Source organism: Brevundimonas sp. AVps7, assembly GCF_058681545.1.
This window is the reverse complement of record NZ_CM178742.1, coordinates 1,946,551-2,000,090: the sequence shown is the minus strand read 5'-3', so window position 1 is coordinate 2,000,090 and position 53,540 is coordinate 1,946,551. Positions and strand designations below refer to the sequence as shown.

The 53,540-nt window shown below is 67.7% G+C and carries 58 protein-coding genes (2 of these 58 only partly in view); 29 read left to right on the top strand and 29 right to left on the bottom strand.

Features of this window, described 5'->3' with window-relative positions; all coding sequences use genetic code 11:
* The 3 genes in view from ACW17Y_RS10010 to gatB are tightly spaced (at most 32 nt apart) and all read right to left on the bottom strand, a layout consistent with a single transcriptional unit that may run on beyond the window.
* Positions 1-234 carry the 5' portion of a 2OG-Fe(II) oxygenase gene (locus tag ACW17Y_RS10010; RefSeq protein WP_492035568.1) on the bottom strand. It extends 54 nt beyond the left edge of the window, so 234 of the gene's 288 nt are visible here — the first part of the coding sequence; the start codon lies at positions 232-234; its stop codon lies beyond the left edge, outside the window.
* Between the two features lie 32 nt (positions 235-266).
* Positions 267-680: a hypothetical protein gene (locus tag ACW17Y_RS10005; protein ID WP_492035567.1), complete on the bottom strand. Its 414-nt coding sequence runs from the start codon at positions 678-680 to the stop codon at positions 267-269.
* A 7-nt stretch (positions 681-687) separates the two neighbouring features.
* Entirely contained in the window at positions 688-2,190 is a 1,503-nt protein-coding gene (gene gatB / locus ACW17Y_RS10000) for an Asp-tRNA(Asn)/Glu-tRNA(Gln) amidotransferase subunit GatB (RefSeq protein WP_492035566.1), read from the bottom strand.
* 101 nt (positions 2,191-2,291) lie between these two features.
* Between gatB and ACW17Y_RS09995 the strand changes: the two genes are divergently transcribed.
* Positions 2,292-2,615 (top strand): hypothetical protein, encoded by a 324-nt coding sequence (locus tag ACW17Y_RS09995; RefSeq protein ID WP_492035565.1) that lies wholly within the window; start codon positions 2,292-2,294, stop codon positions 2,613-2,615.
* Between the two features lie 806 nt (positions 2,616-3,421).
* Here the strand turns inward: ACW17Y_RS09995 and ACW17Y_RS09990 are convergent.
* Complete coding sequence (locus tag ACW17Y_RS09990) at positions 3,422-4,918, bottom strand: serine hydrolase (protein ID WP_492035564.1); 1,497 nt, start codon at positions 4,916-4,918, stop codon at positions 3,422-3,424.
* 331 nt (positions 4,919-5,249) lie between these two features.
* Between ACW17Y_RS09990 and ACW17Y_RS09985 the strand changes: the two genes are divergently transcribed.
* The 3 genes from ACW17Y_RS09985 (at position 5,250) to clpA (ending at position 8,575) form a co-directional block, all read left to right on the top strand.
* Positions 5,250-5,741: a phasin family protein gene (locus ACW17Y_RS09985; RefSeq protein ID WP_492035563.1), complete on the top strand. Its 492-nt coding sequence runs from the start codon at positions 5,250-5,252 to the stop codon at positions 5,739-5,741.
* A gap of 176 nt (positions 5,742-5,917) precedes the next feature.
* Positions 5,918-6,250, top strand: coding sequence for an ATP-dependent Clp protease adapter ClpS (clpS, locus tag ACW17Y_RS09980; protein ID WP_303694323.1), 333 nt, complete (start codon positions 5,918-5,920; stop codon positions 6,248-6,250).
* A 12-nt stretch (positions 6,251-6,262) separates the two neighbouring features.
* Positions 6,263-8,575 (top strand): ATP-dependent Clp protease ATP-binding subunit ClpA, encoded by a 2,313-nt coding sequence (gene clpA / locus ACW17Y_RS09975; protein WP_492035562.1) that lies wholly within the window; start codon positions 6,263-6,265, stop codon positions 8,573-8,575.
* A gap of 73 nt (positions 8,576-8,648) precedes the next feature.
* Here clpA and ACW17Y_RS09970 read toward each other — a convergent pair whose 3' ends face one another.
* A complete protein-coding gene (locus tag ACW17Y_RS09970) occupies positions 8,649-8,957 on the bottom strand; it encodes a CsbD family protein (protein WP_492035561.1) in 309 nt (102 codons plus the stop codon).
* Positions 8,958-9,106: 149 nt separating this feature from the next.
* Between ACW17Y_RS09970 and ACW17Y_RS09965 the strand changes: the two genes are divergently transcribed.
* Together ACW17Y_RS09965 and ACW17Y_RS09960 are read left to right on the top strand one after the other, a co-directional pair.
* Positions 9,107-9,472: a phage holin family protein gene (locus ACW17Y_RS09965; RefSeq protein WP_492035560.1), complete on the top strand. Its 366-nt coding sequence runs from the start codon at positions 9,107-9,109 to the stop codon at positions 9,470-9,472.
* A 67-nt stretch (positions 9,473-9,539) separates the two neighbouring features.
* Positions 9,540-10,115, top strand: a complete 576-nt coding sequence (locus tag ACW17Y_RS09960) for a DUF2239 family protein (RefSeq protein ID WP_492035559.1) — start codon at positions 9,540-9,542, stop codon at positions 10,113-10,115.
* Between the two features lie 147 nt (positions 10,116-10,262).
* Here ACW17Y_RS09960 and ACW17Y_RS09955 read toward each other — a convergent pair whose 3' ends face one another.
* Positions 10,263-10,595 (bottom strand): GIY-YIG nuclease family protein, encoded by a 333-nt coding sequence (locus ACW17Y_RS09955; protein WP_492035558.1) that lies wholly within the window; start codon positions 10,593-10,595, stop codon positions 10,263-10,265.
* 145 nt (positions 10,596-10,740) lie between these two features.
* On the opposite strand from ACW17Y_RS09955, the gene ACW17Y_RS09950 reads away from it, so the two are divergent.
* On the top strand, positions 10,741-10,887 hold the full coding sequence (locus tag ACW17Y_RS09950) for a hypothetical protein (RefSeq protein ID WP_492035557.1): 147 nt from the start codon (positions 10,741-10,743) through the stop codon (positions 10,885-10,887).
* Positions 10,888-11,127: 240 nt separating this feature from the next.
* Here ACW17Y_RS09950 and ACW17Y_RS09945 read toward each other — a convergent pair whose 3' ends face one another.
* The 4 genes from ACW17Y_RS09945 to ACW17Y_RS09930 all read right to left on the bottom strand — a co-directional run bounded on the left by ACW17Y_RS09945 (position 11,128) and on the right by ACW17Y_RS09930 (position 14,042).
* Complete coding sequence (locus ACW17Y_RS09945) at positions 11,128-11,691, bottom strand: hypothetical protein (protein ID WP_492035556.1); 564 nt, start codon at positions 11,689-11,691, stop codon at positions 11,128-11,130.
* Positions 11,692-11,811: 120 nt separating this feature from the next.
* Positions 11,812-12,816: a cobaltochelatase subunit CobS gene (gene cobS, locus ACW17Y_RS09940; protein ID WP_492035555.1), complete on the bottom strand. Its 1,005-nt coding sequence runs from the start codon at positions 12,814-12,816 to the stop codon at positions 11,812-11,814.
* Positions 12,817-12,875: 59 nt separating this feature from the next.
* The gene (locus tag ACW17Y_RS09935; protein WP_492035554.1) at positions 12,876-13,304 is read right to left on the bottom strand and encodes an organic hydroperoxide resistance protein; all 429 of its coding nucleotides are present in this window, start codon (positions 13,302-13,304) and stop codon (positions 12,876-12,878) included.
* Positions 13,305-13,367: 63 nt separating this feature from the next.
* A complete protein-coding gene (locus tag ACW17Y_RS09930) occupies positions 13,368-14,042 on the bottom strand; it encodes a J domain-containing protein (RefSeq protein WP_492035553.1) in 675 nt (224 codons plus the stop codon).
* A 45-nt stretch (positions 14,043-14,087) separates the two neighbouring features.
* On the opposite strand from ACW17Y_RS09930, the gene ACW17Y_RS09925 reads away from it, so the two are divergent.
* The 4 genes from ACW17Y_RS09925 to ACW17Y_RS09910 all read left to right on the top strand — a co-directional run bounded on the left by ACW17Y_RS09925 (position 14,088) and on the right by ACW17Y_RS09910 (position 18,707).
* Positions 14,088-14,387, top strand: coding sequence for a BolA family protein (locus ACW17Y_RS09925; RefSeq protein ID WP_492038282.1), 300 nt, complete (start codon positions 14,088-14,090; stop codon positions 14,385-14,387).
* A gap of 79 nt (positions 14,388-14,466) precedes the next feature.
* Entirely contained in the window at positions 14,467-16,293 is a 1,827-nt protein-coding gene (locus ACW17Y_RS09920) for an ATP-binding protein (protein WP_492035552.1), read from the top strand.
* A 94-nt stretch (positions 16,294-16,387) separates the two neighbouring features.
* A complete protein-coding gene (locus ACW17Y_RS09915) occupies positions 16,388-16,891 on the top strand; it encodes an RcnB family protein (protein ID WP_492035551.1) in 504 nt (167 codons plus the stop codon).
* 127 nt (positions 16,892-17,018) lie between these two features.
* Positions 17,019-18,707: a cisplatin damage response ATP-dependent DNA ligase gene (locus ACW17Y_RS09910; protein ID WP_492035550.1), complete on the top strand. Its 1,689-nt coding sequence runs from the start codon at positions 17,019-17,021 to the stop codon at positions 18,705-18,707.
* Here the strand turns inward: ACW17Y_RS09910 and ACW17Y_RS09905 are convergent.
* Positions 18,704-19,324: a hypothetical protein gene (locus tag ACW17Y_RS09905; RefSeq protein ID WP_492035549.1), complete on the bottom strand. Its 621-nt coding sequence runs from the start codon at positions 19,322-19,324 to the stop codon at positions 18,704-18,706. The two genes, ACW17Y_RS09910 and ACW17Y_RS09905, sit on opposite strands and share 4 nt — an antisense overlap.
* A gap of 115 nt (positions 19,325-19,439) precedes the next feature.
* Between ACW17Y_RS09905 and ACW17Y_RS09900 the strand changes: the two genes are divergently transcribed.
* Genes ACW17Y_RS09900 through ACW17Y_RS09890 form a run of 3 tightly spaced genes read left to right on the top strand, consistent with a single transcriptional unit; the run spans position 19,440 to position 23,393 of the window.
* Complete coding sequence (locus ACW17Y_RS09900; RefSeq protein WP_492035548.1) at positions 19,440-20,429, top strand: mechanosensitive ion channel family protein; 990 nt, start codon at positions 19,440-19,442, stop codon at positions 20,427-20,429.
* A 6-nt stretch (positions 20,430-20,435) separates the two neighbouring features.
* A complete protein-coding gene (locus ACW17Y_RS09895; protein WP_492035547.1) occupies positions 20,436-21,452 on the top strand; it encodes a threonine aldolase family protein in 1,017 nt (338 codons plus the stop codon).
* Positions 21,453-21,479: 27 nt separating this feature from the next.
* A complete protein-coding gene (locus tag ACW17Y_RS09890) occupies positions 21,480-23,393 on the top strand; it encodes an ABCB family ABC transporter ATP-binding protein/permease (protein ID WP_492035546.1) in 1,914 nt (637 codons plus the stop codon).
* Here ACW17Y_RS09890 and ACW17Y_RS09885 read toward each other — a convergent pair.
* The 5 genes from ACW17Y_RS09885 to ACW17Y_RS09865 form a co-directional block, all read right to left on the bottom strand.
* Positions 23,378-23,863, bottom strand: a complete 486-nt coding sequence (locus ACW17Y_RS09885) for a chemotaxis protein CheE (protein ID WP_492035545.1) — start codon at positions 23,861-23,863, stop codon at positions 23,378-23,380. The genes ACW17Y_RS09890 and ACW17Y_RS09885 overlap by 16 nt on opposite strands.
* Positions 23,860-24,441, bottom strand: coding sequence for a response regulator (locus tag ACW17Y_RS09880; RefSeq protein WP_492035544.1), 582 nt, complete (start codon positions 24,439-24,441; stop codon positions 23,860-23,862). Before ACW17Y_RS09880 ends, ACW17Y_RS09885 begins: the two co-directional genes overlap by 4 nt.
* Positions 24,442-24,556: 115 nt before the next feature.
* Complete coding sequence (locus tag ACW17Y_RS09875) at positions 24,557-25,507, bottom strand: acetyl-CoA carboxylase carboxyltransferase subunit alpha (RefSeq protein ID WP_492035543.1); 951 nt, start codon at positions 25,505-25,507, stop codon at positions 24,557-24,559.
* Between the two features lie 60 nt (positions 25,508-25,567).
* Entirely contained in the window at positions 25,568-27,178 is a 1,611-nt protein-coding gene (locus tag ACW17Y_RS09870) for an ABC-F family ATP-binding cassette domain-containing protein (RefSeq protein WP_492035542.1), read from the bottom strand.
* Positions 27,179-27,301: 123 nt separating this feature from the next.
* Positions 27,302-28,204 carry a tyrosine recombinase gene (locus tag ACW17Y_RS09865; protein WP_492035541.1) on the bottom strand — a complete coding sequence of 301 codons (903 nt, stop codon included), beginning with the start codon at positions 28,202-28,204 and terminating at the stop codon, positions 27,302-27,304.
* Positions 28,205-28,368: 164 nt separating this feature from the next.
* Here ACW17Y_RS09865 and ACW17Y_RS09860 point away from each other — a divergent pair, with 164 nt between their 5' ends.
* The 3 genes from ACW17Y_RS09860 to ACW17Y_RS09850 are packed head-to-tail and all read left to right on the top strand — an operon-like array spanning position 28,369 to position 30,553.
* Complete coding sequence (locus ACW17Y_RS09860) at positions 28,369-28,872, top strand: shikimate kinase (protein WP_492038281.1); 504 nt, start codon at positions 28,369-28,371, stop codon at positions 28,870-28,872.
* Positions 28,869-29,972 carry a 3-dehydroquinate synthase gene (gene aroB, locus ACW17Y_RS09855; protein ID WP_492035540.1) on the top strand — a complete coding sequence of 368 codons (1,104 nt, stop codon included), beginning with the start codon at positions 28,869-28,871 and terminating at the stop codon, positions 29,970-29,972. The genes ACW17Y_RS09860 and aroB overlap by 4 nt, the downstream gene beginning before the upstream one ends.
* The gene (locus ACW17Y_RS09850) at positions 29,969-30,553 is read left to right on the top strand and encodes a GNAT family N-acetyltransferase (protein ID WP_492035539.1); all 585 of its coding nucleotides are present in this window, start codon (positions 29,969-29,971) and stop codon (positions 30,551-30,553) included. Before aroB ends, ACW17Y_RS09850 begins: the two co-directional genes overlap by 4 nt.
* Here ACW17Y_RS09850 and ACW17Y_RS09845 read toward each other — a convergent pair.
* A complete protein-coding gene (locus ACW17Y_RS09845) occupies positions 30,550-30,954 on the bottom strand; it encodes an MliC family protein (protein WP_492035538.1) in 405 nt (134 codons plus the stop codon). The two genes, ACW17Y_RS09850 and ACW17Y_RS09845, sit on opposite strands and share 4 nt — an antisense overlap.
* A 22-nt stretch (positions 30,955-30,976) precedes the next feature.
* Positions 30,977-31,435: a tRNA adenosine(34) deaminase TadA gene (gene tadA, locus ACW17Y_RS09840; RefSeq protein WP_492035537.1), complete on the bottom strand. Its 459-nt coding sequence runs from the start codon at positions 31,433-31,435 to the stop codon at positions 30,977-30,979.
* Positions 31,436-31,447: 12 nt separating this feature from the next.
* On the opposite strand from tadA, the gene ACW17Y_RS09835 reads away from it, so the two are divergent.
* Positions 31,448-32,992 (top strand): pseudouridine synthase, encoded by a 1,545-nt coding sequence (locus ACW17Y_RS09835; RefSeq protein ID WP_492035536.1) that lies wholly within the window; start codon positions 31,448-31,450, stop codon positions 32,990-32,992.
* Here ACW17Y_RS09835 and ACW17Y_RS09830 read toward each other — a convergent pair.
* Entirely contained in the window at positions 32,969-33,913 is a 945-nt protein-coding gene (locus ACW17Y_RS09830) for a CPBP family intramembrane glutamic endopeptidase (protein ID WP_492035535.1), read from the bottom strand. The genes ACW17Y_RS09835 and ACW17Y_RS09830 overlap by 24 nt on opposite strands.
* A gap of 45 nt (positions 33,914-33,958) precedes the next feature.
* Between ACW17Y_RS09830 and rsmD the strand changes: the two genes are divergently transcribed.
* The gene (rsmD, locus tag ACW17Y_RS09825) at positions 33,959-34,534 is read left to right on the top strand and encodes a 16S rRNA (guanine(966)-N(2))-methyltransferase RsmD (protein WP_492035534.1); all 576 of its coding nucleotides are present in this window, start codon (positions 33,959-33,961) and stop codon (positions 34,532-34,534) included.
* Here the strand turns inward: rsmD and ACW17Y_RS09820 are convergent.
* Positions 34,517-34,792: a YjhX family toxin gene (locus ACW17Y_RS09820; protein WP_492035533.1), complete on the bottom strand. Its 276-nt coding sequence runs from the start codon at positions 34,790-34,792 to the stop codon at positions 34,517-34,519. The genes rsmD and ACW17Y_RS09820 overlap by 18 nt on opposite strands.
* A 260-nt stretch (positions 34,793-35,052) precedes the next feature.
* On the opposite strand from ACW17Y_RS09820, the gene ACW17Y_RS09815 reads away from it, so the two are divergent.
* Both ACW17Y_RS09815 and ACW17Y_RS09810 read left to right on the top strand, forming a co-directional pair.
* Complete coding sequence (locus ACW17Y_RS09815; protein ID WP_492035532.1) at positions 35,053-35,415, top strand: iron chaperone; 363 nt, start codon at positions 35,053-35,055, stop codon at positions 35,413-35,415.
* Between the two features lie 34 nt (positions 35,416-35,449).
* Positions 35,450-36,241, top strand: a complete 792-nt coding sequence (locus ACW17Y_RS09810) for a MerR family transcriptional regulator (protein WP_492035531.1) — start codon at positions 35,450-35,452, stop codon at positions 36,239-36,241.
* 270 nt (positions 36,242-36,511) lie between these two features.
* Here the strand turns inward: ACW17Y_RS09810 and mutL are convergent, their stop codons facing one another.
* Positions 36,512-38,353 (bottom strand): DNA mismatch repair endonuclease MutL, encoded by a 1,842-nt coding sequence (gene mutL / locus ACW17Y_RS09805; RefSeq protein ID WP_492035530.1) that lies wholly within the window; start codon positions 38,351-38,353, stop codon positions 36,512-36,514.
* Positions 38,354-38,473: 120 nt separating this feature from the next.
* Between mutL and ACW17Y_RS09800 the strand changes: the two genes are divergently transcribed.
* The 3 genes from ACW17Y_RS09800 (at position 38,474) to ACW17Y_RS09790 (ending at position 40,837) form a co-directional block, all read left to right on the top strand.
* Complete coding sequence (locus ACW17Y_RS09800) at positions 38,474-38,824, top strand: hypothetical protein (RefSeq protein WP_492035529.1); 351 nt, start codon at positions 38,474-38,476, stop codon at positions 38,822-38,824.
* 61 nt (positions 38,825-38,885) lie between these two features.
* Positions 38,886-39,467 (top strand): DUF4287 domain-containing protein, encoded by a 582-nt coding sequence (locus ACW17Y_RS09795; RefSeq protein WP_492035528.1) that lies wholly within the window; start codon positions 38,886-38,888, stop codon positions 39,465-39,467.
* 392 nt (positions 39,468-39,859) lie between these two features.
* The gene (locus ACW17Y_RS09790; RefSeq protein WP_492035527.1) at positions 39,860-40,837 is read left to right on the top strand and encodes a hypothetical protein; all 978 of its coding nucleotides are present in this window, start codon (positions 39,860-39,862) and stop codon (positions 40,835-40,837) included.
* On the opposite strand, the gene ACW17Y_RS09785 is transcribed toward ACW17Y_RS09790, so the two are convergent.
* The 4 genes from ACW17Y_RS09785 to ACW17Y_RS09770 are packed head-to-tail and all read right to left on the bottom strand — an operon-like array spanning position 40,834 to position 44,697.
* Positions 40,834-41,388, bottom strand: a complete 555-nt coding sequence (locus ACW17Y_RS09785) for a hypothetical protein (RefSeq protein ID WP_492035526.1) — start codon at positions 41,386-41,388, stop codon at positions 40,834-40,836. The two genes, ACW17Y_RS09790 and ACW17Y_RS09785, sit on opposite strands and share 4 nt — an antisense overlap.
* 31 nt (positions 41,389-41,419) lie before the next feature.
* The gene (locus ACW17Y_RS09780; protein ID WP_492035525.1) at positions 41,420-43,024 is read right to left on the bottom strand and encodes a M20/M25/M40 family metallo-hydrolase; all 1,605 of its coding nucleotides are present in this window, start codon (positions 43,022-43,024) and stop codon (positions 41,420-41,422) included.
* 60 nt (positions 43,025-43,084) lie between these two features.
* Positions 43,085-44,242, bottom strand: a complete 1,158-nt coding sequence (locus tag ACW17Y_RS09775; RefSeq protein WP_492035524.1) for a GNAT family N-acetyltransferase — start codon at positions 44,240-44,242, stop codon at positions 43,085-43,087.
* Positions 44,239-44,697 (bottom strand): RidA family protein, encoded by a 459-nt coding sequence (locus ACW17Y_RS09770; protein WP_492035523.1) that lies wholly within the window; start codon positions 44,695-44,697, stop codon positions 44,239-44,241. Before ACW17Y_RS09770 ends, ACW17Y_RS09775 begins: the two co-directional genes overlap by 4 nt.
* A gap of 99 nt (positions 44,698-44,796) precedes the next feature.
* Here ACW17Y_RS09770 and ACW17Y_RS09765 point away from each other — a divergent pair, with 99 nt between their 5' ends.
* Positions 44,797-45,738: a hypothetical protein gene (locus tag ACW17Y_RS09765; protein WP_492035522.1), complete on the top strand. Its 942-nt coding sequence runs from the start codon at positions 44,797-44,799 to the stop codon at positions 45,736-45,738.
* Between the two features lie 382 nt (positions 45,739-46,120).
* Here ACW17Y_RS09765 and ileS read toward each other — a convergent pair whose 3' ends face one another.
* Positions 46,121-49,045 (bottom strand): isoleucine--tRNA ligase, encoded by a 2,925-nt coding sequence (gene ileS / locus ACW17Y_RS09760; RefSeq protein WP_492035521.1) that lies wholly within the window; start codon positions 49,043-49,045, stop codon positions 46,121-46,123.
* Positions 49,046-49,315: 270 nt separating this feature from the next.
* On the opposite strand from ileS, the gene ACW17Y_RS09755 reads away from it, so the two are divergent.
* The 4 genes from ACW17Y_RS09755 (at position 49,316) to ACW17Y_RS09740 (ending at position 51,643) form a co-directional block, all read left to right on the top strand.
* Complete coding sequence (locus tag ACW17Y_RS09755) at positions 49,316-49,828, top strand: DUF3828 domain-containing protein (protein WP_492035520.1); 513 nt, start codon at positions 49,316-49,318, stop codon at positions 49,826-49,828.
* A gap of 107 nt (positions 49,829-49,935) precedes the next feature.
* Entirely contained in the window at positions 49,936-50,478 is a 543-nt protein-coding gene (locus ACW17Y_RS09750) for a DUF3828 domain-containing protein (protein WP_492035519.1), read from the top strand.
* 8 nt (positions 50,479-50,486) lie between these two features.
* Positions 50,487-51,068, top strand: coding sequence for a DUF3828 domain-containing protein (locus ACW17Y_RS09745; protein WP_492035518.1), 582 nt, complete (start codon positions 50,487-50,489; stop codon positions 51,066-51,068).
* A complete protein-coding gene (locus tag ACW17Y_RS09740) occupies positions 51,065-51,643 on the top strand; it encodes a DUF3828 domain-containing protein (RefSeq protein WP_492035517.1) in 579 nt (192 codons plus the stop codon). Before ACW17Y_RS09745 ends, ACW17Y_RS09740 begins: the two co-directional genes overlap by 4 nt.
* A 7-nt stretch (positions 51,644-51,650) precedes the next feature.
* On the opposite strand, the gene ACW17Y_RS09735 is transcribed toward ACW17Y_RS09740, so the two are convergent.
* The 3 genes in view from ACW17Y_RS09735 to ACW17Y_RS09725 are tightly spaced (at most 9 nt apart) and all read right to left on the bottom strand, a layout consistent with a single transcriptional unit that may run on beyond the window.
* Positions 51,651-52,310 (bottom strand): hypothetical protein, encoded by a 660-nt coding sequence (locus tag ACW17Y_RS09735; protein WP_492035516.1) that lies wholly within the window; start codon positions 52,308-52,310, stop codon positions 51,651-51,653.
* On the bottom strand, positions 52,307-53,293 hold the full coding sequence (gene ribF / locus ACW17Y_RS09730; RefSeq protein WP_492035515.1) for a riboflavin biosynthesis protein RibF: 987 nt from the start codon (positions 53,291-53,293) through the stop codon (positions 52,307-52,309). Before ribF ends, ACW17Y_RS09735 begins: the two co-directional genes overlap by 4 nt.
* Before the next feature lie 9 nt (positions 53,294-53,302).
* Positions 53,303-53,540: the 3' portion of a MaoC family dehydratase gene (locus ACW17Y_RS09725; RefSeq protein ID WP_492038280.1), read on the bottom strand. It continues 215 nt past the right edge of the window; only the last 238 of its 453 coding nucleotides appear in the window; its start codon lies off the right edge, out of view; its stop codon occupies positions 53,303-53,305.

The following is a 53,540-nucleotide window of genomic DNA, read 5'->3' as shown; positions in this document are numbered from 1 at the left end:
GGAAACGACCGAGACGGCATGCGTCTGCGGTACGGCGAAGACGTTCAGCGCGTTGAATCGCGGCACATAGCCCTCCGCGACATGGCCGTCCTGGTCGAGGAACACCAGCACTCCGCCCTGGTCGGCATGCCAGCCCGGCGTCAGGTTCAGGACGTAGGCATAGAGCCGTTTCGCGTTCGGCAGTTCGTCCGCGTGGGCGCTGGCGAAATGACCAGTCAGATAGCGCGTCGCCATCACGTCGGCCCTGGCGATACGCGTGTCGCCGGTCAGCCGACGAAAGAAGTCCAGAAAGGCGGGGCCGTTGACGAAATCGTGGATCGCACGCATCGGCGATGCGACGCCGCCCCCGCTTCCAGCTGCGAGCTTATGCGGATCTTGTCGAAGACGTATTTGATGTGGTCGGTCGAGGAATCGACCAGCGAATGCTCCAGCGCGACCCGGTCCGACTCGGTCATGGCGTCCAGTTCCGCCATGGTGATGTCGACATCCTGATCCGCCGCCAGGTGGATGCACCGCACCCAGTCTTTGGCGTCCACCAGGGTCTGGTGCAGCTCCCGCGCCGAGCGGGGCGTGAGAATCTCGGGCACATGCAGCCGCCGGTGCGCCGCAAAGGCAGCACGCCAGGCGTCGGGGCGCAGCGTGCCGTTCAGACGCAGGGTCGGCGGCTGATCAGCACGCATCGCGATCTCAGAGCCCCAGCTTCGCCTTCAGGATCTCGTTCACCGAGGCCGGGTTGGCCTTGCCTCCGGTAGCCTTCATGACCTGGCCGACGAACCAGCCGAGGGCCTGGGGCTTCTCGGCGACGGCGGCGGCCTTGTCAGGGTTGGCGGCAATCAGTTCGTCGACGGCCTTCTCGATGGCGCCGGTGTCGTTGACCTGGACCAGGCCGCGCGCCTCGACGACGGCGCGGGGCGAACCCTCGCCGTTCCAGACGTGGTCGAAGACCTCCTTGGCGATTTTGGAGGAGATGACACCCTCCTCGATCAGGGCGACCAGTTCCGCGACCTGAGAGGCGGGCAGGGGGCTCTCCGAGAAGTCCTTGCCGGCGGCGGCGAGGCGCGCCGACAGCTCGTTGGTGACCCAGTTCGCGACCAGCTTGGCGTCACGGCCTTTGGCGGCCTCCTCGAAATAGTCGGCCTTGGCCTGTTCCGAGATCAGGACGACGGCGTCGTATTGCGACAGGCCGTAGTCGGCCATCAGGCGCCGGCGCTTGGCGTCCGGCAGTTCGGGCAGGTCGGCCTTGATGGCGTCGATCCAGGCCTGTTCCAGCTCCAGCGGCAGCAGGTCGGGATCGGGGAAGTAGCGGTAGTCGTTCGCCTCTTCCTTGGACCGCATCGAGCGGGTTTCGCCGGCCGTCGGGTCGTAGAGACGGGTCTCCTGAACGATCTTGCCGCCATCCTCGAGAATCTCGATCTGGCGACGGGCCTCGTAGTTGATGGCCTGGGAGATGAAGCGGAACGAGTTGACGTTCTTGATCTCACAGCGGGTGCCGAGGAACTTGAAGTCCCCGGTTTCCTTGAACTTCGCGTAGTTCCCCGCACGGCAGACCGAGACGTTCACGTCGGCGCGCAGATTGCCCTTCTCCATGTCGCCGTCGCAGGTGCCGAGGTAGATCAGGATGGTGCGGATCTTCTTGACGTAGGCGACGGCCTCTTCGGGCGAACGGATGTCGGGACGCGAGACGATCTCCATCAGGGCCGTGCCGGCGCGGTTCAGGTCGACATAGGAGGCGACCGGCGAGAGGTCGTGGATCAGCTTGCCCGCATCCTGTTCCAGATGCAGGCGCTCGATGCCGACGTTGAAGAAGGAGCCGTCCTCGGCCTCGACCTCGACGACGCCCTCGCCGACGATCGGGAAGTAGAGCTGCGAGATCTGATAGCCCTGCGGCAGGTCGGGGTAGAAATAGTTCTTCCGGTCGAACTGGCTCTTCCGATTGATCGCGGCGTTGAGGCCCAGGCCCGTCTTCACGGCCTGTTCGACGCAATGCTTGTTCAGGGTCGGCAGCATTCCGGGGAAGCCCGCGTCGATCAGCGACACCTGCTCGTTGGGGCCCGCGCCGAAGCCGACGGCGGCGCCGGAGAACAGCTTGGCCTTCGAGGCGACCTGGGCGTGGATTTCCAGGCCCATGACGATTTCCCAGTCGCCGGTGCGGCCCTGGATCAGTTTCGAGGAGGAGAGGGTGTCGGTCATCCGGCTTTCCTAGCGCCGCGTGCGTCGCAGCGAAAGTTCCTGTCTTGAGCCCGTCGCGATTTGCGGGTCATCTGACTGCCTTTCCCTGCCGGAGTGTTTCCATGATCAAAACCGTTCTCGCCGCCGCCGCCCTCGCGGCCCTTTCCACCACCGCCTTCGCCCAGACTGCGCCGACCCCGGCCCCGCCCGCTCCCGCGACGGCGGCCGCCCTGCCGACCATCAACAGCACCATCAAGGACCTGCTGGCCAATCCGGCCACCGCCGCCGTGGTCGAGAAACACCTGCCGGGAGTCTCGCAGCATCCGGCCCTGCCGCAGTTCCAGGACATGACCCTGCCCCAGGTCGCCCCGATGTCGGGCGGCGCTGTCACGCCGGCGATAATCGCTGCCATCGACACCGATCTGAAGGCGTTGCCGGCGACTTGATCCGATCGCGGTATTTTCCCTCCCCCGCGGGGGAGGGAAAATGCTGGACGCGATTCATCGCTCTTCCGCTGTGAACGGGTCGGGGAAGTGGACGGAGCCAGGGCGGTCGCCCGGAACCGATGTGGCCCCCTGCTTTCGCGTTACGGGGACCGGATGAGAATTTTCGGCTCGCGCCGGGGCTCCGTCGCGACCGGTTCACGCGAGCGGCCGGTGACGGGCTTCGTGCAGCCTGTGAGGTTTTCGTCGTTTTCGACCCCCACGCTTTGCGCCGCTTAAACCCTGTCCGACCTCGGCCCGCGACGGGCGGAGGATGTCAGGCCCCTCCGGGCTCCACGGTTTGTCACCCCATGGACAGTCCTGCATCAGCGCCGGTTCGTGCCTCCGCAGATCCAGGTTCAACGCCAGATCAGGGTCCTCGGCCGCGCGCAGCGATACAGTTTCCCGCTCGATCGCGCCCCGCCGCACGTCCGGGTCCTGGGCCCAGGACGCCTTCCCCATGCGACGGGACGGACACAGTGTAAGCCCGGCCCGGGAGGGGGCGCACATAAAGGCTCTAAATAGACCCGGGCGTTGAAATCGTTGAGATCCTGGGGGGATGTGTTGATGGGTATGGGACGATTTCCTCCTCCTGCGGGAGAAGGCGGCAGCCGAAGGCTGACGGATGAGGGGTCGCGCGGGCGCCTGAGTTGGGATTGGACCGTGCTCACCGGCGAGGGACGGAATCACCCCTCACCCGCCGGCGCAAGAACGATCACTACGCTCTCGTGCGCCGCCTCCCTCTCCCGCAAGGGGAGAGGGGCGGGGAATCATCCCCCCGGGCGGACCACCATGCAGGTGACGCGGCGGGCGTCGAGGGCTTCGCAGGCGCTGCGGGCGGCCGCTTCGGTCATGCCGGTGAAGCGCGAGCGATGCCAGCCGGCGACGGTCACGACATCACGTCCGGCGCTGGTGAACTGGGCGCGGAACCGGCGATTGACCTCGGTCAGCCAGCTGCCGGCCACGGTCTCATCACGGAAGGCTCCGACCTGGACCGACCAGCGGCCGGCGGGCGGCGTCGCTGCGCGCGCCGGGGGCGTTGCCGCCGGACGCGGCGGATTGGCGACGGCGCCGCGGTTCATTGTTGAGGCCGAGCCGGCGGGCGGGGCGACGCCTCCGTTGAGGCTGGCAGTCAGGTTCCCGTTGCGCGGTGGCGTTGCGACCTCGGCCCGGCGAACGGGCGGCGCGGCAGGCGCGGCTGCGGGCGGGACCGGCGTGGCGCGGGTGTAGCCCGGCGGCGAGGTGGGCTGCGTCGGCTGGGACGCCGGGGTCGGCAGAGCGGTCCATGCGACGCTGCCGGACCCCTGGCCTTCCTCGACCTCGGCCGGCGCGCCGTTGAGGGCGGCGTAGGCGACCGCACCGCCGGTGTCTGGACCGCCAATGCCGAAGCCGCGCGCCTCGAAGAAGGTCTGGGCCGTCTGGATACGCTCGCCGGCGGCGCGCCGGTTCTCGACCTCGAACCCTGTGTCCATCAGGGCGGCGACATGGGCGTTGCGGGTCGGGCTGGACCGGCCGCCGAGCACGATGGTGATCACGCGCTTGCCGTTGCGCACGGCCGAGGCGGCGAGATTGTAGCCCGAGGCGTTGGTGAAGCCGGTCTTGATGCCGTCGTAGCCCTGGCCGCTCAGAAGCAGGCCGTTGGTGTTGCGGTACTCACGACCCTGATAGTTCCAGTCGTGCAGGCCGAAGTAGCTGTAATACTGGGGGTAATCGCGCATGATGGCGCGGGCCAGGATGGCCAGGTCACGAGCCGATGTCAGCTGGCGGCTGTCGGGCAGGCCATTCGGATTGACGTAGCGGGTCTGGGTCATGCCCAGCTCTTCGGCCTTCAGTGTGGACATGGAGGCGAAGCGGGCCTGGGAGCCGCCGATGTGTTCGGCGATGGCCATGGCCATGTCGTTGGCGGACCGGACCGTGGTGGCGCGCATGGCGTCGTCGAGGCGAATCGTCTGGCCGGCGGCGAGGCCCAGCTTCGAAGGCGGCTGGGAGGCGGCCAGCGGCGACACGGTCAGGACGTCGTCGAGGGTCGCCGAACCCTTCTCCAGCGCTTCGAACGTCAGGTAGAGGGTCATCATCTTGGTGACCGAGGCCGGATAGCGGCGGCTGTCCGCGTGGCGAGCGAACAGGACCTCTCCTGTCCCGGCGTCGACGACGATGGCGGCGTAGCGGCTGTTTTCGCCCGACTGGGCCTGAACCCGGCTGAGGCCGAGGCCGGCGAGGCCGACCAGCATGGTCAGGGCGCAGAGCCCTGCAATCACGCGGCGCATGGGGGTCGATCCGTTACGCATCATCGCCAAGCGAAGCCTCTCAATCCCGTGACGCGACGACGGCCCCCCGGCGCGACGCAAGTGATGAGCCTAGCATGGGGCCGTCAGGTTTCACGGTGGTTAAGCAGGTATCAACGCGGATTTGAACGAACCAATCCTGACGCGCGAACCGGGCCGGACAGGGTTATCGCTGATAACATGTTGCAGTGCACAAAAGTCCTTGACGCGTGTTCGCACTTGCACCATATGAGCGTCATCGAACCGGGACTCGCCCGGGGAGAGACACATTCAGCGGGGCCAACCCGCGATCCATCTGGTTCAGGAGACTACCATGACTGACACCGCCGCCACCGTGAAGAAGACCATCGAGCAGGCCACCACGACCGCCAAGGTCCAGGGCGAGCAGTTCAAGGCGCAGGCCGAGCAGTTCCAGGTCAAGGGCACGCAAGCCCTGCGCGAAGGCGTCGAGAAGACCTCGGCCACGATCGCCGAGCTGTCGGCCCAGTCGAAGCAGAACCTCGAAGCCCTGACCGCTTCGGCCGCCGCCGCCCAGAAGGGCGCCGAGGCCCTGTCGGCCCAGGTCGTTTCGTACTCGAAGTCGAGCTGGGAGAACGGCGTCGCCGCCGCCCAGACGATCTCGCAGGCCCGTTCGATCCAGGAGCTGATCGAGCTGCAGACCAACTTCGCCAAGTCGGCGATGGAAACCTACCTCTCGGAAGTCACCAAGATGACCGAGACCGTGACCGGTTCGGTCAAGGACAGCTTCAAGCCCATCAACGAGCGCGTCACCGCCTCGGTCGAAAAGTTCCAGGCCGCCCGCTAAGGCGACCACAGTAGCGTAGACTGCCGAAGGCCCCCCGGAGCGATCCGGGGGGTCTTTTTGCTTGTCCGGCGATCAAGAGCCGCAGCCTGTTCACGACAGCCGTGACTGGACGCGACTCCAAAACCGGCTGACACTTCCTACATAGCGTTTCGACTCCCCCGAAATGACGGACGACGATGCCAACCAAAAGGCCAGGTGAAGGACAGGATCAGGGCTTCGGCGCTGGCACGATCACCGAGACGAAACCCAAGCTTCAGAAGCCCTCGCTCTATCGGGTGCTGATCCTGAACGACGACTACACGCCGATGGAATTCGTCGTCTATGTGCTGGAGCGGTTCTTCCAGAAGAGCCGCGAGGACGCGACCCGCATCATGCTGCATGTGCACCAGCATGGCGTCGGGGTGTGCGGCGTCTTCACCTACGAAGTGGCCGAAACCAAGGTCGCCCAGGTGGTCGAGACGGCGCGCCGTCACCAGCACCCGCTGCAATGCACTATGGAAAAAGACTGAGAGGATCCTCCCATGCCCTCGTTTTCACGTCCTCTCGAAGAGACCCTGCACCGCGCGGTCTCCTACGCCAACGAACGCCGCCACGAGTATGCGACGCTCGAACATCTGCTGCTGGCCCTGGTCGATGACGCCGATGCCTCGGCGGTGATGAAGGCCTGCAATGTCGACCTGACTGCGCTGAAGACGGCGCTGACGCTCTATGTCGACACCGACCTGGCCGCGCTCGCGACCTCGGACGGCGAGGACGCCAAGCCGACCGCCGGCTTCCAGCGCGTGATCCAGCGCGCGGTGATCCACGTCCAGTCCTCGGGCCGCGAGGAGGTGTCCGGCGCAAACGTGCTGGTCGCGATCTTCTCGGAGCGCGAGAGCCATGCCGCCTATTTCCTGCAGGAGCAGGACATGACGCGGTACGACGCGGTCAACTACATCGCCCACGGCATCGCCAAGAAGGCGGGCATGAGCGAACAACGCCCGGCCAAGACCGGCGGCCAGTCGCCGGAAGAGGCGGAGGACGCCGCCGCCGTGAAGTCGGGCGGAGAGGCTCTGGAAGCCTACTGCGTCGACCTCAACGAGAAGTCCAAGAACGGCAAGATCGACCCGCTGATCGGCCGTCACGCCGAGGTGGACCGGGCGATCCAGATCCTGTGCCGCCGGACCAAGAACAACCCGCTGCTGGTCGGCGAACCGGGCGTCGGCAAGACGGCCATCGCCGAGGGCCTGGCCCTGAAGATCGTCAAGGGCGAGGTGCCGGACGTGCTGAAGGGCGCGACCATCTACTCGCTCGACATGGGCGCCCTGCTGGCCGGGACGCGCTATCGCGGCGACTTCGAGGAGCGGCTGAAGCAGGTCGTGAAGGAGCTGGAGAGCCACGAGGACGCGATCCTGTTCATCGACGAGATCCACACGGTGATCGGCGCTGGCGCGACCTCGGGCGGGGCGATGGATGCGTCCAACCTGCTGAAGCCGGCTCTGGCCTCGGGGACCCTGCGCTGCATGGGGTCGACGACCTACAAGGAGTACCGCCAGCATTTCGAGAAGGACCGCGCCCTGGTGCGGCGCTTCCAGAAGATCGACGTCAATGAGCCGACGGTCGAGGACACGGTCAAGATCCTGAAGGGGCTGAAGACCGCCTACGAGGGGCATCACAAGCTGCGCTACACCGACGCGGCGATCCGCTCGGCGGTCGAGTTGTCGGCCCGCTACATGACCGACCGCAAGCTGCCCGATAAGGCGATCGACGTGATCGACGAGGCGGGGGCGTCGCAGATGCTGCTACCCGAGAACAAGCGGAAGAAGGTCATCGGTCAGAAGGAGGTCGAGGCCGTCGTCGCCAAGATGGCCCGCATCCCGCCGAAGTCGGTCTCCAAGTCCGACACCGAAGGCCTGCGCGAGCTGGAGAAGGACCTGAACCGGGCCGTCTTCGGTCAGGACGCGGCGATCGAACAGGTGGCCTCGGCCATGAAGCTGGCCCGCGCCGGTCTGCGCGATCCGCAAAAGCCGATCGGGTCGTTCCTGTTCGCCGGCCCCACCGGCGTCGGCAAGACCGAGGTGGCCAAGCAACTGGCGTCGACCCTGGGCATCGAGATGCTGCGCTTCGACATGTCGGAATATATGGAGCGGCACACGGTCAGCCGCCTGATCGGCGCCCCTCCGGGCTATGTCGGGCATGACCAGGGCGGGCTTCTGACCGACGCGGTCGACCAGCATCCGCACGCCGTGGTTCTGCTGGACGAGATCGAGAAGGCCCACCCCGACGTCTACAACATCCTGCTCCAGGTCATGGACAACGGGATGCTGACGGACGCGGTCGGCAAGAAGGTCGACTTCCGCAACGTGGTCCTGATTATGACCACCAATGCGGGCGCCGCCGACAACGCCCGGGCCTCCATCGGCTTCGGTCGCGGCAAGGTCGAGGGCGAGGACGAAAAGGCCATCCAGCGCCTGTTCGCGCCGGAGTTCCGCAACCGTCTGGATGCGGTGGTCTCGTTCAAGGCCTTGCAGCCGGACGTGATCCGTCAGGTGGTGACCAAGTTCGTCCTGCAGCTGGAAGCCCAGCTGGCGGATCGCAACATCACCATCGAGCTGACCGACGATGCGGCCGACTGGCTGGCCAAGAACGGCTTCGACGAACTGTATGGCGCGCGCCCCCTGGGCCGGGTCATCCAGGAAAACATCAAGAAGCCGCTGGCCGACGACATCCTGTTCGGACGTCTGACGCGCGGCGGCCATGTCAAGGTCGAGCTGAAGGACGGCAAGATCGTCTTCGACGTCAAGGCCGCCAGTGGCGGTCCGGTGAAGGAGACGGTCGACGGGGTGGCGGTCTAGCGACCGCCGCCTCCGCCCAAAGCAAAAGGCCCGGGAGCGATCCCGGGCCTTTCGTTTGTCCGGGCGAATGCGCCTAGTAGCGGCGGCGCCCCGAGCCGGCCATCAGGAAGGCGATGCCGGCGAGGATGCCGGTGGTCAGGAGCGGCTTGCGACGGGCGAAGTCGAGGCCGGTCTTGACCGGGCCGCGCAGGTCTTCGGGGGCGCGGTCGGAGAGGGTTTCCAGCTGGTCGATGGCGCGGCCGTAGTAGTCCAGGGCCTTGCCCTTCACCTCGTCGAACTTGCCTTCAAGCTGGAGCTTCGTATCGCCCGTGAGATTGCCGAGGCCGCTTTTCAGCTTGCCGTTCACGCCGGTCACGGCGCCTTCGATGCGTTCGTCGGTCATGGTTGAAATCCTTGCTGAGAGTGTGCCGGGGAGGCGTGTCGGGATAGCGCGCGCGAACCGCTCAGGTTCCTTGAACATTGGTCCTTGCGAGCCTGTTAAGGCATGGCGATATCAAGCGTGACGATAATGGCGAAACCGGGAACGACGAGATGCTGAGATTCATCCTTCAGGCGGTGGTGACGGCCCTGGGACTGTGGCTGGCGGCGTATCTGGTGCCGGGGGTGGAGTTCCTGTCGACCGGGTCGCTGATCGCGGCGGCGGTGCTGCTGGGGCTGGTCAACGCCATCGTGCGGCCGGTGCTGGTGTTCGTGACCTTCCCGCTGACGGTGATCACCTTCGGGCTGTTCCTGCTGGTCGTGAACGCAGCGACCATCGGGATTGTGGCGAGCTTCCTCGGCGGGTTCGTGGTCGACGGGCTGTGGGCGGGCGTGGGCGCAGCGATCGTGACGGGCGTGGTCAGCTGGATCGCAGGCTCGATCATCCCGGATGACCGGCGGCCTGTCGCGCGGGATTAACCCGGGCGATATTGACGGCAAGGTTTCGTCCGGGTAAATTCAGCCTCGATTTCGAGGAAAGCCCGTCATGTCCGCCGCATCCGTCCAGTCCTGCACCGCCTTCGCCGGCCATCGCCTGATCGCGTCCGGCTCGCCGCGCGAGATCGTCGGCGCGGTCAAGGCCGCGACCGAGGCGGGGGAGAGCGTGCTGGTCTTCGACGACGCCGACGCCCGCCCGATCGAGTTCGACCTGCGCGGCGACCTGGAGGCCGTGCTGGAGCGCCTGGCGCCTCCGGTCGAGGAGAAGCGTGGTCCCGGGCGGCCGAAGCTGGGGGTGACGGCGCGCGAGGTCACCCTGTTGCCGCGCCACTGGGACTGGCTGGCCGGCCAGCCCGGCGGGGCGTCGGTGGCGCTGCGGAAACTGGTCGAAGGCGCCCTGCGCGAGGCCGAGGGGCCGGACCGGGTGCGCAAGGGACGCGAGGCGGCCTATCGGTTCATGACCGCCGTGGCGGGGGACCTGCCGGGGTATGAAGAGGCGACGCGGATGCTGTTCGCGGGGGACTGGACCGCGTTTGATGCGACGGTCGAGGCGTGGCCCGAGGGGGTGCGGGAGCACGTCCGGATGCTGGCGGGTCGGACCTGGCGGAATGGAGCGGCGGGCTAACCCCCTCTCACCGTGCACCCCGGCGAAGGCCGGGGTCCAGATGGAGCAGACTGTCGCTTGATCGGAATCACCGGTGGCCCATCCCAGCGCCTGCACGCGTGATCTGGACCCCGGCCTTCGCCGGGGTGCACGGATGTGGGGGAGGGGTCAGCCAAGGTAGTGCTCAAGCATGTCCGACCAGGTCGGGTTCTTCTGCTCGATCAGGCGCAGCTTCCAGGACCGCTTCCACTCCTTGATCCGTCGCTCGCGACGGAAGGCGCCGGCGCGGGTCTCGTGCCACTCCGCCCAGACCAATGTCTTGCAACCGTACTTCCGCGTGTAGTCGGAACCCGTCCCGTTGCGATGCTGATGGACTCGACGGCCAAGGTCGTCGGTCTGGCCGACATAGGTCGTGCCGTTGCGCTTGTTGGCCATGATGTAGACCCAGAAGCCGATGGGACCGCCGTCGCGCCTCATGCCGACGAGAACCTGACGCGCCATTCCATCCTCCCGTACATCCCGGCGAAGGCCGGGATCCAGATCACAGGACGAATGGTAGGAAAGCAAGTCAAGGTTGCATGCCTGCTTGAGCCGGCGGAGTGTGCATCTGGACCCCGGCCTTCGCCGGGGTGCACGGAGGGTGGTGATGGCGTCGGTGAAGAAGGGCTATCTGGCGACGCCGCCGAGCCTCTCGGCGTGGTGGAAGCATCTGCGCGATACCAGGCGTGCGTTCTGGAAGCGGAACCGGGTGGCGGAGCGTGCGGATGTGAAACGGCAGGTCCGCGAACCCTGAGCAGTCAGACCGGCCGGGCGGCCTTATCCCCTCACCGTGCACCCCGGCGAAGGCCGGGGTCCAGATCACGGGCCAGTTGTGGAAGGGTCGGCCGGTTTTCGTGCCTCCTTCAGCCGACGGAGTGTGCCTCTGCACCCCGGCCTTCGCCGAGGTGCACGGTGAGGCGGAGGGGGATGGGACCCTTGGGATTGGGCCTGCGCTGGAGATGATTACGCCTAGGGCGGCTTAGGCGCTTGGTTCTCATACGAGTGAGGGAGCTTCAGCCTGATCAAGTATCTCCGCTACGTCTATCATCAGCAGAAGAAGGTCGGGAACGGTGAGGAGTGAGCCGATTATGTGTTGGCGAGTATCGGCGGACGATAGAACCAATCCGCGCCATTCTACAGGCTTGGAGTTTTTATTGGTGATCGTGACGTAGCCGCCGTGGGATACGGCATTTCTGATCAATCTCGCGAAGTTTATCGTCTCTGGCCAGCGCGTTGTATCGGAACCATAGAAAGATTTAATCCAGTCCAAGTGTTCTTCAATGAAAATCAGGAACTGGGTTCCCATGATGTTGCCGAAGATCGGAAGAGCCACTTGGGCACTGTAGGCGGCCAGGACTTCGTCCGGTGGCCCCAGTCCACTGGTGATCATGAAATGGATGCGTTCAGGATACCTCCCCTTGGTGGCAGCCTCGACGTAGCCCCCGATCGGAAGACTGATCTGCATATCGACCGCACGACTGGCGAAAACCATCTGTTGAGGCGTGGCCCCTGGGGCCGAAAGGCTACGGTGGGCAGCGGTAAGATAGGCCTCGATCAAGAGGGATAGTTGGCAAAGGTGCCTGTGAAGCCTGTCCGAAGATTCCAAGAAGACGAAGAACTCTACCTTTGCCAACTTGCAGCGTCCTTCTTCTGCGACTTAGCCGCTAGATTGGTCAGCCTACCCCACCTTCACCCGCGTCGCCGCCTCGGGAAGATCCTCCCCGAACGCCCGCTGGTAGAACTCCGCGATGGTCGGCCGTTCCAGCTCGTCGCACTTGTTGAGGAAGGTCAGCCGGAAGCTCAGCCCGAGGTCGCCGCCGAAGATGGTGGCGTTCTGGGCCCAGGTGATCACGGTACGCGGGCTCATGACGGTCGAGATGTCGCCGTTCATGAAGGCGTTGCGGGTCATATCGGCGACGCGGACCATGGCGGCGATGGCGCGCTTGCCGTCGGCGGTGTTCCACTCGGGGGCCTTGGCGGCGACGATCTCGGCCTCAACGTCGTGGTCGAGGTAGTTCAGGGTGGTGACGATGTTCCACCGGTCCATCTGGCCCTGATTGATCTGCTGGGTGCCGTGATACAGGCCGGATGTGTCGCCCAGACCGATGGTGTTGGTGGTGGCGAACAGGCGGAACCACTTGTTGGGGCGGATGACGCGGTTCTGGTCCAGCAGGGTCAGGCGGCCCTGGGCCTCCAGCACGCGCTGGATCACGAACATCACGTCGGGGCGACCGGCGTCGTATTCGTCGAAGCACAGGGCGATCGGGCGTTGCAGGGCCCAGGGCAGCATGCCCTCGCGGAACTCGGTGATCTGCTTGCCGTCCTTCAGGACGATGGCGTCCTTGCCGACCAGGTCGATGCGGCTGACGTGGCTGTCCAGGTTCACCCGGATCGTCGGCCAGTTCAGCTTGGCCGCGACCTGTTCGATATGGGTCGACTTGCCGGTGCCGTGATAGCCCTGGACCATCACGCGACGGTCGAAGGCGAAGCCGGCGCAGATGGCCAGCGTCGTCTGGGGGTCAAACTTGTAGGCCGGATCGACCTCGGGCACATGGCTGTCGACCGTGTCGAACATGGGCACGACCATGTCGGAGTCGATGCCGAAGACCTCGCGCACGGAGACCTTGCGGTGGGGTTCGAACGTCAGCAGCGGATCGGGGGTCGCGTCGAGGAGAGGAGCCATGGGCCTCATCTAGAGGCGCCGCGCGCGCGGCTCAACACGCGCGCGGCTCCGCTGGTCAGTTATTCCGCCGACAGGTCCACGTCGACGTTGCCGCGGGTGGCGTTGGAATAGGGGCAGACCAGGTGGGCCTTGGCGATCAGGTCGTCGATGGTCGCCTTGTCGAGGCCGTGGTCGGTGACCTTGATGGCGATGTCGAGGTTGAAGCCCTCGCCGCGCGTGTTCGGCCCGATGCCGACGCTGGTGTGGATCTTCGTGTCCGGGCCGACCGGCGTGCCCGCCTTGCCCGAGACCAGACGCAGGGCGCCCATGTAGCAGGCGGCATAACCGGCCGCGAACAGCTGCTCCGGATTGGTGCCCGCGCCGCCCTTGCCGCCCATTTCGGCGGGCAGGGACAGCAGGACGTCGATCTTGCCGTCGTCGGTGGTCGAACGACCTTCGTCGCGACCGCCGCCGGTCGAGGTGGCGTGGGCCGTGTAGAGAATGTTCATCGGGAGGCTCCTGAGTGTGAGGAGCCCTAGATAGTGACTTCCTCTCCTTGCGGGAGAGGGGCGTCAGGCGGCCAGGCCCGCCTTCTTCAACGTCTTGTAGGCCTTGATGACGCGCTGGAGCTTGGCTTCTGCGCCGCGGTCGCCCTGGTTCAGGTCGGGGTGGAAGCGTTTCAACAGCTCGTGATAGCGGGCCTTGATGCCCGGCTTGTCGGTGCGGAGGTCCAGATCCAGGTCGGCCAGGGCCTGGCGTTCCAGCTTGCCGATTCGCAGGCCTTCTTCCTCGCGCACCGCCTGTTCGCGGACGCGGCGGCCGAACAGGCCGAAGCTGTCCTGCCAGGAGCCGGCGGCGCCTTCCGCCCGGGTGGCGCCCATCTTGGAGGCGAAGGCGGCGGCCTCACGCGAGTTCTTGCCGGCCTTCATTTCCCAGGTGGGACGGCCGCCGGTCATGGCCTCGTTTTCCTTGGCCGCGCGGACCTGGGCCTCGTTCATGCCGGCGTAGAAGTTCCAGCTCTTGTTATACTCGGCCGCGTGCGGCTGGCAGAATTCATAGAAGTCGTTCAGCCGCTCGCGCGACTTCGGCGCCCTGGCCGTCGCCGCCTTCAGGCAGTCGGGATAATCGCACGGCTTCTCGCCGGGCTTCAGGTGCAGAACATCGGCCTCGGCTTCGGCTTCGCCGGCCTTGGGCGGTTTGATCCGCATGTCCTTGAAACGGGGTTTGTAATCGAATGACGCTGGCATTGACCCCAGTGTAGGGTCGAATTGGTCACCATCAAGGAAACCCACATGCCGGAAGGCCCTATCGCGTCGATTATGCGGGAAAAACTCACAGCCGCGTTCCAGCCGACACGGCTTGAGCTCGAAGATGACAGCGCCAGGCACGCCGGACACCATCACGAGGGCGGCATGGACGCCAAACCGGGCGGCGAAAGTCACTTCAACCTCACTATAGTGTCACAGGCGTTCTCGGGAGCCGGGCGGGTGCAGCGCCAGCGCTCGGTGAACGCCGTGCTGGCCGAAGAGCTGGCGGGGCCGGTCCACGCCCTGTCGATCAAGGCCCAGACGCCTGATGAAGCCGGGAGTTGAGGACACGCGAACGTTCACTTCGTCTTAGAACGTTCGTCCTAGCGTCACGTCCGTTAGCTTCTGGGACGTTGGGGGACGTATGGTCGGATCCGAGGATATCGGCAAAAGCCTCGACTCGGGTCGGTCGGCAGGAGTCAGCGCCAGCGAGGCTGCGCAGGCCCTGACCGCGATTCTGCAGACCCAGTATCTGCGCTACATCATCATCGGCAGCTGGGCGATCGGCCTGCTGGGCACGGTTGGCTGGGGCCAGGCGATCGTCTGGTTCATCGGCACGATCGGCGCCGGGGCCATCCGCGGCAAGTTCGAAAAGAGCATGGCCGGCCGGGTCGACGCGGGCTGGGGCCTGCTGTTCCCCGCCGTGGCCACCGTGACCACCGCCGCCTGGGCCTCCGCCCCCCTGATGGCGTGGTTCGCACCCCATCCATTCGGACAGCCGCTTGCCGTGGCCCTGCTGGTCAGCGGCTATGTGCTCGTCTTCGCCCAGCTTAGAAGCTCGCCGAAACAGGCGATCGTGATCTCGTCGCCCTATACGGCGGCGGCGCTCATCATCGCGGCCAGCCTGTGGGGCGGGCCGCTGTTCTGGCCGTTCGTGGCCATCATGCCCTTCACCTCAGCCGGCATGTTCGTGCTGGTGACCATGACCATGCTGCGCGAGGAGCGGATCAAGGCCTTCCAGGAGCATCAGGCCCACCTGATCGAGGAACTGCAGACCGCCCGCGACAAGGCTGACGCCGCCAACCAGGCCAAGTCGAACTTCCTCGGCGTCATCTCGCACGAGCTGCGCACGCCGATGAACGGCGTGCTGGGCGCGGCCCAGCTTCTGGGCGCGACGCGGCTGGAGACGACCCAGCGGGAATATCTGTCGATCATCCGCAACTCGGGCGACAACCTGCTGAGCCTGCTCAACGACATTCTCGACATGACCAAGATCGAGGCGGGCAAGATGACCTTCGAGATCATCGACGTCTCGCTCGACGACCTGCATCGCCGCGTGACCGGACCGTTTGTGGCCCAGGCCGAGGCCAAGGGTCTGGAGTTCCGCTCGACCTTCATCGGCGAAACGCCGGCCGTGGTGAGGGGCGACCCCCTGCGCGTCTGCCAGGTGATCCAGAACCTGCTGTCCAACGCCGTGAAGTTCACCGACGAGGGCGTGATCGACTACCGCATCGAATCGACCCGCATCAACGACCGCCGCGTGGCCTTTGCCTTCTCGGTGACCGACAGCGGTGCGGGCATCGCCGAGGCTGATCTGGAGCGGTTGTTCCAGCCCTTCACCCAGGCCGACGCCTCGTCGACCCGCCGGTTCGGCGGCACGGGCCTGGGCCTGACCATCGCGCGGCGCATGGCCAACATCATGGGCGGGGACATCACCGTGACCTCGACGGTCGGGCAGGGCTCGACCTTCACCCTGGTGGTCGAGGCGGACGTGGTCGAATGGCAGGCCGTCACCGAGGCCGAGGCTATTGATGCGGACGTCGGCGACGGCGAATGCCTGAGCGTGCTGGTGGTCGAGGATCACCCGGTCAACCGGATGATTCTGGAAGCCTGGCTGGGCTCCGCCGGGCATGGCACCGCCACCGCCGAGAATGGCCAGATCGCCGTCGACATGGCGGGCCAGCAGCGGTTCGACCTGATCATCATGGACGTCAACATGCCGGTCATGGACGGTCTGAGCGCGACGCGCCTGATCCGCACCAGGGGCGTCAACACCGAGACGCCGATCGCCGTCCTGTCCGCCTCGGCGCGGAACGAGGACCACGAGGCAGGCCTTGAGGCCGGGGCTGACGCCTATCTGAACAAGCCGATCGACTTCGCGTCGCTGGCGCAGCTGATGCAACGCGTGCGGGGCGGTCGGGCGAGCCTGCGGGCAGCGGCTGAACTGGGCGAAACTGCGGCGGCCGCCTGAACCTGAGGTGAGCGGCGTCGTTCAGACGCGGCTCAAACGCCGGATCCTAGTGTGGGGGCAAGTCGGAAGTCCCCGACCATTAGGAGAGTTCGCCGTGAAGAAGTTCACCACCGCCGCACTGGCCGCCCTGATCGCCGCCGGCTCCATGGGCGTTGCTTCGGCCGCCGACGCCCAGTCGCGCTACGAGCGCAACGACCGTCAGGAACAGCGTCAGGACCGCCGTGACGACCGACGCGATGATCGTCGTGACGACCGCTCGGACCGTCGTGACGATCGCCAGGAATGGCGTCAGGACAACCGCGACGACCGCCGCGAGTATCGTCAGGACGTCCGCGCCTATGACCGCTGGCAGCGGTCGGAGCGTCGCTACAACGCCGGCCGCTACGCGCCGCCGCGCGGCTATCAGGTCCGCCAGTGGAGCTATGGCCAGCGCATGCCCAGCTACTATTCGCGGGGTTATGTCGTGAATGACTACAACCGCTACGGCCTGCGCGCGCCGCCCCGCGGATACCACTATGTCCGCTCTGGCAATGACGTGGTCCTGGCCGCCGTCGCCGGTGGTCTGATCACTGCCGTGATCGCGGGCCTGTTCAACTAGGAACATTCCTGCAGGCCTACCGCGCTTCGCGCTACTTGAGGCCGGTTCGCCGAACTTGATTTCGCCCCGGAGGGAGACCTCCGGGGCGTTTTCGCGTTTGGTGTTGGCTGTGCCGTTACGAGGTTGAATGCGCGCCTTCGCCGAACTGCTGGACCGCCTGGCTCTGACCGGGTCGCGGAACGCCAAGCTGGTGTTGCTGCGGGACTATCTGCGCGCGACGCCTGATCCGGACCGGGGCTGGGCGCTCGCAGCGCTCACCGGAGAGCTGGTGTTCGACGCGGCCAAGCCGGCGATGATCCGCAAGCCCGTGGAGACCCGTGTCGATCCGGTGCTGTTCGGGTGGTCCTACGACTATGTCGGCGACCTGGCCGAGACGGTGGCCCTGATCTGGCCGGCCGATCCGGCCTATCGACCCAACCGCGAGCCGGAACTGGGCGAGGTCGTTGATGCGCTCACCGCCGCCAGGCGCGGCGAGGTTCAGGGGCTGATAGAGGGCTGGCTGGATGCGCTCGCGCCCAAGGGGCGATGGGCCTTGCTGAAACTGGTCACCGGAGGGATGCGGGTGGGTCTGTCGGCCCAGCTGGCGCGGACGGCCGTGGCGATGATGCGGCCTGAGGCTTTGACCGGACCGCCGGAGCCCGAAGGCGGGGAGGCGACCCAGCCGCTGGAGCCCCTGACCGCCGCCGACATCGTCGAGGTCTGGCATGCGGTGAAGCCGCCCTATGCGGAGCTGTTCGCCTGGGTGGAGGGCCGGGCCGACTGTCCGGACACCGAGGCGCCCGGCCGATTCCGGCAGGTCATGCTGGCCGTGGCCATCGATGAGGCGGTGGATTTCAACAGGCTCGATCCCGCCGACTACGCCGCCGAATGGAAATGGGACGGCATCCGGGTGCAGGCGGTGCGCGAGGACGGGGTGGCGCGTCTCTATTCCCGGCATGGAGATGAGATCACCAACGCCTTCCCCGACCTGATGACCGCACTGACGTTCGAGGGGGCTATCGACGGGGAATTGCTGGTCATGCGGGACGGAGCGGTGGCGCCGTTCGGAGATCTGCAGCAGCGGCTGAATCGGAAGACCGTGGATGCGAAGCTGATGGCCGCATATCCGGCCGCGCTCTACGCCTATGATCTGCTGGGGGCGGCGGGGGAGGACCTGCGCGGCCTGCCGCTGAATGCGCGCCGGGCGCGGCTCGAAGCGGTGGTGGCGGCGCACACGGGCGAACGGCTGCATCTATCGCCGGTGGTCGATTTCGACAGCTGGGACAGTCTGGGCGTGCTGCGGGCCGATCCTCCGGTGGGGGCGGCGGCCGAGGGGCTGATGCTGAAACGCTGGGACAGTCCGTATGTCGCGGGACGTCCCAAGGGGCCATGGTTCAAGTGGAAGCGCGACCCGCACACCGTCGACTGCGTGATGATGTACGCCCAGCGCGGGCACGGGAAACGGTCCAGCTTCTATTCCGATTACACTTTCGGGGTCTGGACGACGGAGGGAACGCTGACGCCCGTGGGCAAGGCCTATTTCGGCTTTACCGATGAAGAGCTGAAACAGCTCGACAAGTTCGTGCGCGACCACACCGTCGAGCGGTTCGGGCCGGTCCGGTCGGTTCGGGCCGAACGGGACTTCGGCCTTGTGCTGGAGATCGCCTTCGAAGGCTTGCAACGGTCGCCCCGGCACAAATCCGGGGTCGCCATGCGGTTTCCGCGCGTCAGCCGTATCCGCTGGGACAAGCCGGCGCGGGAGGCCAATACGCTGGACGATGTGATGGACCTGCTCGACTCGCTGGAGAGCGGCGGCGGCCGGGTGGCGAAGGTCTAGCCGAGCCTGCGCCGCGTGCGCCAGGCCTTGTCGATCTGATCGGTGACGCCGCACAGCTGCAGGAAGGTGATCACGGCGACCGGCGCGGCGACGGCGGCTGCAGCCATGAGCGCGAACCCGGCCGGAAGCGGCGCGACGGCCTCGATCATCAGCGGGATCAGGCCCCAGCGAGCGGGAAAGGGTTGGACGTCGATGGCCGGTTCGGCGCGCAGATGGGGGCAGTGCATCAGCGACAGGTCCGAGCACCGGCGATGCAGGGGCGCGATGGCGCCGGCGTCGACAATGACCCGTTCGTCGGCGATGGCCGGCGGAATACCCGACGCCCTCCCGGAAGCGCGTAGCTTGCCGGCCGCCAGTCGGCGCGCGACCTGGGTCACCCGATCATCCTGCGCTGTGGGCTGACCGCACATGGGGCAGAGCATCCGCGTCATGCTGAGCCGCTGACGCAGCAGGTGGTTTTTCGAATACTCCGGCTTGCCGAACCCGGCCTGTTCTGCCTGGACCAGAGCCAATTGGCTGCCGACAGAGGCGCAGGGGCGGACGCCCTCGATAGGCTCGGCGGTCCAGCTGGTGACCCACGGCACATCGCCGCCGACGACCAGTGATGATTGACGCAAGGCCTTGCTCCTCCCCAGGAATTCCTACCCTGCGCCGGGCGATGCTCGGCGTCGAGAGGGGTTAAAAGTGAAGCTGGCGGGTTCCAAATCGAGGGACAGGCGTTAGACCCCGCTCATGTCTTCAAGCGCCGCCACTCTCGACACCCTCATCGCCACCGGACAGCAGGCCGTCGCCGTCGATACGGTGATGCTGGCCAGGCTGACCCAGATCGCTGGCGATTTCGCGGTCAACCTGTCGGTGGCCCTGATCATCCTGGTCGCCACGGTGTTCGCGGCGCGCTGGGCGTCGTCGGCGACGCGCAAGGCCCTCGGCCGCGTGCGCGGATTCCGTCACGACCCCACGGTGCTCAGCTTCGCCGTGCAGGTGGTGCGGGTCATGGTCTTCCTGATCGGCTTCATCGCCGTGCTGCAACGACTGGGCGTGCAGACGACCTCGATCATCGCCGTGCTGGGCGCCGCCTCGCTCGCCGTGGGTCTGGCGCTGCAGGGGACGCTGTCGAACGTGGCCGCAGGGGTGATGCTGCTGGTGCTGCGGCCCTATCGCGTTGGAGACCTGGTCAATATCGGCGGCAATGTTGGCAAGGTTCAGCGGCTGGACCTGTTCTTCACCCAGCTGTCGGACGCCAACAATGTGAAGATCATGGCTCCGAACGGGAAGGTGTTCGGCGACATCATCCTGAACCTGTCAGGCCAGCAGACGCGGCGGATGGAGCTCAAGATCAGTGTCGGCTACCGCGACAATCTGAATACCGCCCGGGAGGCTCTGGTGGGCGCCGCGGCGAGCATCGAGGCGGTCCTGCCCGATCCGGCGCCCTGGGCCGGTGTGACCGACCTGCTGGACAGTTCGGTCGAGATGACCCTCGCAGCCTGGGCGAAGTCCGAGGACTATTGGCAAGCGCGGGCGGATGTCTTCCAGGCCGCCAAGGAGGCGCTGGACGCCGCCGGGATCGAGATCCCGTTCCCGCACCAGGTGGCCGTGCCCTATGGCGACGAGGATGCGCTCATGCCGAAGGCGGCGGAGGGGCGGCACGGTTTGCGCGGCCGGACGAATCCCCGCAGCGCCGGTTTCCAGACCCACCCCGACGAAGACCAGAACGAGGCCTGATCCGCGATGCGCTACGACTTTGGATCGGACAACACCGCCGGCATGGCGCCCGCAGCCGTGCAAGGGCTGATCGAGGCCAATGCAGGGTATGCCCGGGCCTATGGCGCGGACGACATCACCGCCCGCGCGGCCGATCAAATCCGGCGCAGACTGGATGCGGACGCCGAGATCCGGTTCGTCTTCTCGGGTACTGCGGCCAACTCCATCGCCCTGTCGATGCTGGCGTATCCGCACGAGGCGGTGCTGGCGCATCATGCGGCGCACGTCTGCACGGACGAGACCGGCGCGCCGGGCTTTTTCGGCCAGGGTGTCGGCCTGATCGGCCTGCCGGGGCTGTCTGGCAAGATCGATCAGAAGGCGCTCGAAGCCGCGCTGGACGAGCCGGAGGTCGGGCATCGCCAGCCGCCGGCCGCCCTGTCCCTGACCCAGTCCACGGAATACGGCACGGTCTACACAGAGGAAGAGCTGCGCCATCTGATCGAGCCGGTGAAGGCGCGGGGATACGGCGTGCATCTGGACGGCGCGCGACTGGCCAATGCGGCGGCGGCGGGCTTTGACCTGACCCAGATCGCGCGTCTGGGCGTCGACGTGCTGGTCTTCGGCGGGGCCAAGGCCGGCGGCCTGTGCACGGAGGCGATCGTGATGTTCGACAAGACCCTGGCGCGGCGCGTGGACAACCGGCTGAAACAGGCCGGTCAGACGGCGTCGAAGGGCCGGTTCCTGGCCGGGCCCTTCCTCGGCTTGCTGGAGACCAACGCCTGGGAGGACGGCGCCGCCCACGCCAACCTGATGGCGGCGCGGCTGGCCGAGGGGATCGCCACTCGCTCGCCCTGGGTTCTGGCCCATCCGGTGGAGGCCAACGCCGTGTTCGTGCGCATGCCGGCCAAGGCGCATGCCAAGCTGAACGCTCTCGGGTGGGCCTGCTACCGCTTCGACGACGGGTCGGTGCGTTTCGTCTGTTCGTGGGCGACCGCAGAAGCGGCGGTGGATGAAGTCGTTGAGGCGATCGCGGGCCTTTCGTGAGCCACCGGCGCAGTCCATATCGGTCGCATGGCGCGTGGTGAACGATCGGGACAGCGAAGCGGCAGGGGCGGCATAGAGGCCAAGGCGCAGAACGCCGGCGCCGCAGCCGAGGCGCCCGTCGACCCCAGGACGATCCCGGCGCTGATGGATCTGATCCGGCTGGTGGGCCGATCCGGCGCGCCGCATCTCCGGCTGCGGCTGGTCGTTTCGATCCTGCTGACCATCGCCGGCAAGGCCTTGGGCGTGCTGGCGCCGCTGGTGCTGGGAGCGGCGGTCAATCACCTGGCGGCGGATCAGCCAACCGGGGTTTCGATCGGGCTCGGATTCGCCGGCTTCGCGGTCGGCTGGGCGGTGGTGCGGTTCCTGTCATCAGCGGCGCCCCAGCTGTCGGACGTGGTGTTCGCCCCCGTGCGGGCGGCTGCGCAGCGAACGGCGGCGACGGAGACCTTCGCCCACGCGCTGAGCCTGTCGCTCGATTTCCACCAGACCAAGCGCTCGGGCGCCCTGTCGCGGACCGTGGACCGTGGGTCGCGGTCGGTCGACTTCCTGCTGAGAATACTGGCGTTCAACCTCGTGCCGACGGGGCTGGAGCTGATCCTCGCCGCAGGTGTGCTGGGGGGAGCCTATGACTGGCGGTTCGCGGCCGTCGCCGTGGTGGTGGTGATCGTCTACACGGTCTTCACCTTCTCGATCTCAAACTGGCGGATCGAGCATCGGCGGACGATGAACACCGCCGACACCGAGGCGGCCGGTCAGGTCGTGGACGCCCTGATCAACTATGAGACGGTCAAGTCGTTCGGGGCGGAGACGCGGGCGGCGCTCGGCTATGACCGGGCTCTGGGCGCCTACAACGAGGCCGCGCTGAAGGCGAACAGTTCGCTGGCCCTGCTGAATGCGGTGCAGGCCCTGATCATGAATGTGGGCCTCGGCGTCATGGCCGTGATGGCCGGGTTCGAGGCGGCGGCCGGGCGGATGGGCCCGGGCGACGTGACGGCGGCGGTCCTGATCCTGATCTCGCTTTATGCGCCGCTGAACATCCTCGGCTTCGCCTATCGCGAAATCCGCCAGTCCTTCATCGACATGGAGGAGATGCTGAAGGTCACGCGCCAGACGCCCCAGGTCGCCGATGCGCCGGGCGCGGCGGACCTGGTGCGGCCCGAAGGACAGAGGGGCGGGGCGCTGGCGTTCGAGGACGTGTCCTTCCGCCACGATGCGCGGGCCAACGGGCTGGAGGATGTGTCGTTCACGGTGAGACCCGGCACGACGACGGCCCTCGTCGGACCGTCGGGCTCAGGCAAGTCGACCATTGTGAAGCTGGCGCTGCGCCTTCTGGACCCGCAGGTCGGTCGTGTGGTCATCGACGGCGCCGATGTCCGTGACGTGACCCAGGCGTCCTTGCGCCGGGCGGTGGCTCTGGTGCCCCAGGACGTGGCCCTGTTCAACGACACCCTGGCGGTCAACATCGCCTTCGCCCGCCCCGGGGCGGATGAAGCGGCGATCTGGGCGGCGGCCGAGGCGGCGGAACTGGCCGAGTTCATCCGCAGCCTGCCGGACGGGATGGAGACCCGGGTTGGCGAACGCGGCCTGAAGCTGTCGGGCGGCGAGCGTCAGCGGGTCGGTATCGCCCGGGCCCTGCTGGCCGATCCCTGCATCCTGATTCTGGACGAGGCGACCAGCGCCCTGGACAGCCGCACCGAGGCCGCGATCCAGAAGACGCTGAGGAAGGCCAAGGCGGGCCGCACCACCCTGGTCGTGGCGCACCGGCTGTCGACCATCGCCGACGCGGAACAGATACTGGTCCTGAAAGCGGGACGGATCGTCGAGCGCGGCGCGCATCATGAGCTGGTGGCGCGGGTTGGCGGGGAATACGCCGCCCTGTGGAAGAAGCAGACGCGCGGCGCGCGGCTCGGCCTGGACAGCGATCGTCAGTCTACGGACTGATCCACCGGCGGGATTTTCCGCGCCACCATCTGGTGCAGATTGGTCAGGATCTCGGTCCGGGCCTCGTTTGCCTCCTCGGGCAGGCCGAGGATCAGCTGTAGCGCCTGGGCGTGGACGGTGATGATGCGCCAGTCAAACGGCGCGCCGGGAACGGCGGCGTCGATCAGGTCGCACAGGCCCGCGGCGGCCTTGCACAGGTCGTCGCGATCGAACGGGCCGGCCGCGTCGATGACCGCGGCGCCGATCTCATACGCCTCGTTCAGCCGGGGAACGGGATCCACGCCGGCCGGTGGGGGACGAAGGGCGGCGAGCCGGGCGATGCAGTCGGCGACAATGGCCTGACTTTCGGTCTTGAGGGTGTCGAGGTTGGCGCGCGCCTGGGCCATGGCGACGCCGACGCTCAGGCCGCCGGGCTGATCGACGATAGTCGACAGGCGCGAGGTGCGCGACTTCCACATTACGGCGGTCATGGGCGTTCCTCCGTGCCGGCGGTCTCGGCCGCGTCGGCCATGCTGGAGATCAGGCGGATCATGTCGGCGCGACGTTCGCCGTTGTCTCGCGGCTTGGGCGGGGCGAAGCGACGGTCCGGGCCGGAATAGTCCCCGGCCTCCAGGAATTGCCGGTTGTCGCGCGCGACCCAGATGAGGCGTTCGAGGACCACCAGGGGGCTGAAGGGCTTTGTGACCAGGAAGTTGGCGCCGCAGTCGCGCACGTCCGCCACCCTGGAGCGGCGCACATGGCTGGCGGTCATGATCACCGGGACGTAGGCGTTGGGCTCCAGGCCTGAACGACGGAGCCAGCGGACCAGTGAGTGACCGTTGGCGCCTTCCATTTCGCAATCGACGAACAACAGGTCGATCGTGCTCTGCTTGAGCCGCTCCCTGGCGTCCGCCGTGCTGCGCGGGGCGTATTTCGTGCGGATGCCGAAGCCCTGGAGGGCCTGGATTGTCACCTCCATGCTGAATGGCGAATCGTCGACGACCATCGTCACCGCGCCGGTCAGGTTGAAGACCGCGCTGTCGCGTAGCGGCTCGTCGGCAGCGCTCATGGACGCCGTTCGGTCCGGGGAGTCAAAAGGGACATCGAAAGCCTGGGAGGGTACTCGCCGAAAATGGCGATACCCTCTCTACGTCGCGTTAACGCCGGAGCCGGACATTCCGGATCTAGGTCTGGCGACCGATGGCGTAGAACCGGTCCGAGCGCTGTTTGCGCAGTTCGGCCGGGGACAGGGGCAGGAGCTGCTGAAGTTCGTCCCAGACGGCGTCGCCGACGGACTGCATGGCGGCCTCGCGGTTGGAATGGGCGCCGCCGACGGGTTCGGGGATGATCCGGTCGACGATCTTCAGCGCCAGCAGGTCCGGGCCGGTGATCTTCATGGCGTTGGCAGCATCCCGGGCCCGCGCGCCGTCGCGCCACAGGATGCCGGCGGCGCCCTCCGGCGAGATGACCGAATAGATCGAGTGCTCGAGGATGAGCACGCGGTTGGCGGCGGCGAGCGCAATGGCGCCGCCCGATCCGCCTTCGCCCGTGACCGTGGCGATCATCGGCGTGCCCAGGATCAGGCCGCGCTCGGTCGAGCGGGCGATGGCCTCGGCCTGACCGCGCTCCTCGGCGCCCAGGCCCGGATAGGCGCCGGCGGTGTCGACGAAGGTCAGCACCGGCAGGCCGAACCGGTCGGCCATGTCCATCAGCCGCACGGCCTTGCGATAGCCCTCGGGCCGCGCCATGCCGAAATTGTGGGTCAGGCGGGTGGCGGTGTCGTGGCCCTTCTCATGGCCCATGACGACCACGGCCTGGCCGCGGAAGCGGGCGAGACCGCCCAGGATGGCTTGATCGTCGCCGAACTGGCGGTCGCCGCGCAGCTCGACATAGTCGGTGAACAGGGCGTCCAGATAGTCGATGAAATGCGGGCGCTGGGGGTGACGGGCGACTTGGGTCTTCTTCCACGGGTCCAGCTCGGCATAGGTCTTCTTGCGCAGCTGTTCGGCCTTTTTGCGCAGACCGTCGATCTCGGTCTCGAAGGAGCCGGAAGTGGCCGAAAGCAGACCGAGTTCCTCGATCTTGGCCTCCAGATCGGCGATCGGCTTTTCGAATTCGAGATAGTGGGTGGCCATGAGGCGTCCGGAAGGGGCGGGCGAAACGGCCCTGTCGCAAGGCGGCGGAACCTAGAGAGGTCAACGCACGGGGGCAAGCGGGGGTTCAGGAGAACAGAGTTCAATACGGCGTGTGATGCTGATGGCCTCAAGGAAGGCTTCGTCGTGGCTGACGACCAGCAAGGCGCCGTCATAGGCGCGCAGACCCGCTTCCACCGCCTCGACCGAATCGATGTCGAGGTGGTTGGTGGGTTCGTCCAGGATCAGGAAGGGCGGGGGCGTGGGGCCGCCGAGCACACAGGCCAGACCGGCTCGGAGACGCTGGCCGCCCGACAGGTCACCGACGATCTGGAGCGCGGCGTCGGCGCGGAACATGAAGCGGGCGAGGGCGGCGCGGCAGGCGTTCTCGTCGACATCGGGGTGCAGGCGGCGGAAATTGTCGCGGATCGAAAGGGCCGGATCGAGCACGGCGACCTGCTGGTCCAGCATGGCTGCGGGTGTCGATAGTCGCACACTGCCCGAGATCGGGGCGAGGGCGCCGGTGATCAGGGCGAGCAGGGTCGTCTTGCCGGAGCCGTTGGGACCGATGACGGCGATGCGTTCCGGCCCGGCGATGCGCAGGGACAGGCCGGTCAGGACGGGTCGTTCGGGTGCGTATCCTGCGGTGAGATCCTCAAGGTGAAGCACCTCGCGGCCGATGGGCAGGCCGGTCGGCGGCAGGGTCACGGTCAGGGGCTGCAGCACTTCAATCCGCTCGCGGGCGGTGGCTGCCGCGCTCTCCGCCTGTTCGCGACGGCGTTCGGCGAGGCGGGATTGCTCGCCGCCGGTGTCCTCGGCGCGGTCCTTCCTCATGCCGAGCAGGATCTTCGGCTGGTCGCCGCGCGCGGCCGTGGCGCGACCGGCCCTGTCGGAGCGGGCCTTGCGTTCGGCGGTCTGCCGGGCCGTGCGGGCGAGGTCGGTCAGGCGTCTGTCTGCGTCGGCGAGATCGCGCTGCACCGCCTGCAACTCCAGCGCCTTGCGGGTGCGGTATGCCGACCAGTTCCCGCCATAGCGGGTCGCGCCGAGGGTGGTCAGCTCGACGATGGCGTCCATCGTGTCCAGCAGCTCGCGGTCGTGGCTGACGACGATGGCGCCGGAGCGCCACTCGGCCAGCAGGTCGATGACGGCCTGACGCCCCTCGCGGTCGAGGTTGTTGGTCGGTTCGTCGAGGATCAGCCAGTCGGGCCCGGCGAACAGCAGAGCGGCGAGACCGGCGCGCGTCCGCTGGCCGCCGGACAGTGTCGCGAGGCGGGCTTCGGGCGCCGCGTCGAGCTGCAACCGGCCCAGCGCCGAGGTGATGCGGGCCTCCAGTGTCCAGTCTGCGCGGGCCAGGTCGTCGGCGTCGGCCTGTCCCGCCTCGGCGCGCGCGAGGACGGCGAGGGCTTGGCGCGCCTCGAACAGGTCGGCGACGGTCTCGGTCTCGTCGACCTGAACCGTCTGGCGCAGAACGGCGACGCGGCCGTTGACCGTGACGCTCCCGGCCCGGGGCGTCAGCCGGCCGTCGATCAGGCGCAGGAGGGTGGTCTTGCCCACGCCGTTGCGGCTCACCAGCCCGGTGCGCTCGGGGCCGAAGGTCAGGTTGAGGTCTGAGAAGAGAGGCGACCCGCCGGGCGGGGCCCATGCAAGATCATTGACGACGATGGAGGCGGACATGGCTTTCCCGATGCAAGGCTTTGAAGTGCAGTTGCGTTCGGGAGGGGATCACATGGTCGGCGTGGGCCTTCGTCTGGAGCGGAGGTCAGAGGCTAGGGGAGGGCTTTGGCGGGATCAAGGCGATCAGTCGTCCCGCGCCAAGGGATGGTGCCGATTGACCACCTGGGTCAGGCGGTCGGTGGCGACGTGGGTGTAGATCTGGGTCGTGGCGATATCGGCGTGGCCCAGCAGGGTCTGGACGACCCGCAGGTCGGCGCCGCCCTCCAACAGGTGGGTGGCGAAGGCGTGGCGCAGGACGTGGGGACTGACGCGGGCGGGGTCGATGTTGGCGTCGAGCGCCGCCTGATCCAGCATCTGGGCGAAGCGGCGCGGGGTCAGGTGGCTGGCGGTCGTCCCGGACGGGAAGAGCCAGGGGCTGTCAGGCGTTTTCTCCGGCCGTGCGGCGTCGCGAACGATCAGCCAGGCCTTCACCGCCTCCCGCGCCGAGGCGTTCAGGGGCGCGAGCCGCTCCTTGCCGCCCTTTCCGCGCACGATCAGGTAGGCGGGGTCGCGGCGGACGGCCTCGACACGCAGGGCCAGCAGTTCGGAGACTCGCAGCCCCGAGGCATAGGCCAGTTCGACCAGGGCGATCATGCGGACGCCCGAGGCGCCGTCGCGTGCGGCGGAGGCGGTCAGCAGGGCGAGGACCTCGTCCCGCGTCAGGGTGCGGGGCAGGGACCGGCCCTGTTTCGGGGCGTCGAGGCGCCGGGAGGGGTCGTCCGTGCGCCAGCCCTCGCCGAGCGCGAACCGGTAGAATTGGCGCACGGCCGAACGCCGCCGCGCGGCAGTGGCGGCGGACAGGCCCCTGGTCGACAGGCCGGCGAACCATGCTTCGATGGCCGTCTCGTCGGCGCCCATCAGCCCGGGGGCGCCCAGCGATCCCTCCGCATCGGCGAGATCGCGGGCGTAGGCGCTGAGGGTGTGGGGCGAGGCGTCCCGCTCCACCGCCATCATCTCGAGGAAGGCTTCCACCTGGGGCGTGGTCATCGCGCGGATGCGGTCCGTGGGCGCTGGCGAGCGGCGACGCTTGGTGTAGAGACTGAAGCGACCATGCCTTGCCGTAACTCCTCCCGCCGAGACCGATCGTGAGCGCCAGAGCTTCGGCCGCCGCGATTCCCGTCCCGACCCGCACCATAGCGCTGGTGGGTCTTATGGGGGTGGGCAAATCGACCGTGGGGCGCCGGCTGGCGCAACGGCTCGGTCTGCCCTTCGTCGACGGCGACGATGCGATCGAGACGGCGGCGCGCATGACCGTGTCGGAAATCTTCGCCCAGCTGGGAGAGGCCGAGTTCCGGGCCGGGGAGGCGCGGGTCATGCGCCGCCTGCTGGAAGGGCCGCCCATCGTGCTGGCGACCGGAGGCGGGGCGGTGCTGAACCCCGAGACGCGCGAGCTGATGAAGGCGCACGCGACGTCAGTCTGGCTGAGGGCCGACCTGAAGGTGGTGGCCCAGCGGGTGCAGCGACGCGACACGCGCCCCCTGTTGCGCGGCAAGGATCCTCTGGTGGCGCTGAGCGCGATGGCCGAGGTGCGCTACCCCGTCTACGAGGCGACGGCTGACGTGACCGTGGATGTCGGCGCCGGCGCCCATGCCCAGGCGGTGGAAGCGATCCTGTCGGCGCTGAACGACTACTGGACGAGCGGAGCGACAGCATGACGACGGTTTCGGTCTCCGGCGGGTCGTTTGCGGCCTATGACGTCGTGGTCGGGCGCGGATTGCTGGCCGAGGCCGGCGCGCGGATCGCACCGATTGCGCGCGGGCGGACGGTGATCGTCTCGGATGAGACTGTGGCGGCGATCCATGGACCAGCGCTGCAGGCCTCGCTGGCGGCGGCGGGCGTGACGTCGGAGATCGTGGCGGTTCCGGCGGGGGAGGCGTCCAAATCCTTCCCCGAGCTGGAACGACTGATGGACCGGCTGCTGGCCGCCGGACTGGATCGCAAGGACGTGGTCGTGGCCCTGGGGGGCGGCGTGGTCGGCGACCTGGCCGGTTTGGCGGCAGCGCTTTACATGCGCGGCATCGACTTCGTGCAGGTCCCCACGACCCTGCTGGCCCAGGTGGATTCCTCGGTCGGCGGCAAGACGGCGATCGACACCCCGCGCGGCAAGAACCTGGTCGGCGCCTTCCACCAGCCGCGGCTGGTGCTGGCCGACATCGACGTGCTGGCGACCCTGCCGGCGGTCCAGCTGCGCTCCGGCTGGGCCGAGGTGCTGAAACACGGGCTGATCTGCGACGCGGGGTTCTTTGACTGGCTGGCGGGCGACGGCGCTGAGGGCGTGCGCGGCGATCCCGCGGCGCTGGAGCGGGCCGTGGTGCGCTCGGTCGAGATCAAGTCGGCGATCGTCGGCGAGGACGAGAAGGAGGCGGGCCGGCGCGCCCTGCTGAACCTCGGCCACACCTTCGGCCACGCCATCGAGGCCGAACTAGGCTTCGAGGAGGCGGCGCTGGCGCATGGCGAGGCCGTGGCCCTGGGCTGCTGCATGGCGTTCCGGTTCTCGATGCGTCAGGGCCTCTGTGGCGCGGCGGATGCCCAGCGGGTCGAGACAGTCATCGCGGCGGCCGGCCTGCCGACGCGGCTGGATCAGGCGGGCGAGTTCTCGGCCGAGGCCCTGCTGGCGCGGATGGCGGGGGACAAGAAGGCGGAGGCCGGGGGCGTGACCCTGATCCTCGCGCGTCGGATCGGCGACGCCTTCGTGCAGCGGTATGACGACACCGTGCTGATCGTCGACTTCCTGAAGAGTGAAGGCGCGGCGTGATCCCGATCGTTCCGCTGGAAAACGCCTGCGTGCGGCTGGAGCCCTATGCGGCCGGGCTGGAGGAGGAGGTGCGGGCGGCGCTGAACGTCGATCCGGACAGCTGGGCCGTCATGGTCGGGACGGCGCACGGCGAGCATTTCAACCGGTTCTGGACCTCGGCGCTGCGGGACATGCAGGCCGGGACCAAGGTCGCCTACGCTGTGCGGCGGTTGTCGGACGGCGTCGTGGTCGGCACCTCCAGCCTCTATGAGATCCGGCCCGAGCACCGGCGCTGCGAGATCGGGGCGACTTTCTATCGGCCGGACGCGCGAGGCGGCGTGGTCAACCCGGCCTGCAAGCGGCTGATGCTGGAGCACGCGTTCGCCTCGGGCATCGTGCGGGTCGAAATCCTGACCGATGCAATCAATGCCCGCAGCCGTGCGGCGATCAAGAAGCTGGGCGCGCGGTTCGAGGGGATTTTGGGCAATCACAAGATCACATGGACTGGACGAGTCAGGGATACGGCTCTGTATGCCGTTCTGGATCGTGATTGGCCGGATGTCCGGAGCCGCCTCGACGTGCGGCTGACCGCGTCGACCTAGTCGATCGCCCGGCACTCTGTCGGCTGCCGGCCGTCGGCGGTCCAGGTCGCGAGGATGCCCTTGCCGCGCAGCTCATAGGCGCTGGACTTGTACCAGATGCCGTCGGCGGCTCTTTCCTGATACAGATCAACGGCCTCGCCGTTGGAGTTGCGGACCGTCGCCATGGCGCGGGGATTGTCGAAATCGACCGAAAGCCGCTCGCCATTGTCGCACAGATAGACGGTGCGGATGACACGGTTCAGGGCGCGGTCCTGAACTTCGGCCCCCGTCCGACGTCGCGCGGTCTGGGCGTCGATGGCGCGCTGGCGAACCGCCTCGCCATCGGTGGGGGCCTTGGCCGGCTGCTGGCCGCAGGCCGAAAGGAAAACGGCGGTCGCGAGGACGGGGAACAGGAAACGCATCAGGTCCTCTAGCGCGTAACAGTCAGGCTTGGCTAACGGGTCGCGCGGCCCGGCGTTCCCGGAAGAATCCCCGCAGCATTGATGCCGCCTCATCCGCCAGCAAACCGCCTTCGGTCGTCGGGCGTGAATGCAGGGTCGGCTGTTCGAACAGTCGGGGTCCGTGGATCACGGCGCCGCCCTTGGGATCGTCCGCCGCCCAGACCACGCGGCCGATTCGGGCGTGGCTGATGGCCCCCGCGCACATGGCGCAGGGCTCCAGCGTCACATAGAGGGTCAGGCCGGTCAGACGATAATTCCCGGTCGCCCCGGCCGCCGCGCGCATCGCCACGATCTCGGCGTGGGCGGTGGGATCATGGGCCGCGACGGGGCCATTGGCGCCGGTCGAGACGACGGTTCCGGTGGCCTCATCGACCACGACGGCGCCCACGGGGACCTCTCCGGCGTCCGCCGCCGCTTGCGCAAGGTCCAATGCCATGCGCATGAACCGCTCATCATGGCCCGCCATACCGACGACAACGACAAGAAGCGCAGCACCAGTCAAGACCTGCGCGCTCATAAGCCCGGCGACAGGCCCAAGAGCGGGTCCGCGCGACCCGGCTCGGCGTCCGCCGCGCAGTTCCAGACTGTGACCAAGTCGCTCGAAGGCGGCCGGGGTTCCAGCGGTCGCGCCTATGCGCCGGACAAGGGCGCGCGGCCCGAGAAGCCGATCAAGGGCAAACGCTATTCCGACGACTCCAAAGGTCCCAAGGCCGGCAGCAAGCCTGCGGCCGGCAAACCCGGAGCCAGGGACGCCGCCCCCGCCGAGCCGAAGCGCAGCGAGCGGATCGCCAAGGCCATGGCGCGTGCGGGCATCGCCTCGCGCCGTGAGGTCGAGCGTCTGATCGGTCTGGGCAAGGTGGCGGTGAACGGCCGCATCCTCGATACGCCGGCGACCCTTGTCACCCGCGACGACGTCATCACCGTTGACGGCAAGCCGATCGCGGCGGCCCAGGCCACGCGCGTCTGGCGCTACAACAAGCCGGTCGGTCTTCTGACCTCGCACAACGACCCGCAGGGCCGTCCCACCGTGTTCGACGCCCTGCCCAGCGGCCTGCCGCGCGTGATCTCGGTCGGGCGCCTCGACATCAACACCGAAGGCCTGCTGCTGCTGACCAACGACGGCGAGCTGTCGCGGGCCCTGGAGCTGCCGGAAACGGCCCTCGTGCGTCAGTACCGGGCACGGGCCCGGGGGCGCGTCACCCAGGCCGATCTCGACAGGCTGAAAGATGGCGTGACCGTCGACGGCGTCCGCTACGGCCCGGTCGAGGCGACCATCGACAAGGCGACGACCAAGGAAGACGGCTCCCAGGCCGCCAACCTGTGGATCAGCGTCCAGATCGCCGAGGGCAAGAACCGCGAAGTCCGCAAGGTGCTGGAATCGGTCGGCCTGACCGTCAATCGCCTGATCCGCCTGGCCTACGGGCCGTTCCAGCTGGGAACCCTGGCGACCGGCTCCGTCGAGGAGATCGGCCCCCGCGTGATCCGCGAGTTGCTGGGCGAACATATCCGCCCCGACAACCTGCCCGAGGGCAACACCGTCGCCACGCCCGCGCCCGTTCCGGGTCGCCGGTCCAGCACGCCCAGGGTTGCGGGCGTCTCGGGCTCGGCCATGTCCGACCCGTCGAGGAAGCCCAGCCGCGTGCGCGCGGCCGAGGATGCTCACGTGCAGGGCGTCGAACGCGCCAACCGGCCGCCGAAAAAGGCCGGCTGGGCCAAGGCCGGCGCGCCCAATCCGCGCGGTCCCTCGACCAAGAAGGCCTGGACGCCGCGCGAAGGGGCCGCCGACGAACGCCCGGCGCGGGTGTTCAAGCCGCGCGAGGACAAGATCATCGGCCCGAAGTCAGCGACCTGGGCTCGCGACGGGGACAAGCCCAAGCGCGACTTCAAGCCCCGTGACGGCGCGAGCGCGCCGCGTTCCAGCGGCCCGCGCTCCGGCCCCGGCGGTCCTCGTCCTGCCGGCGGCAAGCCGGGCGGATCACGCGGTCCCTCGCGGGGCTAGTCGCGCCGGCCGCCAGTCGCGCGGGCCGTCGGCCAGTCGCCCGATGATGATCAGCATGACGACGGCGACGAAGACCTCGGGCGCCAGCTGGATCCAGTCGGAGTCGGCCCCCACCTCCATCGCGGACAGGGGCTGCCAGAACAGGCAGATCATCAGGTTGTTGGCCAGATGGGCGCCGATGGCGAACTCCAGCCCGCCCAGCCGGATCGCCGCCCAGGTCCAGATCGCGCCCGACAGGGCCCGGGCCACATAGGCGACCGGGTCCGGGTCCAGGTGCAGGGCGGAGAACAGCAGGCCGTTGATCAGGCAGAGGACGACGGGATGCCGCGTCAGCTGGCAGGTGAGCCGCAGCAGGACGCCGCGACAGACGACCTCTTCCGCCGCCGCCGCGCCCAGCAACCCGACGACGCTCGCGACGACGAAGACCGGCCGGGTCCAGTCGGCATAGGTCGGGCTGAACAGGGGGGGAGCCCATTCTCCGCCCATCAGCAGATAGAAGGGAAACAGGATCACGCTGACGCAGCCCATGGCCAGGAAGCCGACGCCGAGGTCCCAGACGTTGAACCGGCGGCCGGGCCACAGGAAGTCCCGGAACGGACGCCGGTAGATCATCGCCGCCGCCGCGAGGATCGCCACGGCGATTCCGCCGAGAATCGCCGCCAGTAAAAGGGTGTTCCCGCTCTCGTCGATCAACCGCAGCGGTGTCTCCGGCAAGGGGCCGTCCAGCCGCAGCTGTTCGGTCGCCCCGGGGACGAAGCGGACGACGATGGCCAGGACGATCATCACGACGACCATCAGCAACATAGCCAAGGCGATAAAGCCGCCGAACTTCAGCCAGGGGCGGTCCGGCGTGAAGCCGGTGATCATGGGCGACCGGCGCGCCAGGGGAACGGCGCGGACGAGCGCTTCATACGGGGACATGACCGACCGTTGCATTGCGTCGCCGTTCTGGTCCAGAGGCAGGCCATGAGGATCGTCGCCGGAAAGCTCAAAGGTCGCGCCATCGTGGCGCCGGAGGGACAGGGCACACGCCCGACGTCGGATCGCGCGCGTCAGGCCGTGTTCAATGTGCTGGAGCATGCCGCCTGGGCCGAACCCCTGCACGGCGCGCGGGTGATGGACCTGTTCGCGGGATCCGGGGCGCTCGGGTTCGAGGCGATGAGCCGGGGCGCGGTCTTCTGCGTCTTCGTGGAGATCGACGACGACGCGCGCGGTTCTATCCGCGAGAACGCCGACGCCTACGGCCTGATGGGGGCGACGCGCGTGCATCGGCGCAGCGCCGTCGAGATGGGTGTGCGTCCGGGCTCGGACGGCGAGGCGTTCGACTTGGCCTTCCTCGACCCGCCCTACGGCAAAGGCCTGGGCGAACAGGCGCTGCAACGGCTGCTGGACGGCGACTGGCTGAAGCCCGGCGCCATCGTCGTGTTCGAACGCGGCTCGTCCGAACCCGAGATCGACACGCCCGGTTATGAGCGGCTGGACGCGCGCGACTACGGCGCCGCGCGCGTCCTCATCCTCAGGCGCTCACCAGCCGCGGGATGAGACGCGGTTGTCGAGCTGGCTGCGCATACGCGCCAGTCCCTCGCGGTTGACCCGATACGGTAGACCATTGACCGACTGGATCAGCCCCTTGGTCTTCAGCTTCTTCCACACCGACAGGGTGCAGTCGGTCAGCTGGAAGCCGTCGCGGGTGAAACAGTCGGCCTTGAGGATACGGCCGTCGGGATCGCGCTCGAGCACGATCGCGCCGCCTTGCGCCAGGGCGTGCAGCGTCCGCTGCTCCGCACGGGAGATGTTCATTTGAGAATGTCCGTGATGTCGTGAAGGCTCGCGCCGGCGAAAGGCTCGCCGACGGGTGATCAGAGGCTTCAGCAGTCAGCGCCGGGCCTCAGGCCTTTCGCGCAATCTCGGACATAGGCTTCCTGTCGGGACGGTCCCGAGGGGTTGAACTGGGCCTGTATAGCGCAGGTCGCAAATCCGCGCCAAGCTCCGGCCATGACCCGCATAAATCGCCGCAACCTGCTCGCCGCCGTCACGACCGTGTTTAAGGACAGCGGCCTGTGACGGCGCCTGTGGATCACGACGCTTACATCTCCGCAGCGCCCGAGATGTTCCGGGAGACGTTGGCAAGCCTGCGCGACCGCCTGGCCGCCAGCCTGCCCGATGCGGAGGCGATCGTGGCCTATGGTTTGCCGGGGTTCCGCCTGGCGAGCCATACGGTTGCCGGCTATGCGGCGTTCAGCAAACAATGCGGCCTCTATCTGCTGCCCGATGCGATCAGCACACACGCCGATGAGCTTACGGCGGCCGGCCTGAAGTTCAGCAAGACCGGTGTCACCTTCACGCCGAAGAAACCGATCCCCGACGATCTGCTGGCGAGGCTGGTTGCGGCTTCTCGGGCGCAGGCGCTGAAGCTCCCTTGACCCTCACGCCGCGTGAGGCCCCATAGGTCTGTCCATGCGGAACGACGCGCGCCACACGATCCATACCGTCAGCCAGCTGGCCAGGCTGTCCGGGACCTCGGTCCGGACGCTGCACCACTATGACGCCATTGGACTGCTGAAGCCCGCGACGGTCGGCGAGAATGGATACCGCTACTACGGGCGACGGGAGCTGATGCGATTGCAGCAGATCCTGATCCATCGGGAATTCGGGGTCGCGCTCAGCGACATCCCGGCCCTGCTGGACGCCGGGGACCTCGACAGGCTGACGGCCCTGCGCGAGCAGCGCTCCCGGCTGGAGCAGGAAGCGGACCGCTATCGCCGTCTGGCCCGGACGATCGACCGCACGATCGCCGAACTGGAAGGACGAAAGACCACGATGGACAAGCAACTTTTCGAAGGTTTCAGCCCCGAGCTTGAGGCCGACTACGGGGATTGGCTGATCGACGAACACGGAGAGAGCGCCGGGCGGGAACGCATGGCGCAGGGGTTGGAGGCGATGGCGGCGATGTCGTCTGAGCAGAAATCGCAGTGGATGGCCGAGGCGACCGCGTTGAGAGACGCGTTCGCGGGGGCGATGGCCGATGGCAAAGCTCCCGACGACGCTGCGCTGGAGCCTTTCCTTCAGCGACACCACGCGTGGGTGACGATCACCACCGGCGTGGCGCCGACCGCAGAGGGTTACGCGGCGCTAGGGCGGCTCAATGTCGAGAACGCCGAGTTCAAGGCCATGTACGACGCTGCCCTGCCGGGGCTGGCGGAATGGATGGCCGAGGCGATGGCGGGGTACGGGGAGCGCCGTTTGTGAACCCTCTCCCGGAATGAGAGGGTCAGCGGTCCATACCCATCAACGGATCGTCCGAATCCGCCTTTTAAATCAATGCCCGGCCCTAACGAGAGGCCTTTTATGCATCACGCTCTAAAACGGCCCTATATTGGTTGGCCGTGAAGCAGACCGGATAGGATCGACCATCTCCTGCGCCGACGGACGCATCGGGCTGAATGGACTCTTTGCACCTTTTGGACGGTGTTTTTTGAGAGTCCAACGTCCAATCGGCCGACGACCGGACAAGCGTTTTCAACGTCTCCCGAACAACTTCTCGAGGTCGTTAAGCTTCAGCTCCACATAGGTCGGCCGCCCGTGGTTGCACTGGCCGGAGTGGGGCGTGGCCTCCATCTGGCGGAGCAGGGCATTCATCTCCGGCGCCGACAGCACCCGCCCGGCGCGGACGGACCCGTGGCAGGCCATGGTGCCGCAGACCTCGCCGAGCCGCTCCGACAGGGCGAGCGCAGCACCGTGCTCCGCCAGGTCGTCGGCGATGTCCCGGATCAGGCCCTGGACGTCGGTGTCGCCCAGCAGGGCCGGCGTCTCGCGCACCAGCACGGCCCCGCCGCCGAAGGGTTCGACGATCAGGCCCAATTGGGCCAGTTCGTCGGCGCGGGCGATGACGCGGTCAGCCTCGGCCGGGTCGAGCTCGACGACCTCAGGGGTCAACAGGGCCTGCCGGACCACCGAGCCCTCGGCCATCTGGGTCTTCATCCGCTCGTAGACGAGGCGTTCGTGGGCGGCGTGCTGGTCGACCACGACGATGCCGTCGCGGGTCTGGGCGACGATATAGGTGCCGTGGACCTGGGCGCGCGCGGCGCCGAGGGGCTGGTCGATCGGGTCCGACACGTTGGCCGGGCTGGACTGGTCGGGCCAGGACGCAAAGCCGGGCGGCGGGGCTTCGACGCGGACCGACATCTCGGACAGGCCCGGGATGTCCTGATTGGCAGCGACCGGACGGTCCCAGCCGGTCCAGCCGCTGAAGCCCTGAGCAGACGGCGCGCTCGGGCTGTAGGCCGGACCCGCATGCGCCGTGAACCCGGCCAGCACATTGTCCGCGACGGTGGTGGAGGCCCGGTGTCCGGCCGCGTGCAGGGCGTGCCGCAGAGCGCCGACGATCAGGCCGCGCACCAGGGCGGGGTCGCGGAAGCGGACCTCGGCCTTGGCGGGATGGACGTTCACGTCGACGAACAGGGGGTCGATGTCGAGGAACAGGACCGCCGCCGGATGCCGGTCTCGCGCCAGGAAGTCGGCGTAGGCCCCGCGTAACGCGCCCTGCAGCAGGCGGTCGCGCACGGGCCGCCCGTTGACGAACAGATACTGGTGCGCCCCGTTGCCGCGCGAATAGGTCGGCAGGCCGGCATAGCCCGACAGGCGGATGCCCTCGCGCGACTGGTCGATCAGCAGGGCATTGGCCTCGAAATCCCGGCCCAGCAGGGCGGCGAGCCGCTTCAGCCGGCCCTCGTCGCCGGGGTGTTCTGCGGGCAGGCGCAGGGTCGTCTTGCCGTCGAGGTCGAGGGTGAAGGCGACGCTCTCATGCGCCATGGCCTGACGCTTGATCTCCTCCGAGATGGCCATGGCCTCGGACCGCTCCGACTTCATGAATTTGAGCCGGGCCGGGGTGGCGTAGAACAGGTCGCGGACCTCGACGCGGGCGCCGTGGGGGCCGGGGAAGCCGGCGGGCGCGACCGGACGCTGGTCGCCGCCCTCGACCGTGATCTGGTGGGCGTCGCCGCCGGGCGCGCGGCTGGTGATGGTCAGGCGGGCTACCGAGCCGATCGAGGGCAGGGCCTCGCCGCGGAAACCGAGGGTCGAGATGCGCAACAGGTCCACGTCGCCCGCGTCGTCGGGCTCCAGCTTGGACGTCGCATGGCGTTCGACGGCCAGGGCCAGCTGGTCCGGGGCCATGCCGTGACCGTCGTCTGCGATGAGGATGCGCGACAGGCCGCCGCCATCCGCCTGGACCTCGATCCGCGTGGCGCCGGCGTCGAGGGCGTTCTCGACCAGCTCCTTGATGGCGCTGGACGGCCGTTCGACCACCTCGCCGGCGGCGATGCGGTTGACGGTCTCGGGCGGGAGGCGGCGGATGGGCATGGGATTCGCGACCCTAGCGCCTAAAGCCCGCAAGGTCGTCAGATTGCGTGGCTTGCTCGCCGCGAAAACCGGTGTAGCGATACGTGTCGCGGTCCGTGTCGGGCCTGGGGAGACTATGTAATGACCATCAAGCTTCTGTCGGCCGCCGCCGCTCTCGCCTTCGCCTGCATCGCCTCCAGCGCCTCGGCCCAGACCGGTCCGCTGGACTTCACCCTGAACAACGGCACCAGCGAAGTCGTCGTCCAGCTGTTCATCTCCGTCCCGTCGACCAGCGACTGGGAAGAGGACATCCTGGGCGCCCAGGTCGTGGGCAGCGGCGACAGCGTCCAGGTCACCATCGATGACGGCCTGGAAGATTGCGAATACGACATCAAGGTCGTGTTCGACGACGAGACCCCCGACCTGATCGTCATGGGCGTCGACTTCTGCGCCATCAACGGCGAATCGCTGGACCTCACCGACGGCGGCTGAAACTGACTTTCGGCGGCGGCCGGGGCGAAAGTCCCGGCCGTTTCCAATTGCGAGATCGCCGATGAAGACCGGAACCCAGCTGACCGAGCGGCAGGCGAAATGGTTCGCCACGGTGAAGGCGAATTTCGAGACCCGGACCGGCCGGACGCTGGAGGCCTGGGTCGAGGTCATGAAGGCCTGCCCCGAGACGGCGCGCCGCGCCCAGCTGGCGTGGCTGAAGGCCGAGCATGGGGTAGGCCAGAACCACGGCTCACATATCCTGGACGCCTTCCGACCGGCCGAAGGGCCGGGTTGGGACGAGCCAGCCGAACTCCGTGCGGCCTTGTGGAAGGACCCCGGGTCCCTGGCGATCCTGGAGGCGATCGAGACGGTCGCCTCGGGCGTCGAGGGAGTCATCTCGGGCCAGAGGAAGGGCTACACCTCCTTCAGTCGCGCGGTTCAGTTCGCGGCGATCCGGCCGTTCAAGGGCGGGAAGGCCCTTCTGGGCCTGAAGCTGGAACCGGAGGCTTCGGCGCGGCTGACGCCGGCGGTGCGCAAGGAAAGCTGGTCCGAGAGGCTGAGCGCCGTGGTCGAGCTGGATGACCCGGCGGCGGTGGACGTCGAGATTGCTCGCTTGTTTGCGATGTCGGCAAAGAATGGATGAAGCTACCGCCCGGCGCAACCGGGGGTGTTGGGGTTGCCAACCAGGCGCGATGGCTCATGCCATCTTCATACGTGAGCCGGTTTGGTCAAACCCAGCCCCCGGGCAAGAAAACATCCAGACGTGACCAGGCAGTACTCACATTCTCCGGTTTGAACCGACATAGGTTTGAGTGCAGACCCGATAACTACTGCCAGTATAGGTTTCCGAAGCATTCTGCTCTCCATGGCAATCCATGGCTGACAATACGAGAAGGTGTCACCGCTTAAGGTAGAAAAAGTGGACTTCCGATTGCAGGTTTTCGCTCGTAGAATGCCCCCATGTGAGTGAGCCACGGCGTTCGCTCCAAGGGTTGATCGAGTTCGCGGTGAAAGTCTCTCGTCATGATTAAACTGATGGCCGCTGCGCTTTCGGTCGGCCTCGCAATCGAGACAGGTCCGCAAGCCAGTCACAATCTGGGCGTCGCTCAGGAGGTTGACGTCCCGGCAGCCCAACCCACGGGGGCCACCCAACTAGACGATATTGTCGTCGATGGCCGGCCTCTACGAGAGGCGACGACCAACTTCATCGATCGGATCATGGCGACGCCGCGAGCGCGGGGCGCCGCTGTCTGGCATGACCGTGTCTGTCTGGGCGTGGGCAATCTTCAGCGACCCGTGGCCGAGGCTCTGATCGATCGCATCTCCGATGTCGCGGTGAGCGTGGGACTGGCGTTGGAGCGACCCGGTTGCGAGCCCCGCGTCTTCGTCGTTTTCGCAGAGGACGCCGATGCTGCGGCCCGAAATCTGGTCGAGACGCGAGGACGGCACTTCCGGATCGGCCTGTCCGGAGCGGACCGGGGGGAGGCGGCGGTCGAAACCTTCCTCGCGTCGGATCGCCCAGTGCGATGGTGGCAGGCCAGCGCGCCCGTCAATGCCGAGACCGGCGTCGTCGCCGGTCGATATCCCGGCCGGACGGCCTTCAGTGCTCCCTTGGGAGGCATCACCAGCCCCGCCGATCTGGGATCATACGGTGCAAACACCTTCGGCTCGCGACTGCGCAGCCCTCTGCGGGACGATCTGTCCCAGGTCATCATCATCGTGGATATCGATCAGGTCGAGGGCGTGGATTTCGGGCAGCTCGCGGACTATCTGGCGGTCGTCTCGCTGGCCCAGATCGATCCCGATGTAGATCCTGGGCCCTATGACAGCATCCTCAGCCTGTTCGTCCATCCGGAAATCGCGCCTCCTGGCCTGACCGACTGGGACCGGGCCTTTCTGGAAGGTCTGTATGGAGCCGAACAGACGGCCGACAACCCGCAGTCCCGCCTGTCCGCCGTCGCCGACAACATGGCGCGCAAGGTCCGCGAACAACAGGCGGCCCCAGCCGACTAGTCGACGGCTTCGGTGGTTCCGGGCTCGAAGGCGATGGTGGCGAAGTCCGGATAGACGGCGCGCAGCGTGTCGATGGTTCCCTGGTCCTCGATCCGGACCAGATACCATTTCCCGTTCTCTTCGACGGCGAGCGTCTGGTTGCGGGACCGCATCCGGCCGACGTCCTTGATCACGATGACTGTCTCGGTCGGGATCAACATGTAGCGGCGCGCGACGCCCGGCGTCCTGGCCGGGACGGCGTCGTCGATGGCCATGTGGAAGGACTCGAAGCTGACGCTTGCCAGCGCGTCCTCCATCTGGGTGTCGATGGACTGCCGCAGCTCGTCTTCGGTCACCCCGAACCGCTCAAGGGTCGCCGCCAGCATCGGCGGCGGGATCACGTCGAGCGTCCCCGTGAAATCGCCGGCACGCACGTCGGCCTCCAGCCCGGAAGCGACGTGGGCGATGGCCGTTCGATCCTCAGGCGTGATGTCCTGGGCCGAGGCGGCCAACGGGACCGGCCCGGCGCAGGCGATCGTGAGGCACAGGAAGAAGGTGCGGAGCGACTTCATGGCCTCACGATACAACAAGGTCGCCGGTGGATCACTCCGCCGGCAGGTACTCGAACGGGTCGCTCGGCGACGGCTGGGTCGGGACCGGCATGCGGGGCAGGGGCTGGTCGCGGTTGGCGGCGTTCAGCAGGAAGCTGGCCAGGATCACCGCCGCCTGACGCAGATCGTCGGGCTTCAGGTGGTCGTAGCTGTCCACCGAGGTGTGGTGGATGCGGCTGTCGTAATCCAGCGGGTCCTGGATGAACTGGTAGCCCGGGATGCCGACGCTCTGCATGTAGACGTGGTCGGTGCCGCCCGAGGTGCGCAGCGAGACGGTCGAGGCGCCGAGGCTGGCGAACGGGGCCAGCCATTCCTGGAAGATTGGCGCGGCGGCGACATTGCCCTCGGCATTGATGCCGCGAATCTTGCCGGAGCCGTTGTCGATGTTGAAATAGGCGGTCAGGTCGCCATGGCCCTCGCGCGGCTGGATCGGCCAGCGGTTGCGCCAGGTGCGGTTGTTGGGCTGGCCGGCCAGGCGGGGGTCGGTCGAGGGTGCGCGGGTCGCCAGATGCTGGTCGACATAGGCCAGCGAACCCCACAGGCCCTGCTCCTCGCCGTTCCACAGGGCGAAGCGGATGGTGCGTTTCGGACGGACGCCGAGCTGCATCAGGATACGGGCGGCCTCCATGACCACGGCGCTGCCGGCGGCGTTGTCGCTGGCGCCGTCGGAGGCGACCCAGCTGTCGAGGTGGGCGCCGGCCATGACGTATTCGCCAGAACGATCCGTACCCGGAATATCGGCGAGAACGTTGTAGGCGTTGACGTCGTCGTCGTGGAACTGGACCTCGCTCATCAGCTCCAGGGTCGGCGGGGTGTCGGTGCGGGCCAGGCGCGCGAGGCGGCGATAGTCCTCGGCAGCCAGCTCCATGCCGGGAACCCTGGGCGTCTGGCCGACGCGGAATCCGGAGCCGGTGCCATGCAGCAGGCCGCCGTCGCGGGCGGACATGCGGACCAGGGCGAGAGCTCCTTCCTCGGCAAGGAAGTTGTCCAGGGCGATGGCGAAGTTCGGCGCGTCGAGCTGACGTTCGATGGCGGCCGGCGAATACTGCGGCTGGGGGTAGACATTGCCGCTGCGGAGCTGTTCGTCGGTCAGGCGGCGGAACGGAGCCTCGGCGGGCTCCGAACCCGTGTTGGGCTGGGTGACAAGAACGATCTTGCCGCGCAGCTGGCCGCGATAGCGTTCGAAGTCCGCGACCCGGGTCATCGGGGCGACGACGATGCCGGCGGTGATCGTGCCGTTGGTGCCCGGCGTCCAGGCGATGGGGATGGCGCGCAGGTCGATGGCGCGGGGTTCGGTCATGCGGGCGCTTGAGCGGACGATCGACCAGCCGCGGCCGAACTCGAAGCCCTCGGCGCGGACGTTGGACAGGCCCCAGTCGCGGAACTGCTGCTGGGTCCAGGTCTCGGCCTCGCGCATGGCCGGGGAGTTGGTCAGGCGGCCGCCGATATTGTCGGTGAGGTGGGCGGCGGTCTGCATGACCTGCGAGTGGTTCAGCCCCTGATCGAGGATGCCGTTGACGGCGACGCGGTCGACGGACTGGGCGGCGACGGGACCGGCGATGGCGACCGAGGCCAGCAGGATCAGCAGACGGGACATGAAGGCTCCAGGCGGAAATCAGGGTTTCGGGATATGACGCGCCAAGGCGGCGCTTGGCAATCAGGCGGATCGGTAGGGGGAGGATTCCTCGGTCAAGGCTGCAATCCCGGCTTCGATGCCGGCGCGTTCCTGGGTCAGGTACTGGGCCACCGGGCCGCGCAGAGCCGGGTCGGCGATATAGTGGGCCGAATAGACGGGGGAGGGCAGGTAGCCGCGGGCGATCTTGTGCTCGCCCTGGGCGCCCGCCTCGACGCGCGACAGGCCGCGCGAAATCGCGAACTCGATGGCCTGATAGTAGCAGAGCTCGAAATGCAGGAAGGGGACCTCGTCGAGCGCGCCCCACTGACGGCCGTAGAGGGCGTCGTGGCCGATGAAGTTCAGGGCGCCGGCGATCGGCGCGCCGTCGCGGAAGGCCATGACCAGGGCGATCCGGTCGGCCATCGTCTGGCCGATCAGGCTGAAGTACGCGCGCGTCAGATAGGGCCGGCCCCATTTGCGGGCGCCCGTGTCCTGGTAGAAGTCGAAGAAGGCGTCCCAGTGGGCTTCGGTGATGTCGCTGCAGGTCAGGACACGGATGTCGAGGTCGCCGCGGGCGTCGCGGCGCTCGCGGCGAATGGTCTTGCGGCGGTTGGACGAGAGGGCGGCGAGGAAGTCGTCGAAGGTCTGGTAGCCCTCGTTCCTCCAGATGAACTGCATGTCCTGGCGACGCAGCATCCCGGCCTCGCCCATGGCCGACCATTCGGGCCGGGTCGGGAAGTTCACGTGCAGCGACGACACGCCGAGCCGCTCCGTCAGGGTCAGGGCGCCCTGGATCAGGGCGGCCCGGACCGTGGCCTCGTCCGTGCCCGGAGCGTGGAGGAAACGCGGGCCTGTCGCGGGGGTGAACGGGACGGCTCCGAGGAGCTTCGGATAGTAGCGGCCGCCCGCGCGCTGGTAGGCGTCGGCCCAGGAGTGGTCGAAGACGTATTCGCCCTGGCTGTGGCCCTTCAGATAGAGGGGCATGCAGCCGAGGACGGTGTCGCCCGGTCCCATCAGGGTCAGGTGTCGAGGGCCCCAGCCTTCGCGCGCGACGGCGCTGCCCGAGGCCTCGCAGGCGTTCAGGAAGTCGAACGAGACGAAGGGATCGCCGGTCGGGGCGGCGCAGGCGTCCCAGGCCTCGCGACCGATGGCCGCGAGACTGTCATGGACCTGGAGGGTGAACTCGGGCTGTGGGCTCACCGCACCTCGACGATGGCGTCCACCTCGACGGCGAAGCCGAGGGGCAGCTGGTAGACGCCGACGGCCGAGCGGGCGTGGCGGCCGGCGTCGCCGAACACCTCGACCATCAGGTCCGAGCAGCCGTTGATGACGGCCGGGATGGCGGTGAAGCCGGGGCCGGCCTGGACGAAGCCGCCGAGCTTGACGACGCGAACGACGCGGTCGAGGTCGCCGTCGAGCGCGGCGTTGAGCTGGGCCAGAAGATTGATGCCGCACAGGCGCGCGCCGGCGTTGGCCTGTTCCGGGGTGACGTCCTCGCCGACCGTGCCCTTGAGGCCGCCCGAGGCGTCGTTCGACAGCTGGCCCGAGATGTGGACCAGGTTGCCGGTGCGCACGAAGGGCACGTAGTTGGCCACGGCCGCGGCGGGCTGGGGCAGGTCGATGCCGAGTTCGGTCAGGCGGGCGGCGATGCTCATGGTGGGCTCCATACAGGTGTTTCGGGCGGTTTAGCGCGGGGGCGAGGCGGGTCGCCAGCCTTTAAAGGTTCGCCAACCGGCGTGTGCCATGATCCCGGCATGGAAACGCTCTCGAAGACACAGATCGAGGCCTTCAAGGCCGTCCGGGCCCGACTGACCGCCGAAGAGCGGACGCGGGTCGATATCGCCTCGGTCGAGGCCGTGGATCCGGCGGCAGCCTCGGCATCGCACTGGAACTTCGACCTGCCGGCGCACGCCGCGGACATTGCGCTCAAGGGTGGGGCGATGGGGGATGACGCCACGGACGCCATGCGCCGGGCCCTGGTGGCGACCTGGGCGCTGGAGCTGCCGGGGCGGGCGAAGCAGGCGGCCCTGCCGGGCGAGGTCATGGAGCTCTATCCCTACTGGATGGACAGGATGGCCGAGTTCCTGACGGCCTCGGCCGATACCGATGCGGCCTATGACCCGGATCACTGGGCCAAGGATGTGCGGATGGCCCTGGTGCTCAGCGTGCCCGGCGCCCTGACCCAGACCATCGACCTGTCGTCGCCCATGGGGCCCGGCCAGGTGGTGCGGAACGGACGCGAGGGCCACGGCTGGTCGCAACTGGTCTCCTATGCGCGGGCCCAGGGGTGGAAGAAGCCCTGGCTCGAGGTCCATACCGAAAGCCGCCAGCTTGCCGATTTCAACGAGGCCGGCTGGGACCGCGCCTGGGCGACGGCGGCGGCGATCTGCAAGACCCGGCCGGAACTGGCCGGGATGATCGGGTCGAGCTGGTTCTATGATCCGCCGCTGGAGACCATCAGCCCGCGTCTGGCCTATCTGAGGCTCAATCCGCTGAAGGGCGGCGCCTTCATCATCCATCAGGGTCCGGCCCCGATCCATTCCGAGCGGGCCAGTGCGTCGTCGCCGACGCGCAAGGCGATGATCGAGAGCGGCGAATACACGCCGAGCTCATGGCTGGTGGCCTGGCCGAAGTCGACGCTGATTCCGTGGGCGGAACAGCGCAAGGCTGCGATGGCGATGGCCGAGGCGGCCTGAGGGTCGAGCCGGACTCCGAAAAAACAGTCCGGCGAGTCCGGCGAGTCCGGATGGGTTGATCTGCTGCGCCTCCCTTTCTCTGGAGCGCGACAGTGTACGGCCGTTTCAGACCGTGATGGGTAAAAGGCCTCTCGTTAGGGCCGGGCGTTGAATTCGTTCGGCGAATTCGGGCGTGTGTTGATGGGCATGGGGTGTCTTCCTTCTCCCCTTGCGGGAGAAGGTGGCTGAGCGAAGCGAAGTCGGATGAGGGGTCATGCCGACCTCGCCGATGATCGCTGGGGCCTCCCTGTCGACAGCGGTGTGACCCCTCACCCGCCCGCGCCAGGACGACGGCTGCGCCGCCGTGCGCGGTCTCCCTCTCCCGCAAGGGGAGAGGGGCTCGTCAGGCGTGCTTCGCGTCCCACCACCGCACCGCCTCGGCGTCGCGGGCGGAGAGGTCGGGGTATTCGGCAACCGACCCGACATCAGGAACGCGGCGCCAGGAGCGGGCGCATTTCGGGTGGTCGGCGAGGGCGATGGAGACGGTGATAGCGTCGCCGCCTTCAACCAGTTCGGCGCCCGAGGTGCGGAAGACTTCGGCGGCGTCGAGATCGGCGAAGGCTGCGAACGCCCCAGCCGGACCGGCGACCGTCGGCCACGCGTCGAGAGCGCCGCCGATGGTCTTTTCGCGACGGGCGCCTTCGAGGGCGTCATTGACGACCTCCAGCACCGACTGGACCGAGGCCCACCGCGCCGCCTCTTCCGGGTTCCGCCACTCGTCCGGCGTCTCCGGGATCACGCGCGCGCAGTTCGTGCCCGCGTCCGGATTGAGCGTTGTCCACGCCTCTTCCATCGTGAAGGGCGTCAGCGGGGCCAGCCAGGCGGTCAGGCGGACGAAGACCTCATGCATCACCGTGCGGGCCGCACGACGGCGGATGGCGTCGGGGCGGTCGCAGTAGAGGCTGTCCTTGCGGATGTCGAAATAGAGGGCGGACAGGTCGCCGGCGCAGAACTCCAGCACCGGGCGGACCACGTCCTGGAAGCGGTAGGTCTCGTAGGCGCCGCGCACCTGCAGATCGAGCTCCCACAGGCGGTGCAGGATGAACCGCTCCAGCGGCGGCATGTCGGCGTAGGCGACGCGTTCGGCCTCGTCGAAATCGGCCAGGGCCCCCAGCAGGTAGCGGACGGTGTTGCGCAGCTTGCGATAGGCGTCGACCGTGGTCTGGAGGATCTGCTTCCCGATCCGCTGGTCCTCGGCATAGTCCACCAGGGCGACCCACAGACGCAGGATGTCGGCGCCGGATTCCTTGATGACGACGGCGGGGTCGGTCGTATTGCCCCGCGACTTGGACATCTTCTCCCCGTTCTCGTCCTGGGTGAAGCCGTGGGTCAGGACGGCGTCATAGGGGGCGCGGCCGCGGGTGCCGGAGCCTTCGAGCAGGTTGGACTGGAACCAGCCGCGATGCTGGTCCGAGCCTTCGAGATAGAGGTTGGCCGGCCAGTGGCTGGGGCGGTCGCCGGTGTAGCCGTGGGCCGGGTCGCGCGTCTCCAGGGTGAAGGCGTGGGTGCAGCCCGAGTCGAACCAGACGTCGAGGATGTCCTCGATCTTCTCGTAGTTGGCCGGGTCGTGCAGGCCGAGGAAGTCGCTGTCGGGCTTGGTGTACCAGGCGTCGGCGCCGCCCTGTTCGATCGCGGCGACGATGCGGGCGTCGACCTCTGCGTCATGGAGGGGGTGGCCGGTATGTTTGTCGACGAACATGGCGAGCGGGGTGCCCCAGGCGCGCTGGCGGCTGATCAGCCAGTCGGGGCGACCCTCGACCATCGAGCGGATGCGGTTCTTGCCGGCGGCGGGGTGGAAGTCGGTCTGGTCGATGGAGGTCAGGGCCGTTTCGCGCAAGGTCGCGCCTTCGGCGTGGTCCAGCGCCTGATCCATGCGGATGAACCACTGGGGCGTGTTGCGGAAGATGACCGGGGCCTTGGAGCGCCAGGAGTGGGGGTAGGAATGCTCCATCCGGCCGCGCGCCAGAAGCGTTCCGGCCTCGATCAGCTTGTCCATGACAGCGGGGTTGGCCGAGCCGAACTTGCCGGTCTTCTTGCCCTCGGTCTCGAGCACCTTGAGGCCCGCGAACAGGGGAACGGAGGGGTAGTAGGCGCCGTCGGGGTCGACGGTGTCGGGCACCTCGTGATGACCGTGGGCCTTCCAGACCTCGAAGTCGTCGGCGCCATGGCCGGGGGCGGTGTGGACGAAGCCCGTGCCCGCGTCGTCGGTGACATGGTCGCCGTCCAGCAGGGGCACGTTGAAGCGGTAGCCGTCGTCGAGCTCGGCCAGGGGGTGGGCGCAGACGAGGCCCGACGGGTTGATGTCGTCCAGACGGGTCCAGGTCGCGATCTTCGCGGCCTTGAAAACCTCTTCCGCCAGTTTGTCGGCGAGGATCAGGCGGTCGCCCGGCTTGGCCCAGGGGGCGAACTCCAGGCCCGTCTCCATCGACTGGACCTCGTACAGGCCATAGGCGATCTCGGGGCCGTAGCTGATCGCGCGGTTGGCCGGGATGGTCCAGGGCGTGGTGGTCCAGATGACGATCGACGGCGTCTGGTGGCGGAAGGCCAGCAGATCGTCGGGGTGGTCGTCGGTCGCGGCGATGACCGGGAACTTGACCCAGATCGTGGGCGAGACGTGGTCATGGTACTCGATCTCGGCGTCGGCCAGGGCGGTGCGCTCGACCGGTGACCACATGACGGGCTTGGAGCCGCGATAGAGCTGGCCCGAGTTCTTGAACTTGTGGAACTCCTTCACGATGGCGGCCTCGGAGCCATAGTCCATCGTGGCGTAGCGGTTCTCGAAGTCGCCGGTGATGCCGAGGCGCAGGAACTGGGCCTTCTGCACCTCGATCCAGCCGGCGGCGTAGGTGCGGCAGGCGGCGCGGAACTCGGCCTTGGAGACCTCGTCCTTGCGGCGGCCCCTGGCGCGGTACTGTTCCTCGATCTTCCACTCGATCGGCAGGCCGTGGCAGTCCCAGCCGGGCACGAAGTCGACGTCGTAGCCGAGCAGGAAGCGCGAGCGGACGACGAAGTCCTTCAGCGTCTTGTTGAGGGCATGGCCGATGTGGATGTCGCCGTTGGCGTAGGGCGGGCCGTCGTGGAGCACGTACAGCGGCGCCTTCTCGGCCTGACGCCGGGCCCGCAGGGTCGAATAGAGATCGCCCCACTGTTCCAGGATCAGCGGTTCCTTTTGCGGCAGCCCGCCGCGCATGGGGAAGGGCGTCTCGGGCAGGAAGACGGTCTCGCGGTAGTCGCGGGTGGATTCAGGAGTGTCGGCGGCGTCGGCCATGAATTCTCGTCTCGTCGTCTGTGATCGTTCGCGGTGTTCGGTGCGCGCTGTCGGAGCCGGAGATCGGCTGGAGGCGCGTCTGCGATCCCGGCGGGCGTGGGGAAAAGTCCCCGGCGCTACGCCGGGCGGCTAATCGAAATCGGACGGAACACGCGAGCGGTCATGATGCGGGCGGGATAGCAGAGGCTGTTGGCGCTGCACAGTCAGCATTCGTGGCTTCTCGCCCGGCCGAACGCGGGTATGGTTCCTGGAGGAACGAGGAGGTATCCGATGCTCGCCGCCCTGATGTTCGCTGCGGCCCTGACGGGTCAGACTGCTAACGAGCCGACCGGCTGCCCGGTCACGCCGGTGTCGCGCGAATGGAGTGAGGCGGACAGGGGCGTCCACTGCTTCCTCGGCTGGCTCTATGGACCGGGGACTCTGGAGATCGTGACGCCGCTGGGCGACGAGAAGGGTCTGGTGTTCACGCCCGCCCTGATCGCCATGATGGATCGGGCGAGACAGGCCGGCGACGACAGCGCGGCCTTCGACGCGGACCCCATCTGCCAGTGTCAGGATCCGGGTGATCTCAGACTGCTCTCGATCACGGTCCTGGCGGCGGACCCTGACCGGGCGGTGGCCCGGGTGACGTTCGACTTCGGCGGCCGGGCGACGACCATGCCGGTCGAGGATGAGACGGTCAGTCTGATCTTGCCGCTGGAGCATCGGGATGGCGAGTGGCGCATCAATGACGTGATCCCGCTTGAGGCTTGGTCCTTCCGACGCAGCCTGAGAACCCCTTGAACCTGATCGGACTTCGTCAGGGCGCGGGGGCTGGGAAAAGCGGCGGTTTCCGATAACGTCTTGCTCGGGCCGGATCAGGTTCGAGGGAAGCGTTGATGCAGTTCAGGATGACGAGTGTGTTGTGTGTGGCGCTGGTGGCCGCACCGCTGGCGGCCTGCGAGGCGCGACCCGCGGAAAGCGCCCCCGCCACGGCGGTGACGCCGGCCCAGGCCGATGGAGCCGAGACGTTCGTGCGCGAACTCTACGCGTCCTATCACGATGATCCGAATATCCAGTCCGGTCGGACCGACGGCGTGTGGTCAGCGCGGACCAAGGCTCTGTGGGACGAGAATTTCGAGGCTGCGCAGGGCGTGGGCTATCTCGGCGCCGATCCGATCTGCGCCTGCCAGGACTGGCTCAAGCTGCAGGTGACCTCGCTGGTGGTGACGCCGACGGGGCCCGATAGCGCAGACGCGGCCGTGGTCTTCGTCAACGGAGAACCGCCTGAGACGGTGCGCCAGACGCTGAAACTTGTCCGTGAAGACGGGCAATGGGCGGTCGACGACATCGCCTGGGGCGAGGGGCATATGCTCGCCGGCGAACCGAACATGGTCGAGGGACTGATCGCCTCGACTGCCGAGATCAAGGCCATGCCGGAGGAAGATCAATGAGGACGAAGATGAACCAGGCCCTGATTCCTGTCCTGGCCATGCTGGCGCTCGCCGCCTGTTCGCAGCCAGGTGAGACGGCCAAGGCGTCGGACACGGCACCGGCAGAGATCTCCGCGGCCGGCGCGGTCGATCCTGCCGCTGAAGCCTTCGTGCGCTCGCTTTACACCGTCGAACAGGGCGGAACCTCGACTGGCGCGGAGGAAGAGGGGGGGGCGCGTCCGATGTGGTCCGCCCGCACCGAGGCCCTGCTGAACGAGAACGACGCCGTCACGCCCGAAGGCTATGTCGGTTACGAGAACATCCACATCTGCGACTGTTCCGACGATGGCGGCATGGTGCTGGACAGTGTGTCCCTGACGCCGCGCAGTCCGGACCGGATCGACGCGACCGTGTCGATGACCTGGACGATGGCGCAGCCGCCCGAAACCCGACGCCAGACCCTGAACCTGATCAAGGAAAACGGTCGCTGGGTCATCGACGATATCCAGCGCGACCAGTCAGGCGAGTTTCCGTCCAGCAATCTGGTGGCCGGTCTGACGGCCTATATCGCCGAGGCCAGGGCGGAGGCCCCACAGGGAGACAAATCATGATGCGTCGTCGGGCTCTCATCGCCACTTTGACCCTCGGCCTCGTCGGCTGTTCGCAGGGAGAGAAGGTCGAGGGGTCAGAAGGCGACGGCGACGTCGCCTCGGCCTCAGCCTCGGCGGGCGCGACCGCTCCGCCCGGGCCGGTGTCGCGCGATCAGGTCTATGCAGCGGCCGGCGAGGGGCCAGAGGCCTTCGTGCGGACGATCTACGCCCAATACGTCAACGGCGGACCTCAGGGGGAACAGCCGGCGCCGGGGCAGGATCCGATGTTCTCGCGCACCATGAACGCCCTGATCGGGGCGGACTTCCGGGCGGCGAACGGCGAGGTTCCGACGCTGAACTACGACCCCTTCTGCGCCTGTCAGGACCAGGGCGATTTCGTCGTCACGGCGACGGCCGTGGCCCAGTCCGACCCGAACAAAGCCGAGGCCAGTGTCGCATTCACCAACATGGGCGAACCGAAAAACCTGAAGCTCAAACTGGTGCGCGAGGGGCCGAACTGGAAGGTCGACGACATCATCGACGGCACGGATTCGCTGCACGACACCCTGATGGCGGTGGCCGAGGCGGCGGGCTGAGGCCTGATCAGAAGCGTTCGATCTCGCCGTCGACGTCGTCGGCGCCTCCGAACTGAACGTCGAGACGGACGGGGCGGCCGCGGCCCTGCACGGTGATGGCCCTCAGTACTGTGTCCGTGACAACCTCACCGTTGTCGCAGGACGGCGGATCGATCTCGGCCATGATCAGCCACTCGCCGTCCGGGACGTTTGCAAAGGTGAACGCTCCGTCAGTCGTGCAGCGCGCCTCGCGAACGGCGGAAGCCGATACGGACGGCCATTCCCATTCAACCGGAAGGATACCGTTCCGCCAAAAGCCGCCTGACGCGACCCGAAGGTCGTAGTCGTGCTGCAGCACGAAACGAGAATGGGGCGTATCGGGTATGAGGCGAACCCGATGCCCTTCGCACGTGAGGACTTCGCGTGGCCCGACGTCCCCGGGAACGGGCCGGGTCTGGGTCGTCGAAAGTCGGACGGTTCCAGTGACCGTGACGCCCGGCGCTGTCGCCCAGGCGTACTCGCCCGGGGCGGGCTGGCTGAGCCTTTGCGCCTCGCGCTCCAGGCGAACCCTATCAAGGGAGGCGGCGGCCATCACCACGCCGGTCACGCAGCCGGACAGGGATGTGCTGAGGACGGCAGCCAGGATCATTGTGGAAATCGCAGGCAGGGCGGGCCGGTCGAAAATCATGCTGCGTCCCCTCCGTTCAAGACGATTTGAGCCATCCTTGCATCGCTGTCGATCTGGGCCTTGAGGGCGTCGAGACTGTCGAAATTCATCTCGCCGCGCAGCAGGGCGACGAGCTCGGTCTCGACCGTCTGGCCGTAGAGATCTCCGGCGAAATCAAACAGCCAGACCTCGAGCAGGGGTTCGGCGATCTCGAACATCGGGCGGACGCCGAGGTTGGCGACGCCGTCGATGACGCGGCCATCCGGCAGGCGCGTCCGGGTCGCGTAGACCCCGTAGGCGGGCCGCATATAGTCGCCGAGGCGGACGTTGGCGGTGGGGACGCCGATGGTGCGGCCGCGCTTTTCGCCGTGGACCACCTCGCCCTCGATGGCGAAGGGCCGGCTGAGGATGGCGGCGGCGCGGGCCATGTCGCCGGCGTTGAGGGCCTCGCGCACGGCGCTGGAGGACAGTTTCAGCCCGCCGATGTCGTCGACCCGTTCGGTGACCGCGACCGAGAAGCACAACTGGCGGCCGATACGGGCGAGGGCCTCGGGCGAGCCGGTGCGGCCCTTGCCGTAGGTGAAGTCGAAGCCGACCGAGGCGTGGGTCAGGCCGAGGCCATCCTTGTGGCCTACCGCGCCTTGCGCTGCTTGAGGCCGGCCTACCAGCACGTCGATGGCGAAGGCCTCGTCCGACATGGCCGCCATGCCGGCGTCGAAGGGAAGTAGGTAGAGGCGGTCGACGCCCAGGGGCTCGAGCGCGCGGGCCATCTGGCCGGCTGTCATCAGGCGGAAGGGGGCGGCGTCGGGCTGGAACCAGCGGCGCGGATGCGGGTCGAAGCTGACAACGGCGAGGGGCGCAGAGAGGCGGTCGGCGGCCTCGCGGGCCGAGGCGATGACGGCCTGATGGCCCCGGTGGACGCCGTCGAAGGCGCCGAGCGCGGCGGCGGCGCCTCTCTGCGAGGCGGGCAGGTCGCGCCAGTCGCGGATGATGTCGATGGGCACGGCCGGCTGTCAGCCCTTGGCGGGGCGACGGCGGCGGGGCACGCGCACAGTGGCCTCGCCCTCCATGATCATCTCGCCGCCGACATAGCCTTCGGTGCGCAGGATGACGCGGGCGGATTCGGGGTCGACGGAGGCTACGGTGATCTTTGCGGTCACCACATCGCCGATCCGGACCGGCTTGTGGAAGGCCAGGGACTGCGAGAGGTAGATCGCGCCGGCGCCCGGCAGGATGGTGCCGACGACGGCC

Coding starts and splice junctions, on each gene's coding strand:
- ACW17Y_RS10005 (WP_492035567.1), bottom strand. CDS start 680: ATGCGTGCTGATCAGCCGCCGACCCTGCGTCTGAACGGCACGCTGCGC.
- gatB (WP_492035566.1), bottom strand. CDS start 2,190: ATGACCGACACCCTCTCCTCCTCGAAACTGATCCAGGGCCGCACCGGC.
- ACW17Y_RS09995 (WP_492035565.1), top strand. CDS start 2,292: ATGATCAAAACCGTTCTCGCCGCCGCCGCCCTCGCGGCCCTTTCCACC.
- ACW17Y_RS09990 (WP_492035564.1), bottom strand. CDS start 4,918: ATGCGCCGCGTGATTGCAGGGCTCTGCGCCCTGACCATGCTGGTCGGC.
- ACW17Y_RS09985 (WP_492035563.1), top strand. CDS start 5,250: ATGACTGACACCGCCGCCACCGTGAAGAAGACCATCGAGCAGGCCACC.
- clpS (WP_303694323.1), top strand. CDS start 5,918: ATGCCAACCAAAAGGCCAGGTGAAGGACAGGATCAGGGCTTCGGCGCT.
- clpA (WP_492035562.1), top strand. CDS start 6,263: ATGCCCTCGTTTTCACGTCCTCTCGAAGAGACCCTGCACCGCGCGGTC.
- ACW17Y_RS09970 (WP_492035561.1), bottom strand. CDS start 8,957: ATGACCGACGAACGCATCGAAGGCGCCGTGACCGGCGTGAACGGCAAG.
- ACW17Y_RS09965 (WP_492035560.1), top strand. CDS start 9,107: ATGCTGAGATTCATCCTTCAGGCGGTGGTGACGGCCCTGGGACTGTGG.
- ACW17Y_RS09960 (WP_492035559.1), top strand. CDS start 9,540: ATGTCCGCCGCATCCGTCCAGTCCTGCACCGCCTTCGCCGGCCATCGC.
- ACW17Y_RS09955 (WP_492035558.1), bottom strand. CDS start 10,595: ATGGCGCGTCAGGTTCTCGTCGGCATGAGGCGCGACGGCGGTCCCATC.
- ACW17Y_RS09950 (WP_492035557.1), top strand. CDS start 10,741: ATGGCGTCGGTGAAGAAGGGCTATCTGGCGACGCCGCCGAGCCTCTCG.
- cobS (WP_492035555.1), bottom strand. CDS start 12,816: ATGGCTCCTCTCCTCGACGCGACCCCCGATCCGCTGCTGACGTTCGAA.
- ACW17Y_RS09935 (WP_492035554.1), bottom strand. CDS start 13,304: ATGAACATTCTCTACACGGCCCACGCCACCTCGACCGGCGGCGGTCGC.
- ACW17Y_RS09930 (WP_492035553.1), bottom strand. CDS start 14,042: ATGCCAGCGTCATTCGATTACAAACCCCGTTTCAAGGACATGCGGATC.
- ACW17Y_RS09925 (WP_492038282.1), top strand. CDS start 14,088: ATGCCGGAAGGCCCTATCGCGTCGATTATGCGGGAAAAACTCACAGCC.
- ACW17Y_RS09920 (WP_492035552.1), top strand. CDS start 14,467: ATGGTCGGATCCGAGGATATCGGCAAAAGCCTCGACTCGGGTCGGTCG.
- ACW17Y_RS09910 (WP_492035550.1), top strand. CDS start 17,019: ATGCGCGCCTTCGCCGAACTGCTGGACCGCCTGGCTCTGACCGGGTCG.
- ACW17Y_RS09900 (WP_492035548.1), top strand. CDS start 19,440: ATGTCTTCAAGCGCCGCCACTCTCGACACCCTCATCGCCACCGGACAG.
- ACW17Y_RS09895 (WP_492035547.1), top strand. CDS start 20,436: ATGCGCTACGACTTTGGATCGGACAACACCGCCGGCATGGCGCCCGCA.
- ACW17Y_RS09890 (WP_492035546.1), top strand. CDS start 21,480: ATGGCGCGTGGTGAACGATCGGGACAGCGAAGCGGCAGGGGCGGCATA.
- ACW17Y_RS09885 (WP_492035545.1), bottom strand. CDS start 23,863: ATGACCGCCGTAATGTGGAAGTCGCGCACCTCGCGCCTGTCGACTATC.
- ACW17Y_RS09880 (WP_492035544.1), bottom strand. CDS start 24,441: ATGAGCGCTGCCGACGAGCCGCTACGCGACAGCGCGGTCTTCAACCTG.
- ACW17Y_RS09875 (WP_492035543.1), bottom strand. CDS start 25,507: ATGGCCACCCACTATCTCGAATTCGAAAAGCCGATCGCCGATCTGGAG.
- ACW17Y_RS09870 (WP_492035542.1), bottom strand. CDS start 27,178: ATGTCCGCCTCCATCGTCGTCAATGATCTTGCATGGGCCCCGCCCGGC.
- ACW17Y_RS09865 (WP_492035541.1), bottom strand. CDS start 28,204: ATGACCACGCCCCAGGTGGAAGCCTTCCTCGAGATGATGGCGGTGGAG.
- ACW17Y_RS09860 (WP_492038281.1), top strand. CDS start 28,369: ATGGGGGTGGGCAAATCGACCGTGGGGCGCCGGCTGGCGCAACGGCTC.
- aroB (WP_492035540.1), top strand. CDS start 28,869: ATGACGACGGTTTCGGTCTCCGGCGGGTCGTTTGCGGCCTATGACGTC.
- ACW17Y_RS09845 (WP_492035538.1), bottom strand. CDS start 30,954: ATGCGTTTCCTGTTCCCCGTCCTCGCGACCGCCGTTTTCCTTTCGGCC.
- tadA (WP_492035537.1), bottom strand. CDS start 31,435: ATGCGCATGGCATTGGACCTTGCGCAAGCGGCGGCGGACGCCGGAGAG.
- ACW17Y_RS09835 (WP_492035536.1), top strand. CDS start 31,448: ATGGCCCGCCATACCGACGACAACGACAAGAAGCGCAGCACCAGTCAA.
- ACW17Y_RS09830 (WP_492035535.1), bottom strand. CDS start 33,913: ATGTCCCCGTATGAAGCGCTCGTCCGCGCCGTTCCCCTGGCGCGCCGG.
- rsmD (WP_492035534.1), top strand. CDS start 33,959: ATGAGGATCGTCGCCGGAAAGCTCAAAGGTCGCGCCATCGTGGCGCCG.
- ACW17Y_RS09820 (WP_492035533.1), bottom strand. CDS start 34,792: ATGAACATCTCCCGTGCGGAGCAGCGGACGCTGCACGCCCTGGCGCAA.
- ACW17Y_RS09810 (WP_492035531.1), top strand. CDS start 35,450: ATGCGGAACGACGCGCGCCACACGATCCATACCGTCAGCCAGCTGGCC.
- mutL (WP_492035530.1), bottom strand. CDS start 38,353: ATGCCCATCCGCCGCCTCCCGCCCGAGACCGTCAACCGCATCGCCGCC.
- ACW17Y_RS09800 (WP_492035529.1), top strand. CDS start 38,474: ATGACCATCAAGCTTCTGTCGGCCGCCGCCGCTCTCGCCTTCGCCTGC.
- ACW17Y_RS09795 (WP_492035528.1), top strand. CDS start 38,886: ATGAAGACCGGAACCCAGCTGACCGAGCGGCAGGCGAAATGGTTCGCC.
- ACW17Y_RS09790 (WP_492035527.1), top strand. CDS start 39,860: ATGGCCGCTGCGCTTTCGGTCGGCCTCGCAATCGAGACAGGTCCGCAA.
- ACW17Y_RS09785 (WP_492035526.1), bottom strand. CDS start 41,388: ATGAAGTCGCTCCGCACCTTCTTCCTGTGCCTCACGATCGCCTGCGCC.
- ACW17Y_RS09780 (WP_492035525.1), bottom strand. CDS start 43,024: ATGTCCCGTCTGCTGATCCTGCTGGCCTCGGTCGCCATCGCCGGTCCC.
- ACW17Y_RS09770 (WP_492035523.1), bottom strand. CDS start 44,697: ATGAGCATCGCCGCCCGCCTGACCGAACTCGGCATCGACCTGCCCCAG.
- ACW17Y_RS09765 (WP_492035522.1), top strand. CDS start 44,797: ATGGAAACGCTCTCGAAGACACAGATCGAGGCCTTCAAGGCCGTCCGG.
- ileS (WP_492035521.1), bottom strand. CDS start 49,045: ATGGCCGACGCCGCCGACACTCCTGAATCCACCCGCGACTACCGCGAG.
- ACW17Y_RS09755 (WP_492035520.1), top strand. CDS start 49,316: ATGCTCGCCGCCCTGATGTTCGCTGCGGCCCTGACGGGTCAGACTGCT.
- ACW17Y_RS09750 (WP_492035519.1), top strand. CDS start 49,936: ATGACGAGTGTGTTGTGTGTGGCGCTGGTGGCCGCACCGCTGGCGGCC.
- ACW17Y_RS09745 (WP_492035518.1), top strand. CDS start 50,487: ATGAACCAGGCCCTGATTCCTGTCCTGGCCATGCTGGCGCTCGCCGCC.
- ACW17Y_RS09740 (WP_492035517.1), top strand. CDS start 51,065: ATGATGCGTCGTCGGGCTCTCATCGCCACTTTGACCCTCGGCCTCGTC.
- ACW17Y_RS09735 (WP_492035516.1), bottom strand. CDS start 52,310: ATGATTTTCGACCGGCCCGCCCTGCCTGCGATTTCCACAATGATCCTG.